Origin of the sequence: Nocardia sp. 348MFTsu5.1, assembly GCF_000383535.1 — a bacterium.
Classification (GTDB): Bacteria; Actinomycetota; Actinomycetes; order Mycobacteriales; family Mycobacteriaceae; genus Williamsia; species Williamsia faeni.
Window position 1 is genome coordinate 1 of record NZ_KB911530.1, and the last position, 57,671, is coordinate 57,671.

At 64.1% G+C, this 57,671-nt stretch carries 49 protein-coding genes, 1 tRNA gene, 1 rRNA gene and 1 pseudogene (1 of these 52 running past the window's edge); 30 read left to right on the plus strand and 22 right to left on the minus strand.

Going from position 1 to position 57,671, the window contains the following annotated elements:
• The first annotated feature begins 29 nt into the window (after positions 1–29).
• Both rrf and H290_RS0126280 read left to right on the plus strand, forming a co-directional pair.
• Positions 30–146: ribosomal RNA gene (gene rrf / locus H290_RS0126275) — 5S ribosomal RNA — on the plus strand.
• 233 nt (positions 147–379) lie between these two features.
• Positions 380–1,075, plus strand: a complete 696-nt coding sequence (locus tag H290_RS0126280) for a S1 family peptidase (protein WP_231373843.1) — start codon at positions 380–382, stop codon at positions 1,073–1,075.
• Positions 1,076–1,077: 2 nt separating this feature from the next.
• Here the strand turns inward: H290_RS0126280 and H290_RS31885 are convergent, their stop codons facing one another.
• Both H290_RS31885 and H290_RS0126290 read right to left on the minus strand, forming a co-directional pair.
• The gene (locus H290_RS31885) at positions 1,078–1,833 is read right to left on the minus strand and encodes a hypothetical protein (protein ID WP_231373844.1); all 756 of its coding nucleotides are present in this window, start codon (positions 1,831–1,833) and stop codon (positions 1,078–1,080) included.
• Between the two features lie 129 nt (positions 1,834–1,962).
• Entirely contained in the window at positions 1,963–4,317 is a 2,355-nt protein-coding gene (locus H290_RS0126290) for a DEAD/DEAH box helicase (RefSeq protein ID WP_020109851.1), read from the minus strand.
• A gap of 303 nt (positions 4,318–4,620) precedes the next feature.
• Between H290_RS0126290 and H290_RS0126300 the strand changes: the two genes are divergently transcribed.
• The 3 genes from H290_RS0126300 to topA all read left to right on the plus strand — a co-directional run bounded on the left by H290_RS0126300 (position 4,621) and on the right by topA (position 8,739).
• Positions 4,621–4,824 (plus strand): cold-shock protein, encoded by a 204-nt coding sequence (locus H290_RS0126300; RefSeq protein ID WP_020109852.1) that lies wholly within the window; start codon positions 4,621–4,623, stop codon positions 4,822–4,824.
• Positions 4,825–5,005: 181 nt separating this feature from the next.
• Entirely contained in the window at positions 5,006–5,584 is a 579-nt protein-coding gene (locus H290_RS0126305; protein WP_020109853.1) for a hypothetical protein, read from the plus strand.
• A gap of 173 nt (positions 5,585–5,757) precedes the next feature.
• Positions 5,758–8,739, plus strand: coding sequence for a type I DNA topoisomerase (topA, locus tag H290_RS0126310; RefSeq protein ID WP_028463728.1), 2,982 nt, complete (start codon positions 5,758–5,760; stop codon positions 8,737–8,739).
• Positions 8,740–8,818: 79 nt separating this feature from the next.
• On the opposite strand, the gene H290_RS0126315 is transcribed toward topA, so the two are convergent.
• Positions 8,819–10,366, minus strand: a complete 1,548-nt coding sequence (locus tag H290_RS0126315; RefSeq protein WP_020109855.1) for an adenylate/guanylate cyclase domain-containing protein — start codon at positions 10,364–10,366, stop codon at positions 8,819–8,821.
• 63 nt (positions 10,367–10,429) lie between these two features.
• Between H290_RS0126315 and H290_RS0126320 the strand changes: the two genes are divergently transcribed.
• Positions 10,430–11,677 carry a DNA polymerase III subunit delta' gene (locus tag H290_RS0126320; protein WP_028463730.1) on the plus strand — a complete coding sequence of 416 codons (1,248 nt, stop codon included), beginning with the start codon at positions 10,430–10,432 and terminating at the stop codon, positions 11,675–11,677.
• A 12-nt stretch (positions 11,678–11,689) separates the two neighbouring features.
• On the opposite strand, the gene H290_RS30490 is transcribed toward H290_RS0126320, so the two are convergent.
• Positions 11,690–12,562 carry a hypothetical protein gene (locus tag H290_RS30490; protein WP_020109857.1) on the minus strand — a complete coding sequence of 291 codons (873 nt, stop codon included), beginning with the start codon at positions 12,560–12,562 and terminating at the stop codon, positions 11,690–11,692.
• Between the two features lie 21 nt (positions 12,563–12,583).
• On the minus strand, positions 12,584–13,024 hold the full coding sequence (locus tag H290_RS29875) for a MarR family winged helix-turn-helix transcriptional regulator (RefSeq protein ID WP_020109858.1): 441 nt from the start codon (positions 13,022–13,024) through the stop codon (positions 12,584–12,586).
• Between the two features lie 61 nt (positions 13,025–13,085).
• Between H290_RS29875 and H290_RS0126335 the strand changes: the two genes are divergently transcribed.
• Together H290_RS0126335 and H290_RS0126340 are read left to right on the plus strand one after the other, a co-directional pair.
• Positions 13,086–14,165, plus strand: coding sequence for a phosphotransferase (locus H290_RS0126335; protein WP_020109859.1), 1,080 nt, complete (start codon positions 13,086–13,088; stop codon positions 14,163–14,165).
• 59 nt (positions 14,166–14,224) lie between these two features.
• Positions 14,225–14,300: transfer RNA gene (locus H290_RS0126340), tRNA-Thr, on the plus strand.
• Positions 14,301–14,413: 113 nt separating this feature from the next.
• Here the strand turns inward: H290_RS0126340 and H290_RS0126345 are convergent.
• Positions 14,414–14,923 (minus strand): helix-turn-helix domain-containing protein, encoded by a 510-nt coding sequence (locus H290_RS0126345; protein WP_020109860.1) that lies wholly within the window; start codon positions 14,921–14,923, stop codon positions 14,414–14,416.
• A gap of 87 nt (positions 14,924–15,010) precedes the next feature.
• Here H290_RS0126345 and H290_RS0126350 point away from each other — a divergent pair, with 87 nt between their 5' ends.
• Positions 15,011–16,435, plus strand: coding sequence for an MFS transporter (locus tag H290_RS0126350; protein ID WP_051122215.1), 1,425 nt, complete (start codon positions 15,011–15,013; stop codon positions 16,433–16,435).
• 460 nt (positions 16,436–16,895) lie between these two features.
• Positions 16,896–18,089 carry an MFS transporter gene (locus tag H290_RS0126360; RefSeq protein WP_028463731.1) on the plus strand — a complete coding sequence of 398 codons (1,194 nt, stop codon included), beginning with the start codon at positions 16,896–16,898 and terminating at the stop codon, positions 18,087–18,089.
• 342 nt (positions 18,090–18,431) lie between these two features.
• Here H290_RS0126360 and H290_RS0126370 read toward each other — a convergent pair whose 3' ends face one another.
• Together H290_RS0126370 and H290_RS29880 are read right to left on the minus strand one after the other, a co-directional pair.
• Positions 18,432–19,670, minus strand: a complete 1,239-nt coding sequence (locus tag H290_RS0126370) for a hypothetical protein (RefSeq protein WP_020109865.1) — start codon at positions 19,668–19,670, stop codon at positions 18,432–18,434.
• A gap of 342 nt (positions 19,671–20,012) precedes the next feature.
• Complete coding sequence (locus tag H290_RS29880) at positions 20,013–20,666, minus strand: TetR/AcrR family transcriptional regulator (RefSeq protein WP_051122213.1); 654 nt, start codon at positions 20,664–20,666, stop codon at positions 20,013–20,015.
• 81 nt (positions 20,667–20,747) lie between these two features.
• Here H290_RS29880 and H290_RS0126380 point away from each other — a divergent pair, with 81 nt between their 5' ends.
• The 4 genes from H290_RS0126380 (at position 20,748) to H290_RS0126395 (ending at position 23,172) form a co-directional block, all read left to right on the plus strand.
• Positions 20,748–21,491: a hypothetical protein gene (locus H290_RS0126380; RefSeq protein WP_020109867.1), complete on the plus strand. Its 744-nt coding sequence runs from the start codon at positions 20,748–20,750 to the stop codon at positions 21,489–21,491.
• Entirely contained in the window at positions 21,488–22,240 is a 753-nt protein-coding gene (locus H290_RS0126385; RefSeq protein WP_020109868.1) for a hypothetical protein, read from the plus strand. The genes H290_RS0126380 and H290_RS0126385 overlap by 4 nt, the downstream gene beginning before the upstream one ends.
• A 91-nt stretch (positions 22,241–22,331) precedes the next feature.
• The gene (locus tag H290_RS0126390) at positions 22,332–22,850 is read left to right on the plus strand and encodes a cytochrome c oxidase subunit 3 (RefSeq protein WP_081631737.1); all 519 of its coding nucleotides are present in this window, start codon (positions 22,332–22,334) and stop codon (positions 22,848–22,850) included.
• Positions 22,851–22,854: 4 nt separating this feature from the next.
• Positions 22,855–23,172 (plus strand): cytochrome C oxidase subunit IV family protein, encoded by a 318-nt coding sequence (locus H290_RS0126395; protein WP_020109870.1) that lies wholly within the window; start codon positions 22,855–22,857, stop codon positions 23,170–23,172.
• A 4-nt stretch (positions 23,173–23,176) separates the two neighbouring features.
• Here H290_RS0126395 and H290_RS0126400 read toward each other — a convergent pair whose 3' ends face one another.
• Positions 23,177–24,409, minus strand: coding sequence for a lipase family protein (locus H290_RS0126400; RefSeq protein ID WP_028463732.1), 1,233 nt, complete (start codon positions 24,407–24,409; stop codon positions 23,177–23,179).
• A 163-nt stretch (positions 24,410–24,572) separates the two neighbouring features.
• Here H290_RS0126400 and H290_RS0126405 point away from each other — a divergent pair, with 163 nt between their 5' ends.
• Positions 24,573–25,346: a PIG-L family deacetylase gene (locus H290_RS0126405; RefSeq protein ID WP_020109872.1), complete on the plus strand. Its 774-nt coding sequence runs from the start codon at positions 24,573–24,575 to the stop codon at positions 25,344–25,346.
• Here H290_RS0126405 and H290_RS0126410 read toward each other — a convergent pair.
• Positions 25,335–25,997, minus strand: coding sequence for a 3-oxoacid CoA-transferase subunit B (locus tag H290_RS0126410; RefSeq protein WP_020109873.1), 663 nt, complete (start codon positions 25,995–25,997; stop codon positions 25,335–25,337). The two genes, H290_RS0126405 and H290_RS0126410, sit on opposite strands and share 12 nt — an antisense overlap.
• Positions 25,997–26,779 carry a 3-oxoacid CoA-transferase subunit A gene (locus H290_RS0126415; RefSeq protein ID WP_020109874.1) on the minus strand — a complete coding sequence of 261 codons (783 nt, stop codon included), beginning with the start codon at positions 26,777–26,779 and terminating at the stop codon, positions 25,997–25,999. Before H290_RS0126415 ends, H290_RS0126410 begins: the two co-directional genes overlap by 1 nt.
• Before the next feature lie 146 nt (positions 26,780–26,925).
• Here H290_RS0126415 and H290_RS0126420 point away from each other — a divergent pair, with 146 nt between their 5' ends.
• The 5 genes from H290_RS0126420 (at position 26,926) to H290_RS0126440 (ending at position 31,992) form a co-directional block, all read left to right on the plus strand.
• Positions 26,926–27,696, plus strand: coding sequence for an IclR family transcriptional regulator (locus tag H290_RS0126420; protein ID WP_020109875.1), 771 nt, complete (start codon positions 26,926–26,928; stop codon positions 27,694–27,696).
• An 82-nt stretch (positions 27,697–27,778) separates the two neighbouring features.
• Complete coding sequence (locus H290_RS0126425; RefSeq protein ID WP_028463733.1) at positions 27,779–28,582, plus strand: Stf0 family sulfotransferase; 804 nt, start codon at positions 27,779–27,781, stop codon at positions 28,580–28,582.
• Positions 28,579–29,505 (plus strand): sulfate adenylyltransferase subunit CysD, encoded by a 927-nt coding sequence (gene cysD, locus H290_RS0126430; protein ID WP_020109877.1) that lies wholly within the window; start codon positions 28,579–28,581, stop codon positions 29,503–29,505. The genes H290_RS0126425 and cysD overlap by 4 nt, the downstream gene beginning before the upstream one ends.
• Positions 29,505–31,364 carry an adenylyl-sulfate kinase gene (gene cysC, locus H290_RS0126435; protein WP_020109878.1) on the plus strand — a complete coding sequence of 620 codons (1,860 nt, stop codon included), beginning with the start codon at positions 29,505–29,507 and terminating at the stop codon, positions 31,362–31,364. The genes cysD and cysC overlap by 1 nt, the downstream gene beginning before the upstream one ends.
• A gap of 37 nt (positions 31,365–31,401) precedes the next feature.
• Entirely contained in the window at positions 31,402–31,992 is a 591-nt protein-coding gene (locus tag H290_RS0126440; protein ID WP_020109879.1) for a dihydrofolate reductase family protein, read from the plus strand.
• 12 nt (positions 31,993–32,004) lie between these two features.
• Here the strand turns inward: H290_RS0126440 and H290_RS0126445 are convergent, their stop codons facing one another.
• Complete coding sequence (locus tag H290_RS0126445; RefSeq protein WP_020109880.1) at positions 32,005–32,547, minus strand: GNAT family N-acetyltransferase; 543 nt, start codon at positions 32,545–32,547, stop codon at positions 32,005–32,007.
• A gap of 85 nt (positions 32,548–32,632) precedes the next feature.
• Here H290_RS0126445 and H290_RS0126450 point away from each other — a divergent pair, with 85 nt between their 5' ends.
• Complete coding sequence (locus tag H290_RS0126450; RefSeq protein WP_020109881.1) at positions 32,633–34,663, plus strand: DUF6541 family protein; 2,031 nt, start codon at positions 32,633–32,635, stop codon at positions 34,661–34,663.
• Positions 34,663–35,598, plus strand: coding sequence for an NAD-dependent epimerase/dehydratase family protein (locus tag H290_RS0126455; RefSeq protein WP_020109882.1), 936 nt, complete (start codon positions 34,663–34,665; stop codon positions 35,596–35,598). Before H290_RS0126450 ends, H290_RS0126455 begins: the two co-directional genes overlap by 1 nt.
• A gap of 3 nt (positions 35,599–35,601) precedes the next feature.
• Here the strand turns inward: H290_RS0126455 and rfbB are convergent, their stop codons facing one another.
• A complete protein-coding gene (rfbB, locus tag H290_RS0126460) occupies positions 35,602–36,606 on the minus strand; it encodes a dTDP-glucose 4,6-dehydratase (protein ID WP_028463736.1) in 1,005 nt (334 codons plus the stop codon).
• Between the two features lie 83 nt (positions 36,607–36,689).
• Between rfbB and rfbA the strand changes: the two genes are divergently transcribed.
• Entirely contained in the window at positions 36,690–37,565 is an 876-nt protein-coding gene (rfbA, locus tag H290_RS0126465) for a glucose-1-phosphate thymidylyltransferase RfbA (protein ID WP_020109884.1), read from the plus strand.
• 2 nt (positions 37,566–37,567) lie between these two features.
• Entirely contained in the window at positions 37,568–38,197 is a 630-nt protein-coding gene (locus H290_RS0126470) for a dTDP-4-dehydrorhamnose 3,5-epimerase family protein (RefSeq protein WP_020109885.1), read from the plus strand.
• A gap of 83 nt (positions 38,198–38,280) precedes the next feature.
• On the opposite strand, the gene H290_RS0126475 is transcribed toward H290_RS0126470, so the two are convergent.
• From H290_RS0126475 to H290_RS0126495, 5 genes are all read right to left on the minus strand, one after another.
• On the minus strand, positions 38,281–39,522 hold the full coding sequence (locus H290_RS0126475; protein ID WP_369758851.1) for an IS256 family transposase: 1,242 nt from the start codon (positions 39,520–39,522) through the stop codon (positions 38,281–38,283).
• 203 nt (positions 39,523–39,725) lie between these two features.
• On the minus strand, positions 39,726–41,012 hold the full coding sequence (locus H290_RS29885; RefSeq protein ID WP_036520424.1) for an HNH endonuclease signature motif containing protein: 1,287 nt from the start codon (positions 41,010–41,012) through the stop codon (positions 39,726–39,728).
• A gap of 149 nt (positions 41,013–41,161) precedes the next feature.
• Complete coding sequence (locus H290_RS0126485) at positions 41,162–41,773, minus strand: ABC transporter ATP-binding protein (protein WP_020109888.1); 612 nt, start codon at positions 41,771–41,773, stop codon at positions 41,162–41,164.
• 4 nt (positions 41,774–41,777) lie between these two features.
• Entirely contained in the window at positions 41,778–42,152 is a 375-nt protein-coding gene (locus H290_RS0126490) for a DUF2304 domain-containing protein (protein ID WP_020109889.1), read from the minus strand.
• Positions 42,153–42,156: 4 nt separating this feature from the next.
• Positions 42,157–42,888, minus strand: a complete 732-nt coding sequence (locus H290_RS0126495) for a glycosyltransferase family 2 protein (RefSeq protein WP_020109890.1) — start codon at positions 42,886–42,888, stop codon at positions 42,157–42,159.
• Positions 42,889–43,012: 124 nt separating this feature from the next.
• On the opposite strand from H290_RS0126495, the gene H290_RS29890 reads away from it, so the two are divergent.
• Entirely contained in the window at positions 43,013–43,873 is an 861-nt protein-coding gene (locus H290_RS29890; RefSeq protein ID WP_020109891.1) for a glycosyltransferase, read from the plus strand.
• Here H290_RS29890 and H290_RS0126505 read toward each other — a convergent pair.
• Together H290_RS0126505 and H290_RS0126510 are read right to left on the minus strand one after the other, a co-directional pair.
• Positions 43,817–45,055, minus strand: a complete 1,239-nt coding sequence (locus tag H290_RS0126505) for a hypothetical protein (protein WP_020109892.1) — start codon at positions 45,053–45,055, stop codon at positions 43,817–43,819. The two genes, H290_RS29890 and H290_RS0126505, sit on opposite strands and share 57 nt — an antisense overlap.
• Entirely contained in the window at positions 45,056–46,417 is a 1,362-nt protein-coding gene (locus H290_RS0126510) for a M1 family metallopeptidase (protein ID WP_028463738.1), read from the minus strand. It lies immediately after the preceding gene.
• A 196-nt stretch (positions 46,418–46,613) separates the two neighbouring features.
• Between H290_RS0126510 and H290_RS0126515 the strand changes: the two genes are divergently transcribed.
• Positions 46,614–47,045 carry a DoxX family protein gene (locus H290_RS0126515; protein WP_020109894.1) on the plus strand — a complete coding sequence of 144 codons (432 nt, stop codon included), beginning with the start codon at positions 46,614–46,616 and terminating at the stop codon, positions 47,043–47,045.
• On the opposite strand, the gene H290_RS0126520 is transcribed toward H290_RS0126515, so the two are convergent.
• Complete coding sequence (locus H290_RS0126520) at positions 47,042–50,980, minus strand: Pls/PosA family non-ribosomal peptide synthetase (protein ID WP_020109895.1); 3,939 nt, start codon at positions 50,978–50,980, stop codon at positions 47,042–47,044. The two genes, H290_RS0126515 and H290_RS0126520, sit on opposite strands and share 4 nt — an antisense overlap.
• Before the next feature lie 127 nt (positions 50,981–51,107).
• Between H290_RS0126520 and H290_RS0126525 the strand changes: the two genes are divergently transcribed.
• From H290_RS0126525 to H290_RS0126540, 4 genes and pseudogenes are all read left to right on the plus strand, one after another.
• The gene (locus H290_RS0126525; RefSeq protein WP_020109896.1) at positions 51,108–52,079 is read left to right on the plus strand and encodes an alpha/beta hydrolase; all 972 of its coding nucleotides are present in this window, start codon (positions 51,108–51,110) and stop codon (positions 52,077–52,079) included.
• 101 nt (positions 52,080–52,180) lie between these two features.
• Positions 52,181–53,112, plus strand: a pseudogene (locus H290_RS29895) (TauD/TfdA dioxygenase family protein).
• 101 nt (positions 53,113–53,213) lie between these two features.
• Positions 53,214–55,547 carry an arylsulfatase gene (locus H290_RS0126535; RefSeq protein ID WP_036520427.1) on the plus strand — a complete coding sequence of 778 codons (2,334 nt, stop codon included), beginning with the start codon at positions 53,214–53,216 and terminating at the stop codon, positions 55,545–55,547.
• 67 nt (positions 55,548–55,614) lie between these two features.
• Positions 55,615–56,517, plus strand: a complete 903-nt coding sequence (locus H290_RS0126540) for an oxygenase MpaB family protein (RefSeq protein ID WP_020109900.1) — start codon at positions 55,615–55,617, stop codon at positions 56,515–56,517.
• Positions 56,518–56,530: 13 nt separating this feature from the next.
• Here H290_RS0126540 and H290_RS0126545 read toward each other — a convergent pair whose 3' ends face one another.
• A protein-coding gene (locus tag H290_RS0126545) for an ABC transporter ATP-binding protein (protein ID WP_036520430.1) crosses the window boundary here: on the minus strand, positions 56,531–57,671 show its 3' portion. 752 nt of this gene lie beyond the right edge of the window; 1,141 of the gene's 1,893 nt are visible here — the last part of the coding sequence; the start codon falls outside the window, past its right edge; the stop codon is at positions 56,531–56,533.

The following is a 57,671-nucleotide window of genomic DNA, read 5'->3' on the forward strand; positions in this document are numbered from 1 at the left end:
TTTGTGACTTACTGGTTGTTTCACATTGTTACGGCGGCTATAGCGGTAGGGAAACGCCCGGTCCCATTCCGAACCCGGAAGCTAAGCCTACCAGCGCCGATGGTACTGCACCCTAATCAGTGTGGGAGAGTAGGACACCGCCGAACACAATTTGCGGATACCCCGTATTCACAGTCCCCGGACTGCGAATACGGGGTATTTTGCTATCCCCAGACACGTTACTTTCGTCCCGTAGGGCATCCGCGAAGGGGAATACGCCCTCGCCGACTCCCTCCGGGGACGATATTTGCCGTCGGATCGTTGGCAGAATAGGGTGCGGGGAGACCAGGATGACTACAAGGGGAAATGGCGGGGCTTAATGCGGCGAATGTTGGCAATCGTGACCGGATTGATCGCGTTGATCGGGGTGTCCGGTATGACCGCCACAACCGCGAACGCAGCTCCGTCGGTAGGTCTCGGCGGAGGCGCCGGGATTGTCATCGCCGATAGCGCCTTGTGCACGCTGACCACAATCGGCTACGACGGTGCCGGCCGCCTGGTGGGTCTCACCGCGGGCCACTGCGGCGGTAGCGGCAGCACGGTCAAGGCCGAAAAGACGATGGGCTCGGGTGTCCTCGGTGTGATCAGGCAGTCCAACCGCACGTGGGACTACGCCGTCATCGAGTTCGACAAGTCCAAGGTGACACCGCAGCGTAGCTACCGTGGCCTGACCATCTCCGGTCCCGGCCCCCGTCCCGAGTTCGGTCAGACGGCATGCAAAGCGGGGCGCACCACCGGGACCACCTGCGGCGTCGTCTGGGGCGACGATCCTCAGGTACCGACGTTCACACTGAGCCAGGTGTGCTCCAACCACGGCGACTCCGGCGCGCCCATCGTGGTCGGGGACAAGGTCGTCGGCCTACTCAACGGTGGCCGCATCATCCAGAACCTCGGCGGGACCGGCCTCGACATCGACGTGCCCTGCACCGATCCGAACATCCCGATCCACAACCCCACCATCAGCACGCCGATGATGTCGATCTTGGCCGACCTGAACGGCCGGAACACAGTGGGCAGCGGTTTCCGGGCGGTCTGACCTCAGGTCCGCTTCACGATGGCGGCGATGCCGGCGATGACCAGTGCGATGCCGCCGACGAGGGTCAGCCACAGACCGATACCGACTTCGAAGCCGAAGCCCCAGGTGTCCTCGGTGTCGTACACATCGAGGATGTCGACGGCCGCGACAGAGGTGATCAATCCCCCGGTCACCAAGCTGATGATCCCGGCGGTGAGGTGTAGGCCGGAGCGCTTGGCGATCAGTGCACTCGCAATGCCGAAAATGGCTGCGACCACTGCAAGGGTGATGGTGATAACGCCATCGGTGGAGCCGGTATCGGAGTCACCGATGCCGTTGATGGAAACGGTGCCGGAGATCCAGGGCAGGAACGCCGCGATGATGGTGAGTACTGCAAAAGCCGCGATCACCCAGCCGATGATTCTGACCGCGGAAGAAACCGGCCCGGCCGGTTGGGCGTGGGGCGCAGAGTACTGCGGTTGCTGGCCGTATTGAGGTTGCTGACCGTACTGGGGTTGTTGTGTGCCATAGGGGTTCTGGCCATAGGGAGACTGAGTCGGTCGTGGCTGCTGGCCGTACTGCTGTCCCGGACCGGGCTGCGGGGGCCCGGATTGCGGGGGTCCACCGTACTGCGGGGGCGGCGTGCCGTAGGACTGCTGCGGGGGCGGGCCGCCGTATTGACCTGGACTCGCGGGCGGTGGGGTTGCCGGTGGCGGCGTCGAGGTGGGGCTGATGCGAGTCTGATCGTAGGGGTCGGGCTGGCCGGGAGCGTGTGTCATTGGCTTTACCTTTTTCGGCTGATCGGATTCCTCACGGTAAACCCGTTCGGGCCTCCAGAACACCATTTACTACGCCGATCGGGTGACATCAGATCTGCATTTCATGCGGCTGACCGACAGCCGGGAACATCAGCCGATCACCGCGTGGGGGGAGTCGGAAGCCTCGCCGCGAGCAGGCAGTTCTCTCAGGATGAGATTCAATACCCGGATCGCGCCGGCCTTGTCGAGGGGATCGTTGCCGTTTCCGCATTTGGGTGACTGCACACACGACGGACACCCGGACTCACAACCACAGTGCGACACCGCATCTCGCGTTGCACGGATCCAGATGTCGAAAGCCTCGTGACCCCGATCGGCAAACCCGGCACCACCGGGATAGCCGTCGTAGACGAACACCGTCGGCAGACCGGTATCGGGGTGGAGGTTGGTCGACAGCCCGCCGATGTCCCAGCGGTCGCAGGTTGCGACGAGCGGAAGCAGGCCGATGGCGGCGTGCTCGGCGGCGTGCAAGGCGCCGGGGAACATGCCGACGGTGACCCCGGCGGCCTCGAGTGCTTCGGGATCGAGCGTGTACATCACAGCCCGGGTCGAGAGTGTCTGCGCCGGCATGTCCAACTCAACCGAATCGAGGATCTCTCCGCTGAGCAGCTTGCGGAGATACCCGACGACTTGGTGGGTCACATCCACCCTGACCAGGGCCACGGTGAGGGGCCCGAAGGTGTTGGTCTCCATCACATCGGTGATCTCGACCAGCGTGGTCTCCCGGGCGCTGGTGGTCCAGTCGGGTTCCTCCGGGTGGACGAGTGCAAGGCCGTCCTCGAGGTCGAGTTCATCGACCACGTAACTCTCGCCTCGATGGATGTGGACTGCCCCGGGATGCACGGTTGACATCGCCCGACCCGTGTCGACGGTCCCGAGCAATTGGGCGGTGGTCTCGTCGACGATCATCACCTGTCCGCCGATACCTCCGCGGATGTCGACGTCGGCATGTGGTTCGACGCCGGGTGCGACGTACCAGCCGGCCTTCCGGTGTCGGATGAGTCCCTGTGCGGCCATGTCTTCGAGCAGTTCACGTGCAGCGAAAGCGTCGACCTCGGATTCCTTGAGCGGCAATTCGGCTGCCGCGCACAGCAATTGCGGTCCGAGGACATACGGGTTCGTCGGGTCGGTGACCGTGGCCTCAACGGGCTTGTCCAATAAGGCTTCCGGGTGATTGACAAGGTAGGTGTCGAGGGGGTCGTCGCGGGCGACGAGTACCACCAGCGAGCCCTCGCCCCGACGACCCGCCCGGCCGGCCTGCTGCCAGAACGAGGCGATAGTGCCGGGAAATCCGGCCACCACAATGGCATCGAGCCCGCTGATGTCCACGCCGAGCTCCAGCGCATTGGTGGTGGCGACACCGAGAAGCTTTCCGTCGGCAAGATCGCGTTCGAGTGCTCGCCGATCATCGGCGAGGTAGCCCGCGCGATAGGCGGCGACGCGTGGCGCCAACTCCGGGTCCACCTGTTCGAGAATGCGTTTGGCTGACAACGCGGTGAGTTCGACGCCGCGCCGGCTGCGAACAAAACAGAGCGTCCGCGCGCCTTCGAGAACGAGATCGGCGAGAATGCGAGCGGCTTCGGCCCCAGCCTGACGGCGGACCGGCGCCCCGTGTTCGCCGGTGATTTCGGGGATGAAGGCGGGCTCCCACAATGCCACCGTGCGGGCGCCGTGCGGTGAACCGTCTTCGGTGATCTCGGCGCACTCGGCCCCGATCATTCGGCTCATCGCTGCGCCCGGACTTCCGGACGTTGCACTCGCCCCGATCACCACCGGGTTCGCACCGGCGGCACGGGCGATTCGCAGGAGGCGGCGGATGACCAGGGCGGTGTGTGAGCCGAATACTCCGCGGTAGTGGTGGCATTCATCGACGACGATGTATGCCAGACCTCTCATGAAATGTCGCCATCGGGCGTGGGAGGAGAGGATGCCGATGTGGAGCATATCCGGATTTGTGAATATCCACCGTGAATGTTCTCGTGCCCATTGACGGATCGCCGGTTCTGTGTCGCCGTCGTATGCGCAGGGTTGTAGGTGCAGGAACTCTTTACGTCCGGCCAGTAACGAACTCACCGAACGCAACTGGTCAGAGCCCAGTGCCTTGGTGGGGGAGAGATAGAGGGCCGTTGCCCGTGGATCGTCCATCAGGCGCGTGAGGATGGGGACCTGGTACGCAAGGGATTTACCGGATGCGGTGCCGGTTGCAAGCACCACATGGCGGCCCGCATGAGCATGTTCGGCGGCAGCCACCTGATGGGACCACGGCTTACTGACGCCGGAATCGGACAATGCCTCGCGTACGGGATTTCCGACCCAATCCGGCCAGTCTGTGAAACTGGCTGTCCGGCTGGGAATTAGGGACTTGTGGGTCAGGGGTGATTCGTCGGGATCGACACCCGCCAGGGTGCGGGCGAGCAGTTCGGAGCCGAAGTCAGAGCTACTCATTGATCCAGTTCATCACGCCGTAATATTACCTACTGTGAAGTGCTGATTGCGTAGTCGGCCATGTTTTGAATCAGTTTGACTTCCTGACTGTTGTGCACGCCGAGAACATGATTCACTTGTTGTGGTCGCAGCTTCTGGGGGCGGTTCAAGTTTTGGCCAGTCTCTTGGGATCGTGTTGCGAGCGTGGTACTGAAGGTCAGTGTGCGGGGGCACCCGCAAACGGCGCCAGAAGGTATGGCGGTCGGAACCGGCCCGGCGTGGGTAACTCTCCGCCGTATCCGGTGAAAGTAAAGGAATACAAGAATGGCACAGGGAACTGTGAAGTGGTTCAACGCGGAAAAGGGCTTCGGCTTCATTGCGCCTGATGACGGACCCGACGATGTGTTTGTCCACTACTCCGAGATCCAGGGATCCGGTTTCCGCACTCTCGAGGAGAACCAGCGGGTCGAGTTCGAGGTCGGTCAGGGAACAAAAGGTCCGCAGGCCACCGGTGTTCGAGGACTGTAGGGACACCTTCCTATAGGAATCGCCCATCGAGGGCACTCCATCGAGGACCTTCGCGCCACGCGAAGTACCTCAAAAGTTCAATCCGGCACCGCAATCTGGTGTTCGGCGTCTCACCCCCGATGTCGTGACCATGGCATCGGGGGTGAGTCGTTTTCGGCAGAAAATACCGTACGGTTCAAAGGTGGGCCAGCTGTCGATGTTCTCTGCGGAGACCGACGAGCCGTCGATTGACGATCTCGCCGGGGTGTTGGCGACCACCGGACAGATTGCAGTGAGCACGCAGGGTGCCCGTGTGTCGGTGGTTGTCGCCGACGACTGGCGCGCCCGCGCTCTCGCCGAGGAGTTCGAGCGGTGTGGTGTTGCCGCGGAGGTCTCGCTCTCGCCCGAAGGTTCACCGCTCGTCGGAACTGCCACCACACCGGAGCTCGACGATCTCTATCGCGCCTGGACCAAGGGTGCGATCAAGACGATGCCCCCGAACTGGGTCCCGGGACCCCGTGCGCTGCGACTGTGGGTCATCGCGGCGGGCCGGCGCGATGCCGAGCGGTACGTACTGGGCCTTGATCCGCACGCTCCCGAATCGCACGGATCTCTCGCGACTGCGGTGATGCGAGCGGGGATCGCGCCGACCCTGGTCGGTACACGCGGTGCCAATCCGGCATTGCGTATCGCCGGGAAACGGCGTCTGTCGCGGTTGATCGAGTCGATCGGCGAACCACCGGACATTTCGGGCGCGGCGGCACACTGGCCATTCATTTGAGCAAATTTCCGGCGATTTGCTCTCTGAACTGCAGGTACGCACCGTTCAAAGGTGTGTTCCCGAACACCTGATCAGGCACTTCTCGGGTGCCAGGCGGCATACTCGGATGCCACTACCGCTATACATAAGGTACAAACGGGCCAGAAGAACCATGAAAGGTGCAGGAAAATACGGTGGCGGATTCAGATACAGCAGCTCGCGGGACAGGTAAGGCAGTGCGCCGTCTCGTGATCGTGGAGTCCCCGACCAAGGCCCGCAAGATCGCGTCCTACCTCGGCTCCAACTACGTGGTGGAGTCCTCGCGCGGTCACATTCGTGACCTGCCGCGTGGCGCGGCCGATGTGCCCGCCAAATACAAGGGACAGCCGTGGGCCAGGCTCGGGGTGAATGTCGATGAGAACTTCGAACCGCTGTACGTGGTCTCGCCGGACAAGAAGTCGACCGTCACCGAGCTGAAGGCCTTGTTGAAGGACGTCGACGAGCTCTACCTCGCGACAGACGGTGACCGCGAGGGTGAGGCCATCGCGTGGCACCTGCTCGAAACGCTGAAGCCAAAGGTTCCGGTCAAGCGGATGGTCTTCCACGAGATCACCGAATCGGCCATCCGGGCTGCCGCCGAAAATCCGCGTGACCTGGACGAAGACCTCGTCGACGCGCAGGAGACCCGTCGTATCCTCGACCGTCTGTACGGCTACGAGGTGTCCCCGGTCCTGTGGAAGAAGGTCATGCCGAAGCTGTCGGCCGGCCGTGTGCAGTCGGTGGCCACCCGTATCATCGTCGAGCGCGAACGCGAACGGATGGCGTTCCGGTCGGCCGAATACTGGGACATCGCCGCCACGCTGGACGCCGGAGAATCGGCGAAGCCGCGCAGTTTCGGGGCCCGGCTGGTCAGTGTCGACGGCGCCCGCGTCGCCAGTGGTCGTGATTTCGATTCGACCGGCGGTCTGAAGAAGGCCGACGTCACGATCCTGGACGAAGCCCGCGCGGTGGCGCTGGCCTCGGGCCTGCAGGGGGCGTCGATGTCGGTCGCCTCGGTGGAGGAGAAGCCCTACACCCGTAAGCCCTATGCACCGTTCATGACCTCGACCCTGCAGCAGGAGGCCGGCCGCAAGCTGCGGTTCACCTCCGATCGCACCATGCGAGTGGCGCAGCGCCTGTACGAAAACGGCTACATCACCTACATGCGTACCGACTCGACCACGCTGTCGGAGTCTGCGATCACTGCGGCGCGCAACCAGGCCCGGGACCTCTACGGTGCCGATTTCGTCCATCCGACGCCGCGGCAGTACACCCGCAAGGTCAAGAACGCGCAGGAGGCGCACGAGGCCATCCGTCCGGCCGGTGAGTCGTTCCGGACGCCCGGCCAGGTCGCCTCGGCATTGCAGTCCGATGAGTTCAAGCTCTACGAACTGATCTGGCAGCGCACGGTCGCTTCGCAGATGGCCGACGCTCGCGGCACCACCATGAGCCTGCGGATCAGTGGCAACGCCAGCACCGGCGAAACCTGCACGTTCGCTGCGTCCGGTCGCACCATCACGTTCCCCGGATTCTTGTCGGCCTATGTCGAGACCGTCGACGAACAGGCCGGTGGCACCGCCGACGACGCCGAGAGCCGTCTGCCGAATCTTGTTCAGGGACAGGCACTCACCGCGACCGAGCTGAACCCCGATGGTCACACCACCAACCCGCCCGCGCGTTACACCGAAGCTTCACTGGTGAAGACGCTGGAGGAGTTGGGAATTGGTCGCCCGTCGACGTACGCATCGATCATCGGCACCATCCAGGACCGTGGATACGTGCACAAGAAGGGGTCGGCCCTGGTGCCGTCCTGGATTGCGTTCGCAGTGGTCGGCCTGCTCGAGGCGTACTTCAAGCGTCTCGTCGACTATGACTTCACGGCCACCCTCGAAGATGATCTGGATCAGATCGCCCAGGGCGCCGAGAATCGCACAGATTGGTTGACCCGCTTCTACTTCGGGCAGGACGGCGCCGAAGGGCAGGCCGGTACCGGCCTGAAGAAGCTCGTCGGTGTGAACCTCGAAGAGATCGACGCGCGCGAGGTCAACTCGATCCGTTTGTTCGATGATGCCGAGGGCCGCCCGGTGTTCGTGCGGGTGGGCCGGTTCGGTCCGTACCTCGAACGCACCGTCACACCCGAGGGCGGTGGCGAGCCGGAGTCGCAGCGCGCCAACCTCCCCGACGACATCACCCCGGACGAGCTGACCCTGGAGCTGGCCGAAAAGCTCTTCAGCACACCGCAAGAGGGCCGGGTGCTCGGTGTCGATCCGCTCTCCGGCAATGAAATCGTCGCCAAGGAAGGGCGTTTCGGGCCGTACGTCACCGAGATTCTGCCGGACCCCGAAGACGACGGTGGCGAGGGCGGCACAGTGCCGGCCCTGACCCCGCCCCCGGTACCCAGTCCGCTCGACGACGGTGTCACACCGCTGGACGCACCCTCGGGCGACACGTTGACCGCCACCACGACCACGAAGGCCACGGCCAAGAAGACCGCCAAGAAGGCGGCCAAGAAAGCCGGACCCAAGCCGCGCACCGGGTCGCTGTTCAAGTCGATGGAGATCGGCACGGTCACCCTCGACGATGCCCTCAAGTTGCTGTCGTTGCCACGGCTCGTCGGCAAAGACGAAGAGGGTCAGGAGATCACTTCGCAGAACGGTAGGTACGGGCCCTATCTCAAGCGCGGCACCGACTCTCGTTCGTTGACGTCGGAAGACCAGATCTTCGACATCACCCTCGAAGAGGCACTCAAGATCTACTCCGAACCCAAACGACGGGGTCGGGCTGCGGCAGCGCCGCCATTGCGTGAGCTCGGTACCGACCCGGTGTCGGAGCAGCCGATGGTGATCAAGGACGGCCGTTTCGGTCCGTACGTCACCGACGGTGAGACCAACGCGAGCCTGCGCAAGGACGACGACGTTGCGTCGATCACCGACGAACGGGCATCGGAGTTGCTGGCGGACCGGCGAGCTCGTGGTCCGGCGAAAAAGGCTGCGAAGAAGGCTCCGGCGAAAAAGGCCGCGGCCAAAAAGGCTCCGGCCAAAAAGGCTGCAGCAAAGAAGACGGCGGCCAAGAAGGCCACGGCCAAAAAGACTGTCAAGAAGGCTCCGGCGAAAAAGGCTGCACCCGAGTCGGAATGACGACACGATCGTCCCGCTGGGGGCCTGCCGAGGGAACATTCCCCTCGGCACCCTCCGGCGGGGACGATCCTGGCGAGATCTAGACGCCGATGGCGTAGTTCGGCCGGGCCAAGCGAGTTTCGATTCCGCGGCCACGCAATTCGATACCTTCGCCGATGTCCCAGTGCGCGGCCTCGGTGGCCGATGCGAGGTACACGGCGCGGGCAGATCCCAGGACGCGACTCGGCTCGTACTTGGCCAGATCGGTCAGGCGGGCCGCCTCGTTCACGGGATCGCCGATCACGGTGTACTCGAAGCGTTGCTGTGATCCGATGTGTCCGGCGATAGCCTTGCCTGCCGACACCCCGATGCCCACGTCGGTGTCACCGAGGGCGGTATCGAGCTCCTGGCGCAGGATGCGGGCGGCGGCAAGAGCCTGGCCGGCGAAGTCCTCCTGATCGAGCGGTGCGCCGAAGATGGCCAGCGCCGCGTCACCCTGGAACTTGTTGACAAAGCCGCCGTGCCGCCCGACCACATCGACGACCACCCGGAAGAACTCGTTGAGCAGGTCGACGACTTCGCGGGGAGGCAGGTTGACGGCCAGCCGGGTCGAGCCGACGATGTCGACGAACAGCACACCGACGTAGCGTTCTTCGCCGCCGAGTTCGGTGCCGCTCTCGATGGCCCGGCGGGCGACGTCTTCGCCCACGTAGCGGCCGAACAGGTTGCGCAGTTCCTGTCGTTCGCGGACATCGGCGACCATCTCGTTGAAGCCGGCCTGCAGCAGGCCCAGATCGCTGCCGTCGTAGATCCGAACGGCTGTGTCGAGGTTGCCTTCACGCACTTCGTGCTGCGCCAGCGTCAGCTGTTTGATCGGATCGGCGATTGCCGAAACGACTCGCACCACACCGATCGATCCGAAGACCAGCGCCGCACCCGCCATCCACAGGATGGGCCGCTGCAGGCCCTCGGCGTCGGTGTCGATGATGCCGGCCTTCTGGCCGACGACCAGCGCGATGATCACGGCCAGCGGTGCGGCCACGCTGACCACCCAGAACAGGATGATGCGCTGGGTGACGCTGGGGGCAGTCGCGGCCTCGGGGTTGTTCGCCATCGCGGCAACGGTGATCGGGCGCAGGACCTTCTCTGACTGCATATAACCCAGCACCGAGGTCACCAAAGCCCCGACAAATGATCCCAGGGCCACCACGATGGCCGTGCGACCCGACTGCGACAGGCTGAGCAACGAGAACACCACACCACCGACAACCCAGAGCCCACCGTGGACGAGCATCAGCAGCAGAGGGAGTCGAAGAGCCCGTCGCCGGGCGGCTTCGTTGTCGGGCCGGGATCGTCGTCGATGCCAGACCAGGACCGGCAGTGACAGCCGAATGGTCGCGTATGCGCTGACGCATCCGGCGAGGACAAGGTAGATGACGAAGATCAGCTGGCCGACGCCGCTGATCTCGGAGAGGCTGACGGAGGTCTGTTCGGGAAGGCCGAAACGAAGGAATGCAAAGGTGAACAGCGCGCCGGCGAGGTTGGCCCGGAGCATGTCGAGTGCCAACACCGGCCAAGGTGTGTGCACCAGCCAGCGCAACGTGTGCCATGCATGTTGCAGGCGTGACTGTCTTTCGACCACGTGCATACGGTAGCTGGCCGCTTGCAAGAGTTAGACATCGCTGTCTGGCCGCCGCGATAGGGTTGACCTGTGACAACAGTGTTCGATCGATTGGTTGGCCAGCAGGCGGTCGTGGCCGAACTCACATCCGCCGCCATCGCCGCAGCCCAACTGGCCGCGGCACGCGAGCGTGAGTCGCACGGTGAGGCCCCGGCCCCCGATGCACCGCGCCACGGTTCGTCCGCGATGACCCACGCCTGGCTCTTCACCGGGCCTCCGGGATCGGGACGATCGGTCGCGGCGCAGTGTTTCGCAGCGGCGTTGCAATGCGAGATGACCGACGATCCCGGGTGCGGGCGGTGTCATGCCTGTGCGACGGTGATGGCCGGTACCCACGCCGATGTCCGGCGGATCGTGCCCGACGGTCTTACGATCCCTGTCAGGAACATGCGGGCCATCGTTCAGACGGCGTCGCGGCGGCCGAGCGTCGGTCGATGGCAGGTCGTTCTCATCGAGGATGCCGATCGACTCACCGAGGCGGCCGGCAATGCTCTGCTCAAGGCGGTGGAAGAGCCGCCACCGCGGACCGTGTTCTTGCTGTGTGCGCCGAGTATCGATCCCGAGGACATCTCGGTGACCCTTCGCTCGCGGAGCCGGCACGTGCCGCTGGTGATGCCCAGCGCGACGGCGATCAGCGAGGTTCTCATCGCGCGGGACTCCATCGAGCCGGGCCTGGCCCAGTGGGCGGCGTCGGTGTGCGGTGGGCACGTGGGCAGGGCCCGTCGGCTGGCAACTGATCAGCAGTCGCGCGACGAGCGCACCCAGGCGTTGGGGCTGGCCCGGGCCGCGACATCGAATGCGCGGGCGTATCAGGCTGCCGAGGAGCTCGTGAAGTCCGCGGAGGCTGCCGCGAAGTCGATCAGCGCCAAGCTCGACGAGGCCGAGACCGAGGAGATGCGGACGGCGCTGGGTGCCGGGGGTACCGGCAAAGGATCAGCGGGCGCGTTGCGCGGTTCGGCGGGCATCCTGAAGGACCTCGAGAAGCGGCAGAGATCGCGGCAGACACGCACGATCCGAGATCTCCTCGACCGGGCCCTGGTCGACCTCGCGGCGCTGTTCCGGGATGCGCTGGCCGTGTCCTACGGCGCCGGAGTGGTTGCGATGCACCCCGATATGGCAGAGCAGACCCAGGGGATGGCCCGGTATGCGTCCCGCGAGGAGTTGCTGACCTGTGTGGAGGCGGTGCTCGAATGCCGAGAGGTGCTCGGGCTCAATGTGAAACCCAAGTTTGCCGTCGACGCCATGGTCGCCAAAATCGGTATGGCGCTACGGCATTGACCGAGGGTGCGCTCAGGCAAATCGGCTGAGCGCATCGCCGAACATCCCCTGGCTCTCGATCACGATCGACTTCTCGACGGGGTCGATGCGCGTGATCTGTTGCACGCGACCGCCGTACCAGAAAAAGGTGTGGGGGCTGATGTTCCCGCCGGGCGCATCGTCGGCCTGCCCCAACGTGTAGCCGACCATGTCGCGGACGGCCACGGTCGACCGGAGGTTGGTCACCGGGTGGAGCATCAGTAGATGTCGGTGCGGGACACTGAACACGACACCGTGCGCCGCGTTACCCAGGACGGTGTCGACCACCCTCTTCATGTTCAGGGCTTTCGATGCGATGAAGAAAGATTCGCCTTCCAGGGCGGTGATCGCGGCGGTGTCGGCCACCGGAATCTCCTCCGTCTCAAAGGGTTCGGCGTCGGTGTTGCGTTGTCCGGCCTGATACAGCAGGTCGAGATCGCGGGATTCGATCGTCTGGTCGGTCAGGGTTTCGACGGTGGTCGGAAGGTCGCGGCACAGGTGGACCACCAGATTGTCGGCGAACGGGCGTGCGTAGGACGTCGTCAGCGCGGGGTCGATGACGGTGTCGGGCTGCAGCCTGGTCCGCACCTGGGTGAGCAACGCAGGTTCTGTCAGTTCAGCGGCTGCGGGTGCGCGCATCCCTTCGAAATGCTGGCGGAAGTGGAATGCGATGTAACCGGCCCATTCGTCGTCCGGCAGGGTCTGGCAGGTCTCGACGAGCGTGTGAAGGAAGTACCGCTCGGAATCGGGGCCGAGAAGATAGACATCGCCGTACTCGGGGTCATCGACGGGACTCACCTCGACACCGAGTTCGGACAATGCCGCAATCGACAGGACTGTCACCCGCCGTGCCGCGCTCTCGGTCATCGAGCCTCCTCCCGGGCAACCCTACTGATCGCGCGCTGACAGTTGATCGAGGCAGCCCACGAAGGCCTCGTACCGGTCTTGGCCGAGGCGTTGTCGCCAGAGATCTTCGACAGCGGCGACGGCGGCCACCGTCCGCTGCTGAACTTCGACGCCACTCGCTGTCGGGGTGATCAGCGAAGCGCGGCGGTCGCTGGGATCACGTGCGGATACGACATAGCCGTGTTGTTCGAGGTGGGCCAGGAGCTGCGAGATGCCCTGCCTGGTGATCTCGGTGCGGTCGGCCAGCGTGCTGGGGCGGGTTCCGTCGACGTCGATGGAGTCGAGAACGCGCAGGTGGGAGACCCGCAACGGGCCGGTGTTACCCATCCGGGCCTGTAGATCCTGGCGGAAACGTCCGAACGCACCCCCCATCTTGTCTGCCAGATGCGTGACGGTGTCGGGCTGTGCATGGTCTTGCGTCATTTGGTCAAGTACCTTTATTATCAAGTGACTTTATCAATTCAGTATATGCCTGGAGCCGGTCATGATCGAGCTGCCCACACCCGACGAATCCACACTCTGTGACGTCGCACAGCGGTTGAAAATCGGGCGCTACGTCGACCATTCATCCGAACCGCTGGATTTTGATGTCGCGGCGCCGGGGACCGCGGGCCTGTGGCGGGTGCGTATTCGTGGTGACCGTGGGCAGGGCACAGCGGTGGTCAAGGTGTTGCGGCATCCGGTCGAGTGGCCGCCACTGGCCGAGTTTCCCCCGGAGGCCCGGGAGTTCTTTCTGCAGACGTTTCCGTGGTCACAGGATCCGGAAGTGCTGGCCGAGGTGGCACCCTGCTGTCCCGAGGGTTTTCGGACGGTCGAACTGCTGGGGGCGCAGTGGCACGGACCGCACCTGCGGTCGATGTGGCTCGAAGATCTCGGTGACGTCCAGATATTCTCCACTGCAGCACAATTCGAGCGGGCAGCGAGGTTGCTGGGTGCGATGGCAGGTATCCGCGCTGCGGCCGGGTCGGCGTTGTCGCAGCAATTCGATGACGGCTTCGCGCTGGCGATGATCGCGCGTGAGCGAGTGGAGGGGATGGACCGGCGGCTGCTCGCCGGGATGATGGACGACCCCGACGACCACGTGGTGCCCCGCGATCTGGTCGAGGACCTGCTGTGGGTCGGCGACCACATCGACCGTCTCCTCCGCGGCCTCGGGGAGCTTCCCCAGACGCCCGTGCACGGCGATGCCGCGCCGGACAACCTCGTCGTCGATCCGGGGGACGACCGGACGATCGTGCTCATCGACCTGGCCCAGATGCCACGCCATGCGGTCGGATTCGATCTCGGTCAATTGGTGTTCGGGCGACACAGTCCGGTGCTGGCGCTGGGCGAGGATGTGGTCGATCGGATCGTCGACGAGTATGCCGCCGGACTGGCCGTCGGCGGAATGCCGGTCGACGCGTCGGTGGTGTGGGCAGGGTTCGTCGGGTCCGCGGTGATCCGAAATGCTTTTGAGGTCGCCGGCGCGACGACCGATGTGCCCGGGCGGATTGCGGCGGCGCGATACCTGGTCAACAAGGCCTTTGACCTGGGGTTGGTGCCTTGCCGCGAGGCAGCGAGGTGAGCCGGTTTGGTCCTCGCGCCACCGCTGGATAGACTGGCTGGCGCTGCCTGGTGCAGCACGCCGCCTTAGCTCAGTCGGTAGAGCGCTTCACTCGTAATGAAAAGGTCGCGAGTTCGATTCTCGCAGGCGGCTCCACGAAGGCCCCCACATTGGGGGCCTTTTTGGTGTGCTGACCACACGCAGCTCGGGTACTCATAGACACACGTTGCATGCATTATGTGCATACGACCGGAGCGTGTGCATCTGTGTCAGAACGGCGTGAGCAACGCCCGCTCGTCGCGCAACGCGATCGAGATCGGATCGGTGCGGGTCGGCGCTCCCAGTCCGGGACCGGGCCGCACGAGGATGTCGGTGGGTCCCGGAACCGATCCACAGGCCGGGCAGCGGCCGAACTCGTCGATGTCGGCACCGCATCCGCTGTGGGAGAAGATCCGGCGGCGACGGACGGGGTCGGAGCGGCCATCGCCCCAGCGGATCAGCGCATGCAGCGACGGCCACAGGGCGAGTCCGGCCTCAGTCAGCACGTAGTCGGTACGTCCCCCGCGCGGTTGCCGTTCCAGGACGCCGGCGTCGACCAGAGTGGAAAGTCGCTGGGTGAGTACAGCTTTGGAGATTTCCAGCCGCTGCTGGAAGTCGGTGAACCGGCGGACGCCGAAGAAGGTCTCGCGCAGGATCAGCATCGTCCAGCGTTCGCCGACGATCTCGAGGGCGCGCGCCAGCGAGCAGTCCTGCGTCTCGTAGTCCGTGCCGAGTGCCATGGTGGGCAACTCTACACCGATGGTCTGTTCAGCAGACCATATGCTAGGTTTCGGGGAATAGTTCGTTGAGCAGACCAAGGGGTGACCATGGCGACGTTTGAAGTGGGCGACACCGCAGTGCAGGACCGCCGGACGCTTACCGTCGCCGCACTGGGAACGATGCTCGTCCTGGTCGCATTCACCGCGCCGCTGTCGACGATCAACGCCACCGCTGCCTCGCTTCACGCGGGGGTCTCGGGCACGACCTGGATCCTCAGTTCGATGAGCATCGGCCTGGCTGCCGCCTTGCTCTCGACGGGAACGATCGCGGACGATTACGGACGGCGCCGGACCCTGGTGATCGGACTCCTCGTCGTGGCGGCCGGATCGATCGTCGGAGTGCTGATCCCCGACGTCGTGGCATTCGTGCTGACGCGCGTCGTCGTGGGTGTGGGCGGTGCCGCGGTGATCGCATCGAGTCTCGGCATCATCGCGCACACGTTCGCACCCGGTCCGGCCCGAGCGGCGGCCAGCGGGGTCTGGGGTGCCAGCGTCGGCGCCGGCATCGCGATCGGACCGTTGTTGTCGGCCCTTCTCGAACGGGTCCACAGCTGGCACGACGCCTACTGGGTCCTGGCGGTCGCCTGCGTGATCCTCGCGGTGGCCGCGGAGCGTCTGGTCCCGGAATCGCGGTCGGAGCACCGGCGGGGACTCGACATCCCGGGAGCCCTGTTGCTCGCCGGCGGCATCAGCGCGCTGCTCGCCGCGTTGGTCGAAGGCAGACAGGGCTGGATCGAACCCACGGTAATCATTCTCTTCGCGGTGGCCGCGGTGGTCCTGGCTCTGTTCATCCTGGTCGAATACCGTAGTCCGACATCGATGTTGGACCTCGCTCTACTGCGATCCCCAGCGTTCGTCGCTGCGACTCTCGCGGCCTTCGTCACCGGTGCCGGTGTCATCGCTCTGATGTCCTACATGTCCGGATTTCTCGGTTCCGCGCTCGGGATCACGGCGATCGGTGCGGCATTGCTGCTTTTCTCGTGGTCGGCGACCAGCGTGGTCACCGCGTTGCTCGCTCGACGCATCTCCCCGCGCGTCCCCGGCCGGGTGCAGTTGGCGGTCGGCCTGATCGGCGTCGCGGCGGGATTGCTGTTGCTGACCGGCATCGGCGAAAGCTCGGGGTGGGCCCGGTTTCTGCCGGGCTTGATCATCGCCGGTATCGCCAGCGGCGTGGTCAACGCCGCACTCGGACGCGAAGCGGTCGCCAGCGTTCCGCCGGGTCGCGGCGGCATGGGCAGCGGTGCCAACAACACCGCCCGGTACGTCGGATCGGCCATCGGCGTGACGGTCGTCGCGGTCATCGCGACCCATCCCCGTAGCGGCGCTGCCACCGCTGGACTGATCGACGGCTGGAACATCGCCGCGGTGGTCACGGCCACCATCTCGCTCATCGGAGGGCTGGCGGTTCTTTTCGCCCATACCCGGGTGCGACCGGCGGTGCCGAACCCGACTGTGGGGCCCGGGCCCGGCTAGATTGTTGCGCTCGCAAGCTGGTCGAAGAACGATGTTGCGGCAGAGGCATTTACGAGTTCGTTAGTTTCCGAACACGAATTCTCGCGCCGCGGTTGCAGCGATTTGGGGCGACAATGTCCGGTTTCAGCTTGATCACTTCGCGAGACACGAATCATCGCCGGGTCGCCATGTGGATGAGCGTTTCGATTGGTGTCGCTGTGCTGGTGATGGCGGCGGTTGTGCCGGTGCCGGCTACGTCGACGCGGTGATGCGCTGACCGGGTTTCCACCATTGTCGGCGGTCCCCGCCCCGGGCAGCGTGGTGGGGTAATTCTCGGGAACCACCGACAGGGACAAGAATCTTTCAGCTGGATGCGCCGACCCGGGGCGTGCGTCCGTTCGGTGGTGCAGGCTCGCCATAACCGAGACCGGTTTACGGTTCTGGTTGTGACAAAGGACTGGCCGCGTTCGGGCGACTCGCGATGACGGAGACCGAAGTTCCAACTCCACGTCGCGGTGCCATGTGGCCGCTGTACGCGGCCGGTTTCACCACCGCGTTCGGCGCGCACGGTATCGCCGCGAACCTCGGGGCGTTCTCCGACGACGCGGTCACCTCTCTGATGGTGCTCGGTGGGCTTCTCGCGCTGTACGACGGCGCCGAGGTGTTGTTGAAGCCCGTGTTCGGGACGCTTGCCGACCGGATCGGAGCCAAACCTGTTCTGCTGGGCGGGCTGATCGCGTTTGCCGTCGCGTCCGCGCTGTTTGCGTTCGCCGGGAGCCCCGGCTGGCTGTGGGCGGCCCGACTGGGACAGGGCGCCGCGGCCTCGGCATTCTCTCCAGCGGCGTCCGCGATGGTCGCCCGGCTGAATCCGACCGGCGCACAAGGCCGGGCGTTCGGTAGCTATGGGTTCTTCAAGTCGATCGGCTACACGCTCGGTCCCTTGCTGGGCGGTGTCATCGTGTGGGTGGGAGGCCTGCAGTGGTTGTTCCTGGTGATGGCGGCATGCGGTGCGATGGTGGCGATCTGGGCAGCGATCACAGTTCCCGTAGTGCCGCCGTTGCCACGCGCCCGGCAGACCGTGGTCGATCTGGCCCGCAGGCTGGCCGACCGCACATTCCTCGCCCCGACCGCGGCACTTGCCGGCGCGACTGCCGCGCTGTCCGTCGGGGTCGGATTCCTGCCGGTGTCGGGCGCGGCAGCCGGGCTCGGGACGATCGCGACCGGCGCCGCGGTGTCCGTGCTGGCCGCCACCGCTGCGTTCGTGCAGCCGCAGGTGGGACGCGCTCGCGATGCCGGACGCCTGAGTACGCGTACGGGACTGCTTGTCGGGCTGGCACTTTCCGCCGCGGGACTCGGAGCGGCCATGCTTCCCGGCCTCGTCGGTGTCCTCCTGGCGGCCGCCCTTATTGGCGTCGGCACCGGGATGATCACTCCACTCGGGTTTGCCGCGCTGGCCGCATCGACACCGAAAGAGCGGATGGGCCAGACCATGGGCTCGGCCGAATTGGGACGCGAACTCGGGGATGCGGGCGGACCGTTGCTCGTCGCCGGCGTTGCCACCGTCACGACTCTCGCGTTCGGCTACGTGGCTCTGGCCGTGCTCCTCGCCGTTGCCCCGATGCTGGTGCTGCTGACCCGGTTTGGCGCGAGGCGCGCGCCGGATGATGTCCGGTGATGGGGGCGCAGATCGAAGCGGTAGGCAAATCGCCGGTCAGCGGTGGGGATGTGTCATCACGAGCTTGTGAGTGACCTTCTCATGATCGTTGGCGGGTCCGTCGCTTCGTCACAGCGCGACCGATGACCGAGAGCATCAGCCATGTGGCGGGAATCCAGATATAGCAAGAGACTCCGTACCAGATACTGAAAACGTATATGCCGTCAGATACGTCGAAAAAGGTGCGGTCGACCACTGTGAGCATAACAATCAGAATGCCTACGAAGAGCACGTAACTCACTGGGATTGCCAGAAAGAAGAGTCCCACAGAATAGGGGCGGAGGAATCGTCTCATTGGGTCCTTCAAGGTACCTTGTGGTGTCCCGGCAGGTGGCGTGCGGGCCCCCATGGGTCAGAGGCGTCCGGCATGTACTGGTACATGGGGGTAGTCGTGCCAGAGTTGCTGTCGTCGTAGACTTCCCATGCGGGATAGTTCGTGAGCTGCCCTTCCACTTCTGGGGCGCCGTCCAACGGCGATGTGATGAGTGTTCCTCGGACTGTGGCGCCGACAGTGCTCGCGCCCCACTCGCCGACCTTCTGGTCATCGAACGGGGCATAAGGGTCGGTGGCTTCGAAGGTAACCTGAACGCGTTCTCCGTCTTGTGCCACACCGAACGTAGGCTCATCGACCTTGACTGCACCAGAGGGGATTTCCACAGATGGGTTCTGCCGCATGACGATTACGCCGTTATCGTAGTCGACGTATATCGAAACTCGACTGTCTTCGGGTCCTGCTTTGGGATCGAAACCGCGATTGTCGCCGCGGTTCTGGTGGGGGATGTTGTTAACGCTGTCACGCGGGATGAATGCATTTATCCGTTGAAGCCCCCCGCCTGGAACTTTATCGATCTTCTTCACGACTACTTCTGAGTTCACTCCTCGATAAACTGGGTCGTACGTGTTTGTATCGAGCATCTCGGCCATGCTCCAATCGTTGGGGGACTTGGGTTCTCGATCGAACTGGTCTTGAAATGCCTTTACTTGATTCGCTCGCCGCGTGATGCTACTGGTTCCGTAAAGAGGGTCTACATCGGTAACTGGAAGGTCGCCGTCGGCTCCATCAATCGCGGCAGCCAAATCCTCATCGATGTGTTCGGCATCTGTCAGGAGATTGTCCAGTCTTTCTTGTAGGGCAATCTTGGCGGAGCGGTACTCCGACCTTTCAGATTCGTCCCAATTGTCCCAGTCGGCAGGGAGTGGTCCATCAACTCGACCCTCGGGTGAAATTGTTGATGACAAACGTTCCGCGTCAGCGCGTATTGAGGCGAGCGAGGCTTTTGCTTTGTCGATGTCGTCCGCGGCCAACTGGGCGGCGTTACCTATCGATGCTGCTTCTTCCATGTGCTTTGCGAAATCCTGGATCGTTCCACTGATGGATTCCTTTGCAGCAGTGGCTGTGTCGCCTGACCAGGTCTCAAAGACCGACAGGTTGGTAAACTCGGTGACCATCGTGTCACACGCAAGTATCTGTTCTCTGGTTCGGTGGAAGACTTCTCGTACCTGCTCGGAATTCCATCGATCGATGCCTGCGACGGTAACCATGGGTTGCCCTCAGAGGTTCAACTAGATGATCTGTTCGAATCCTTTGCTATTTCCCGCCCGCTGGCTTCGTCGGTGGTGCGATACTCACACGCGGCAGCAGAGAATCCGCGAGCATGGTGAAGTACTTGGTCCAGCAAGACCTGGTGTCGTCGTTGCCAACGAGTCGATAGCGCTGTCATCGATTCTTTAGAGCTTGCGGCCCAGCCTTCTTCGACCGACCCGTCGATCGCCCGAAGCGAGTCTGCGAACGTGGTTGCGCAATCCTCATGCCATGCGTTGAGCTGCTCCGCTGTGAAGCGCAAATCTGACAGCCTCGCGTTCAATTCCCCCATTTCACGGATGCTACCTGGACTCGTCTGAGTTTGGATCCCGACCTTCGTTGATCCCGACCGCAGTACTGGTCATACCCTGCAAGGCGATTGCCACGTACTTCTCGACTATCGGCCTCCGGATCTCGGGCGCCTCGGGTGTGGTCACCAGCAGCGCGAACAGGCCGAGCAAGAAGAAGACACCGTGGTGAAATGCGTCGGTCTGTGGGGGTAGTTCGCCGCGGTCGCGCGCTCGTTCGAGTTCGGAAATCACCGCGATGATCGCCGGGTGATGATCGCGCTCTTCCTGGGGTGGACGAGTTGTCGAGAAGTGCAGCGCCAGGAAGTCTTTGAACAGTTTGTTGCCGAGCCGCTGTTCCAGGTCCTCGAGTTCGCGCACCATTTGGGTCAGGGTGTCCTCAACGGTGTGCGGTGTGTCGAAGAAGTCTGCCAGGCTCGCTGCGATCCGAAGCTCCTCGCGACGTTCGAGCTCGAGCAGGACGTGCTCTTTGGTGGCGAAGTGGAAGAAGAAGGTCCCGTGGGCGACGCCTGCCGACGAGACGATGGCGCCGATGTCGGCCGCAGCCATCCCGTCGCGTTTGAACTCGGCAACCGCCGCGTCGAGTAGCCGCTCCCGGGTCTGGAGGCGCTTGGCCTCACGTGTCGAAACCTTGCCCTCGACCGAAATGATCCACCTCCTGCTAACCCCCGATTACGGTATTCTATCGATTTGACTGACTTCAGTCAGTCAAAGTGCTTACCTGGATACATGCAGATCCTCGTCGAGGCCGAAGACCTACCGAAGACCACGAACATCCGGACACAATTGGTCGCACTGTGGACGGGTCTGGTATTTGCGGTCGTGATGCTGATCGCTTTCGTCGCGTTCCCGGGGTTCTGGCCGCCGATGTCGCCGATGATGCCGGCCGAAGAGGTCGCCGCGTTCTACAGCGACAACACCGCCTGGATCCGGTTCAGCATGGTCACTTACAACCTCTGTGGCGTCATGCTGCTGCCGTTCTACATCGTCATCGTGGTCCAGATGAAACGGATGGCCACCCAGAGCCACGTTTTTGCCTACTGCTACCTCACCGCGGCGGTCAGTGGCGCCACCATCTTCGCCCTCTCGAACATCTTTTTCCTGGTCGCGGCGTTCCGGCCCGATCGCAACCCGGAGCTGGTCCTGCTGCTCAACGACCTCGCCTGGATCACGTTCGTCGCCCCGATCGGCATGATCTTCGCCCAGTTCTTGCTCCTCGCGGTCGCCGTCTACTTCGACAACGGACCGAACCCGGTCTTCCCGCGCTGGGTGGGCCACTATTCGCTCGTGTCCGCGATCGCGATGCTCCCCGCGGCCGGGGCGGCGGTGTTCAAATCCGGCCCGATGGCCTGGGACGGACTGCTCGCGTTCTGGGTGCGCAACGGAGTCGTCGCAGCCTTTGTGGTGGTGATGTTCGTTGTGCTCCGGGCGGCGATCCATCGCCAGGCAGTCGAGGAAGGCGTGGCGCAGTGAGCATCCTGGCGTCCAACCGTGGATCACTTGACGCCGACCGACCGGCGCCGGTGGGCAAGCCGGACGTCTGGATCATCTACTGGATCTTTCCGGCGTTCTACGCGATTTTCAGTGTGGTTTTCGTGGTTTTCGCCCGGGTCACACCGCCGCCTCGCCCCGACGTCAGCGACGCTCAGGCGGTGGAGTTCTTCGAGGCCCACGGCACCACCATCCAGATCGGATTCACGCTGCTACTGGTGATTCTCGGCGGTGCGGCCCTGACGAACGGCCTGATTTTCTACCACATGAAGCGGATGTCGAGCGGGCCGGTTTTTGCCTACGGCTACATGGCGGGTATGGCTGTCGGGGCAGTGCCGGGATTCCTGCTGGTCGCGGTGATCTTCCTGACCGCAACGTTCCGTGCCGATCGGGATCCGCAGCAACTCGGCATGCTGTACGACCTCGGTCTGCTGTCGTACAACGGGTCGCTGGGCTGTTTCACGGCCGCCTACTTCGCGATGGCCGTGGCCATTCTCTACGACAAGAACGAGATCTTCCCCAAATGGTTTGCCTACGTGACAATTTGGCAGATCGTCACCGAGGTCATCGCAACGCAGATGTTCGTATTCGATTCGGGACCCTTCGCCTGGAACGGCTCGATCTCGTTCTGGTGGGCGGTGGTGGTGTTCAGCGTGTGGCTGTGCGCACTGATCGTGCTGCTCAAGATCGCCACCGCGCGTGAACCCGTCGACTCCCCGCCGCTGGACTGAACACCTAAGGATCTGATCAGTGACAAAACCCTTGCCTTCCACCGATACCGCGCTCGCGGACCGGGAGGACCATCTGCCCGGCGATGGCCACATGTGGGTCATGGTGCTCGGCGACATGGTCATATTCGGTGGCTACTTCATCATCTTCATGGTGCACCGATCGATGTCACCGGAGGCATATCTGGCCTCGCAGCAGCACCTCGACATCAACCTCGGCGTGGTCAATACGATTGTGCTGCTCACGAGTTCGTGGTGTGTCGCACGCAGTGTCCAGGCCACCCGATCCGGTGATCCGGAACGGGCGATACGCCTGATCTATGCCTGCGGAGCGCTCGGCGTCGTGTTCGTTGCCATCAAGGCGTACGAGTGGTGGTCGCATATCTCCGACGGGTACACCAATTCGAATGAGTTCTTCTCGTTCTACTACGTGCTCACCGGCGTGCATCTGTTGCATGTCGTCATCGGGTTGGTGGTGTTGGGAGTTGTTGTGCGCGAACTCCGTAACCCTCGGCGTCGTCGGGTGTCGACGGTCGAATCCGGGGCCACCTACTGGCATATGGTCGACCTGCTGTGGGTGGTCATCTTCGCGCTGCTCTATGTGATGAGGTGACCCGATGACCGCAGACCCGATGACCACAGCACCCGATCCGACCGAGAGCGGCGACCGCTCCGCGCGCGCCATGAACTACGCGTGGATCGTGTTGTGCGCCATCACCATCGGATCATGGTGGCTGGCACCCGGACACTCCGGTGGTGCGGCGGATGCCAACATCGCGATCACGGTCACCGTGATCCTGCTGGGGTTCATCAAGGGCAGGTTGATCATCCGCTACTTCATGGAGGTGCGGTCGGCGCCGCAGTGGCTCAAGTTCGCCACCGACGCCTGGCTGTTCGTTCTCTGGACCGCGATCCTGGTGATCTACCTGTTCTGATGGATCAGCAGGTACTCGGTGCCGGGATCCCGCGGAAGCGTTCATCGAGATAGTTCAGAGCCACGGGTGCACCCAAGACGGCGGTGGTCAGGTGATCGGGGCTGGGGATCTGGGCGGAGTCGACTTTTGTGCCGGCGGCACAGTATCGGCGAATTGTGTTCTCGATCGCCGCAACGGGGATCAGGGCGTCGTTCGGCGCATGCCATTCGAAGATGGGCATTGTCGGGACACCACTGAACAATTCGAGGCTGTTTTCGTTGAGTACGCCGCGGGCACGCGGGTCCGAGGCGAGTGACTCTGACGATGCGACCTGTCGGACGCCCAGGCCGGCTCCACCCGCGAGGATGTCGTTGGTGCACCCGTTGGCGATCTGGTTACGCAGTGCCAGCCCCTTGGCGTTGAGTTGTTCACTGATGGGCAGCCGGTCCGGATATTCGCGCTCGAGTCCGATGGCCGCGGCGAAAGCCAGTCCGAACGCCGGATGTGGTTGATACCCGAGGCCTTCCGCCATCTGGGTGAGGTTCATCGGTACGCCACCCTCCGCGGCACCGACGATGTTGAGTTCGGGCGCGTAGGAAGGATGCAGAGCCGCCGCCCATCCGGTGGCCATCCCGCCACCGGAATACCCGACCATGGCCACCCGGCTCTCGGCCGTATTCGACTGGGGTAGGCGCTGGACGGCCCGGATGCTGTCGAGGGTGATCTGGCCTCCGAGCTTGGCGGCACCGTAGGCGCTTGTCGGACCGAGGTGGTCGGGGAGGACCACGCTCCAGCCGCGGGCGAGGGCGACGTTCAGCCCGGGCGCCTCCCGGATCACGAGATTCGGGTCGGAGGTGTAAAGCTCCTGGGACACAGCGCACTGGGTGCCCAGGCCGTTGATGATGTGCTGATAGGACAGCAGCGGCCCGTTGCTCTGATGGCTACTCGGGGTGAGCAGCGTGGTGGTCGCCGCGATGGGCTTGCCCTCGGAGTTCGTGGACCGGAATTTGATCAATGTGACTGTGACGTCAGGAAAAGCGGGCAAAGCGGGCATCGGCCGGACGGCGAGAACGTCGCCGGGTGACTTGTCCGCGATGTCCGCGGGCTGTCGGTAGAACGCATCCGGTAGTGGTGTCGGATACTGGGGTGCTGCTCCTGCTGGTGCCGGCGACAAGATTGCACCGGTCAGGGCAGCTACCCATAGGACCAAAGCCGCTGTCGACAGGCGTTTTCGATAGCTGATACGTGAATGCGACATGAGCTGATTCCCCCAGGCGTGATCTCATGGTGACGATGTCGCGCACGGGCTGGACGACTTGGCGCACAGGCTAACAGATCTATGTTTCGTCGTCGGTTCGAGTGAGTTTGCCGAGTCGCTAGACTGCAGTGTTCGCGCTGCATGCTGAGATCAGGGGTAGTCCATGAGTGTTCTTGTGTGTTTCCACGCGCATCCCGACGATGAGGTGTTCGGGACCGGTGGCACCATGCGCCAAGCGTCTGACGCCGGACATCGGGTTGTTCTTGTCACAGCCACAGACGGGGCCGCCGGAGAGTTTCCCGAGGGCATCCTCGCCGACGGCGAAACGCTGACCGCGAGGCGGCGAGATGAGCTGGCGAAGTCGGCGGAAGCGCTTGGAGTGCATCGTGTTGTGATGCTGGGGTTCTCGGATTCCGGTATGGCCGGAACGCCCGAGAACGACAATCCGGAAGCGTTCGCGAATCTTTCCGTCGAATCTGCCGCCCAGGCGTTGGCCGACATCCTCGTCGAAGAGCAGGCCGACGTCGTGACGATCTACGACAGCTACGGCGGCTACGGTCACCCCGATCACATCCAGGTTCACCACGTGGGGAAGCGGGCCACGGAGATCGCCGGCACCACCCACGTGTACGAGAGCGTGATGAACCGCGACCACTTCCGTGAGCTGGTCAAGGCCAACGCGCAGTGGGATGAAGAGGACGCCCCCAATATCGAAAAGATCGGCGTCCCGGCCGATCAGATCACCACCGAACTCCAGGTGGGGGAGTTCATCGAGGCCAAGCGGGCGGCGATGGTTGCGCATGCCACCCAGGTCGGCGACTTCGGGCCGTTCCTGGACATGCCCATCGACATGTTGCGGGTGGCCTTCGGCCTGGAGTGGTACCGCCGTGTCGACGGCACCAACTCCGGGCCGATGGAGACCGCCTTACCCCTCTAGCTGCACAGTGAGGGTTGCGCCGGTGGCGGCGATGACGTCGTCTGCGGTGACGCCGGGTGCGAGTTCTTTCAGCACCAGGGTGCCGTCGCCGACGATGTCGATGATGCCGAGGTTGGTGATGATCTGATTGACCACACGCTGGCCGGTCAGCGGCAGCGTGCAGGTCTCGAGGATCTTCGGGTTGCCGGCGCGGTCGGTGTGCTCCATCAGCACGATGACGCGGGCGGCACCGTGGACGAGGTCCATCGCCCCGCCCATGCCCTTGACCATCTTGCCGGGAACCATCCAGTTGGCGAGGTCGCCGGTCTTCGACACCTGCATACCGCCGAGGACCGCGGTGTCGATGTGGCCGCCGCGGATCATTCCGAATGACAGTGCCGAATCAAAGAACGCCGCACCGGGATTGACGGTGACCGTTTCCTTTCCGGCGTTGATGAGGTCCGGGTCGACGGCGTCTTCGGTGGGGTAGCCGCCGGTGCCGAGGATGCCGTTTTCCGAATGCAGGGTGACCCGGACATCGGTGCCGAGATACGTCGGGATCAGGGTGGGCAGACCGATGCCGAGGTTGACGTACTCACCGTCGATCATCTCTGCTGCCGCGCGGGCGGCCATCTGATCGCGGGTCCATCCGGTGACCGTGGGGGCAGACATCACTTGGCTCCTTCGGTTGCGACGGTGCGCTTTTCGATCTTTTTGTTCTGGGGGCCGGTATGCACGATGCGCTTGACGAACACGCCCGGCAGGTGCACGGCACCCGGGTCGATCTCGCCCGGTTCGACAAGGCGTTCGACCTGAACGATCGTGATCTTGCCGGCCATCGCGGCCAGGGGATTGAAGTTCATGGCTGTCTTGTTGAAGACGAGGTTGCCGTCGGTATCACCGAGATCGGCGTGCACCAGCGCGAAGTCGGCGGTGATGCCTTCTTCGAGGACGTACCGTTTGTCGCCGAAGACCCGGGTCTCCTTCGGTGGAGATTCGATCGCGACCGAACCGTCGGGGGCGTAACGCCAGGGCATTCCACCGTCTGAGATGGGGCTGCCGACGCCGGCCGGTGTGTAGAAGCCGGGGATGCCTGCGCCGCCGGCGCGCAGGCGCTCGGCCAAAGTGCCCTGCGGGGTCAGCTCGACCTCGAGCTCGCCGGCCAGATACTGCCGGGCGAACTCTTTGTTCTCGCCGACGTACGACGCGGTCACGCGCCGGATCCGACCCTGGCCCAGCAAGATGCCGAGGCCCTGGTTGTCGACGCCGCAATTGTTGGAAAACACCTCGAGGTCGGTCGCCGTCGTGTCGGCCAGTGCCTCGATCAGCGCATCGGGGATTCCGCACAGACCGAACCCGCCGACGGCGAGCGATGCGCCGTCCTTGATGTCGGCGACTGCGCTCGCGGCCGACTCGTACACCTTTGAACTCACTGCTTCTCCCATTCCGTCCATTCACGCAAACGGTCATCGTCCATAGAACAAACGCCTGCGATGTCGGTTCCCAGTCAACAATGTCGCAGCTCGGGGGATCAAGTAAACCGAAAGAACGTCGCGAAACTGTTCGCGGAACGAAAATCGGGCTGAGGTACGTTCATCAGATGAACGCGCAGTCTCCGACCCGCTCACATGTGGTCGCCCGCGTCGGCGCGCTCCTACGCGCGGTGGGCGCGGCGGAGCCGAGCGGGGCATCGACCACCGATCTGGGACGGGCCACCGAACTGGCCCGGCCCACCGCGCACCGGCTGCTGAGCTCGCTCGCCGACGAAGGGCTGATCGATCGGGACGCGCAGACCGGGCGGTGGCGGCTCGGCCCCGAGTTGTACCTACTCGGTGTGGGCGCCGCCAATCGGTACGACATCAGCGATCAGGCCCGCGACGTCCTGAGCAGGCTCGCCCGCGAGACCGGTGAGAGCGCCTTCCTGTCGGCGCGGCGCGGTGATGAGACCGTCTGTCTTCTCTGGGAGGAGGGCAGTTTTCCGCTTCGATCCCATGTCCTGCACGAAGGGATCCGATTCCCGCTGGGTGTGGCCTCGGCCGGCCTGTCGATTCTCAGTCATCTCCCGGACCGCGATGTCGACGACTACTTCTCTCGCATGAAACCCGAAAAAGATTGGGGTCCAGTGCATTCAGAGGAGAAAATTCGGGAACGCATCAGATTGACCAAGCGCACCGGCTACGCGGTCAACCCAGCCCTGATCGTGGACGGGAGTTGGGGCATCGGCGCTGCGGTGTTCGACCGGACCGGACGGCCCGCCTGGGCGTTGAGCCTGACCGGCGTGCAAACCCGCTTTCGTGATGAGCGAATCCACGAGATGGGTGTCCTGCTCCTGGAGCAGGCACACCTGCTGTCCGTAAGGCTCAAATCCTGAAAAAGTCAACAATTGAAATCATCCTGATTGACTGCCGCTCCCGAAGCGGGCCGCAGCATTTGTCGTCTCTATATTCATAGCCATGGCACCCGGCCCACGGTCTTATCTTGTGTGCGCATCTCAGCGCAGTGGCAGCACCTTGCTTGTCGAATCCCTGCGGTATACCGGCGTCGCCGGTGAGCCGGAGGAATACTTCCAGTACCTGCCCAGCACATCGCGTGCACCGCAGCCGAGGCAGTGGTTCGCCGGGGTCGAGGACCCCCAGATCCTGAAACTGCTGGCGCCGTTCGATCCTGGTACCCCGACGACAGAGACCAGCGACGAGTGGCGAACCCGGATCTGGAGCCACGGCCGCACGGGCAACGGAGTGTGGGGTGGCAAGTTGATGTGGAACCAGACCCCGCTGGTCATCGAGCATGCCGCCGGTCTGACGGGTCGCAGTGGCACGGACCTGCGCTCGGCGCTGATCGACGTGCTCGGTGAAGAACCACTGTTCATCAAGGTGAACCGCGAAGACGTGGTGCCGCAGGCGGTGTCGTTCTGGCGTGCGGTGCAGACGCAGGTCTGGCGGGGTAAGGCGCCGCAGGCGCTCGATGACGCCGCGGAGTACCACGCGGACGGCATCGCGCATCTCGTGACCATCCTGCGAAACCAGGAAAAGGGCTGGCGGCAGTGGTTCGCGCAGGAGTCGATCACTCCGATCGAGGTGAGCTACAACGAGCTGGCCCGTAATACCACCAAGGTTGTCGCCGGAATCCTGATCGAACTAGGGCTCGATCCGGCCTCGGCACCACCGCCGGTTCTGGAGCGGCAGGCCAACAGCCGTTCGAACGAGTGGGTAGAGCGCTATCGCGAAGACGCAGAGCAAAGGGGACTGCCCGTATGACCACCGAGATCACCGACGACGTCACGCACGTCGACGAACTACGGATCCTCGAAGCCGAGGCTGTGCACATCATCCGGGAGGTGGTGGCCGAACTCGAACGACCGGTCCTGCTGTTCTCTGCGGGTAAGGATTCGATTGTCCTGTTGCGGTTGGCGGAGAAGGCGTTTCGGCCGTCGCCACTGCCGTTTCCGGTCCTGCACATCGACACCGGCCACAACTTCCCCGAGGTCATCGACTTCCGCGACCGCCGGCTCGCCGAAGGTGGCCATCGACTGATCGTGGGGTCGGTGCAGGAATCCATCGATTCCGGCCGGGTCCAGGAGGTCGGGGGTCCGGCCGGATCGCGCAACCGGCTACAGACCAGAACCCTCCTCGATGCTCTCGAGGCCGGTAAGTTCGACGCCGCGTTCGGTGGCGCCCGGCGCGATGAGGAACGTGCCCGGGCCAAGGAGCGCGTGCTGAGCTTCCGCGACGAGTTCGGTCAGTGGGATCCCCGGTCGCAGCGACCCGAGCCGTGGTCGTTGTACAACGGCCGGATCCGGAAAGGCGAGCAGGTGCGGGTGTTCCCGCTGAGCAACTGGACCGAGCTCGACATCTGGCGGTACATCGACCTCGAAGGCCTGGAACTGCCACCGATCTACTTCGCCCATGAACGTGAAGTGTTCGAGCGTGACGGAATTCTCCTGGCGACCTCGGAGTACACCAGCCCTGCCGACGAGGAGACCGCAAGCGTCGAGTGGGTGCGGTACCGGACAGTCGGCGACCTGACCATCACCGGCGCGGTCCGGTCCCGGGCGGTCACCATCGCCGACGTCGTCACCGAGATCTCTGCGTCGACGGTGTCCGAGCGCGGAGAGACCCGCGCCGACGACCGCACCTCCGCCGCAGCCATGGAAGACCGCAAACGAGAAGGGTACTTCTGATGACTCGCCAACTGTTGCGGCTCGCCACCGCCGGATCGGTCGACGACGGTAAGAGCACCCTGATCGGGCGCCTGCTGCACGACACCGACAGCCTGCCGATCGACCACCTCGAATCCGTGACCGACACCGAGGGTGTGGCCGACCTCGCAGCGCTCTCCGACGGCCTGCGAGCCGAACGTGAGCAGGGCATCACCATCGATGTCGCCTACCGCTTCTTCTCCACGGCCACACGCAATTTCATCCTGGCCGACACCCCGGGGCACGAGCGCTACACGCGCAACATGTTCACCGGTGCGTCGAACGCCCATGTCGCGGTGCTGCTCGTTGATGCCCGCGCCGGTGTGGTGCGGCAGACCCGGCGTCATGCCCGGATCGCGACGCTGCTCGGGGTCCCGCATCTTGTCGCGGCCGTGAACAAGATCGACCTCGTCGACTACAGCGAAGAGCGATTCGCGGAGGTCGAGGCCGAGTTGCACACGCTTGCAGCACGACTCGGAGTCAAAGACCTTGCCGTGGTGCCCTTGGCAGCCAAGATCGGCGACAACGTCGTCACCCGTTCCGACAACACTCCCTGGTACACCGGGCCGACCTTGCTGGAGTACCTCGAAGGTGTCGAACTGACCGCGCCGGCACCATTGCCGACCGAGGTTCGCCTTGCGGTGCAATGGGTTTCGCGCCCTGACGACAAGGAGCGGCGCCGGTACACCGGACGTTTGGCCGCGGGCACCCTGCAGGTGGGTGATCCGATCCTGGTGCTCCCGTCGGGGTCCCGAAGCACGGTCACCGCACTCGACACCCTCGACGACAACCGCAGCATTGCCGTTGCACCGCTGTCGGTTTCGGTCGAACTCGCCGACAACATCGACGTCGGCCGTGGCGACATGATCGTCAGCGGCGCCGACGACGCGCACCTTCCGGTGTCCGCGCGGGAACTCGATGTCACCGTCTGCTGGTTCTCCAAGACGCCGTTGCGGGCCGGCGACCGGATCGGGCTGAAGCAGGCCACCCGCACAGTGCGGGCCACGGTGCAGGAGATCAGCAGCCGACTCGATCCGGAAACCCTTGGCGAAGACCAGAATCCGGTGGAGCTGGTGCTCAACGATGTCGGAACCGTGACACTGCGCACCAGTTCGATCGTGATCGCCGATCCGTATTCGTCGAACAAAGACGTCGGCGCGTTCATCCTGATCGACGAGAACTCCAACGACACCGTCGGCGCCGGCACCATCACCGAGGCCCGGGTCGTCAAACCCGGTGAACGTAAACGCAACGACATCAAGTGGCATCCGTCGGCGCTGGAACGTAGCCATCGGTGGGGTGCTGTCGGCCAACGGGGCGCGGTCATCTGGCTGACCGGGCTACCGGCCTCCGGCAAATCGACTGTGGCCGTTGCCCTGGAGCGGGAACTGGTCGAATCCGGGCGGGTGGCGTACCTGCTGGACGGCGACAACGTCCGCCACGGACTCTCCGATGACCTCGGGTTCTCGGCGGGAGACCGCGCGGAGAACATTCGCCGGGTCGGTCACCTGACCCGGTTGTTCGCCGATGCCGGAGTCGTTGCCATCGCGTCGCTCGTCTCACCGTTGCGCTCGGACCGCGAGATCCCGCGTGCGCTCAGTTCGGCCGCGGACCTCCCCTTCATCGAGGTCCATGTGGCGACCCCGCTGGCGGAGTGCGAGCGCCGCGACCCGAAGGGGTTGTACGCGCGGGCCCGCGCCGGAGAACTCAAGGGCCTGACGGGTATCGATACGCCCTACGAGGCGCCGGAGAATCCCGATCTGGTGATCGATACCACCGATACGGATTCGGAGACCCTCGTCAGTCAGATCCTCGACATCTTGGCTGCTCGCGAGGCCTGAGCGATGAGTTCGGGCGCCGAATCCGGTCTGTTCCGGTATGACTCGCATCATCGCTGACATCTCGGTTTCCGTTGACGGCTATGTCACCGGACCCGGTGCCGGCCCGGACAACGGTCTCGGTGACGGCGGCGAAGCCCTGCACACGTGGGCGTTTTCCGACGATCCCGATGATCGACTGGTCCTGAGCGAGGGGACCGCTCGCTCCGGTGCAGTCATTCTGGGCCGCCGGCTCTTTGACATCGTCGACGGGCCGGGCGGCTGGGACAACGAGGTCGGTTATGGCGCCGGTGAGGTCGGCAGACCGCCGTTTGTGGTGGTGACGAGCTCACCGCCGGAGTCGATGCGGCTCACCGAGCTCGACTGGACGTTTGTCACCACCGGTCTGTCCGACGCCGTCGCCGCTGCGCGTGAGCGCGCCGGGGATCTCGATGTGGTGCTCATGGGCGGCGGTGCCACCATCGGTTCAGCGATCGCCGCCGGACTGGTCGACGTGCTGAGCCTGCACGTCGCGCCTGTTGTGCTCGGCGCGGGGACGCCGCTGTTCACCGGCGGCCCGACACGCACACTCGTTCAGCGAAGCGTGACCGCGACATCGACGGCAACGCACGTGATCTACGACGTCGTCTGAGCGCGGCTGTCGCTACGCCCCGGGGTCGGTCCGGAGCAGGCCGTGCATGACCAGATCGTGACGACGCCCGTTCTTGCCCTGGGCCGCCGACCGCAGGATGCCCTCTTCGATGAAACCGCATTTGCGGGCGACCGCGCGTGATGCGGCGTTCTCCGCGTAGGCGTCCAGACCCACCCGCACCGCTCCGATCTGCCAGGAGTATTCGATGAGAAGCCGGGTCGTCCGGGTGGCGATGCCCCGGCCCCGGGCCCAAGGTGCCACCGCGTACCCGATCGCGGTGATCGCGTCGTCGTCTTCGGCGCGCAGCCCGCACAGACCGAGGAAGCTGTTGGCGTCGTCGACGATGGCGAGGTCGAAGCCGGGCCACACGCGCACCGAGCGGCTGTCCACGAAGTCGCGGGCATCGGCGGCGGTGTACGGGCTCGGCACCACGGTGAACTCCGCGGTCAGCGGATCCTGGCTCGCGGCCTGCACTGATGGCGCATCGCCGCTGGTCAGGGGGCGTAGCGTGATCACCCGATCCGTCAATGTCGGGATATGACGTGGCCAGTCCATATGCTCCAACTTAGTGCGCAAAGCTCTCGATTAAGGTTCTAACCGAACCCGAGAACGACACTTCAACCGAACGAATGGGATCTGCATGCTGCTGGCCGCTTGGGTCACGGTGGTCACCGCGGTGATCATGATTGTGCCCGGCGCACTTGTCGGCCGACGGATGTCGTTGCCCTGGCCGGTGGCCGTCGCGGCGGGAGCGCCTCTCACTTTTGGCATGATCGGTCTCTTCACCGTGCTGTACGGCGCCGTCTCCATTCCCTGGAATCTGTTCACCGCACTGCTCATGGTGGTCGTGTGCTGGCTGATCGCCTGGGGCTGGGATCGATGCGCGCGCCGCCTGGGCTGGCTGGCTCCGACACCGATTGCCGCCGACACCGCGGGCCCGGGCCGGCGGTCGCTGCTCCTGATGTCCGGTGGGGTGCTGCTGGGCGCGGTGGTCATCATGATGTCGTCGATCCGGCGGCTGATGGGTACCACGTTCCTCGGCCTCAACAACATCTCCCAGGTGTGGGATGCGCTCTGGCATGCCGACGCGCTGCTCTGGATTCACCAGACCGGGGACGCCTCGGCGCTGCACATGGGCGAGTTGATGAACACCGACACCGGTGGCTTCAACTACTACCCGGACACCTGGCATGCCCTGGGTTCGCTGCTGTACCCGCTGACCGGCGCCAACACCGTCGAGATCTACAACATCTACTCGCCGGCGGTGCTGGCGTTCACGCTGCCGATCAGCATCGGGGCACTCGCGTACTGGCTGGGCCGCAGCCGGCTTGATCCCGACCGCGCTGCGGTGTTCGGTGCGTTGGCCGCCGCGATCACGGCGGTGTTCCCGTCGCTTCCGTACGTCGAGCTGGCTTTCACCGCCGTGCCGAACGCGGTGGGCGTGTCGCTCGCGCCGGTCACCGCGGTCCTGGTCTGTTCGGCGCTGACCGACCGGCGGCGCATCCTGGCCGCGGCTCTGGCCATCGCCGGAACGGCGGCAACACATCCATCCGGACTGGTGGTCGTCGCCGTCATCGTCGGTCTCTGGTGGCTCCTGCAACGCTTGTGGGCGCCGGTTCGTGGTCGGCTCGGCGACTTCACCGGCCTGGCCGCAATCGGAGCGCTGGCGCTGGTGCTGATCAGTCCGGTGATCGTCGGGACGCTCAAGATGTCGGACAACAACGAGTTGTCCGGTTTTGACTCCCGCGACGAAGGAGCGACAGCCGCACAAGCGATGACCCGCGCTGCTTTCGGCGGCACCGAGATCCTGAGCCGCGATTATCCGCTGATCTACCTCCTGATCCCGGCGTTCATCGGGTTGGGCTGGCTGGTGTGGTCGCGTAGCTGGGGGATGGTCGCGGCCTGGATCGCGTTTGTGATCACCACAGCCAATGCCGTCACCGAGCTCCCGGTGATCCCGACATCGCTCTCCGGTGTCCTCGGTGGGTACTTCTACAACTCGCAGCATCGGCTCACGTTCGTGGTGTCGATCTTCACCGCGACAGCCGCCGGTATCGGCGTGGGTGTGGTGGTGTTGTGGGTGGCAGGTCTGTTCGCCACCCGAGACAGGTTCCGCGGCAACACGTTCCTGCTTCCCGCTGTGGCGGGGATGGGTCTGCTGCTCGTGCTGGCCGGCGGGGTCTGGCGCTACGCCGACAACGGAACGATCGCCACGCGGTACCGGAGCGAGGTGCGGATCGGGGTCGAAGACGTCGCCGCCTACAAGTGGCTGGCGCAGCAACCGGATGCCCGGGGCACAGTGATCCTCAACAACCTCGATCAGGGCACCGGCTGGATGTATCCGGTCGCAGATCTCAAACCAATGTTCCCGTTCTACCGGGCCAACGATTTCAGTCAGCGGCAGACCGACCTGCACTGGAATGTCGCCGAGATCGGCAGCGACCCGGCGATCGATCAGATCGTGCGCGACATGGGGATCCGCTACGTGATCGACGCCCCACCCAGCTACTGGACGTTCCAGGAAGGGCCACCGAGACCCGAAGAGGGCTACTTCGGCGATCCCTACCTGGAACTACGTGAGTCCGGGGCGCCGGGATTGCGGGAGATCTATCGCCAAGGAAACGTGACCATCTACGAGGTCGCCGAAGAAGTCCGGAACGGGACGGGATAATGCGCACATTGGTCACCGGCGGAGCCGGATTCATCGGATCCACCCTCGTCGATCGGCTCCTCGACCAAGGCCACGAGGTGGTCGTCCTCGACGATTTCTCGCGGGGTCGCCGAGGGAATCTTGCCGCCGCGATCGATCGTGGTGCCTCGGTCATCGAAGGCGATATCACCAGTATCGACCTCAACGATGTTGTGGGACAGGCAAAGCCGGAGGTGATCTTCCACCTCGCGGCGCAGATCGATGTCCGGGCATCGGTGACCGATCCGCTGTTCGATGCGCAGGTGAACGTACTGGGAACGATCAGGCTCGCCGAAGCGGCGCGACTTGCCGGTGCCCGCAAGATCGTCTTCACGTCGTCCGGTGGCTCGATCTACGGCTCACCCGAGCACCTTCCGGTCGCCGAGACCGCCCCGCTGGCACCGATGAGTCCTTACGCCGCAGCCAAGGTCAGCGGCGAGGTCTACCTCAACATGTATCGATCGCTCTACGGACTCGACTGCACTCATATCGCTCCGGCGAATGTGTATGGGCCACGCCAAGATCCACACGGTGAGGCGGGTGTTGTCGCGATCTTCGCCAAACACCTGCTCGCCGGAGCGCCGACCAAGCTGTTCGGCGACGGCGGCAACACCCGCGACTATGTATTCGTCGACGATGTGGTCGCCGCGTTTGTCCTGGCGTCGGCCGAAGACGGTGGGGGCCGGCGTTTCAACGTCGGCACCGGAGTGCAAACATCCGATCGGGAGCTGCACACGATGGTCGCCGAGGCAGCCGGCGCCGCCGACACCCCGACCTTTGAATCGGCCCGCCTCGGCGATGTTCGCGATTCGTCGATCGACGGTTCCCACGCCGGTGTGGTGCTCGGCTGGAAGCCGGCGGTATCGCTGACCGAAGGCATCGCGCGGACGGTGGACTACTTCCGCAGCAACAGCTGAGACCTACTCGACCACTTTTTCGGTGGTTGCGTATTTGTTTTCGGTGGCGGCTTTGAGTGGTTGCCACCAGTTTTGGTTGTTGCGGTACCAGTCGATGGTGTCGGCGAGGCCGGTGCGGAAGTCGAGGAATTGTGGTTGCCAGCCGAGTTCGGTGCGTAGTCGGGTGGAGTCGATTGCGTAGCGCAGGTCGTGGCCGGGGCGGTCGGTGACGAAGTCGAAGGCGTCGGTGGGCTGTCCGGTGAGTTCGAGGATGGTTTCGATGACGGTGCGGTTGTCGGCTTCGCCGTCGGCGCCGATCAGGTAGGTTTCGCCGATTTGGCCTTTGTCGATGATGGTCCAGACGGCGTCGTTGTGGTCGTGGACGTGGATCCAGTCGCGGACGTTTTTTCCGTGGCCGTAGAGCTTGGGGCGGATGCCGGAGAGCACGTTGGTGATCTGGCGGGGGATGAATTTTTCGATGTGTTGGTAGGGGCCGTAGTTGTTGGAGCAGTTGGAGATGGTGGCCTGGACGCCGAAGGAGCGGACCCAGGCGCGGACGAGGAGGTCGCTGCCGGCTTTGGTGGCCGAGTAGGGGCTCGAGGGGTTGTAGGCGGTGGTTTCGGTGAAGCGGTCGGGGTCGTCGAGTTCGAGGTCGCCGTAGACTTCGTCGGTGCTGATGTGGTGGTAGCGGACACCGTGTGTGCGGACTGCTTCCAGGAGTGAGAAGGTGCCGACGAGGTTGGTGTGGACGAAGCTGGTGGGGTCGGCCAGGGAGTTGTCGTTGTGGGATTCGGCCGCGAAATGCACCACCAGGTCCGTGTTGGCGGCCAGAGAATCGACGAGCGCAGTATCGGCAATGTCACCCTCGACGAGTTCGATGCGGTCGGCGACGGGCGCCAAGGATTGCGCGTTGGCGGCGTAGGTCATCTTGTCCAGGACCACGATGTGCACATCTGGCCTGGTCGCCAGGGTGCGATGCACAAAATTGGCGCCGATGAATCCGGCACCTCCAGTGACCATTACCCGCATTTGTTGCCTCCATTCGCTGCTGCAACCCTACCGACCTGACCAGGCGTGGGCAGCCGCAGGACCTGCGCCCTAAGGTGTGAACCATGCGCGGAATCATTCTGGCCGGGGGAACCGGGTCGCGGTTGCATCCGATCACTCAGGGTGTCAGCAAACAGCTCGTGCCGGTGTACGACAAACCGATGATCTATTACCCGTTGAGCACCCTGATGCTCGCCGGGATCCGGGACATCCTGATCATCACCACGCCCCATGATGAGGCTGCGTTCCAATCGTTGCTCGGTGACGGTTCTCAATTCGGGCTGTCGTTGACCTACCAGGTTCAGGCCAGCCCTGACGGTCTCGCGCAAGCCTTCGTGTTGGGTGCCGATCACATCGGCAACGACTCGGTGGCGCTGGTCCTGGGCGACAACATCTTCTACGGTCCGGGCCTGGGTGAACAACTCAACCGCTTCCAGAACATCGACGGCGGCGCGGTCTTCGCCTATTGGGTTCGCAACCCCGAGGCCTACGGTGTGGTCGATTTCGACTCCACCGGCAAAGCCGTTGACCTGCAAGAAAAACCAGAACACCCGTCCTCGAATTATGCGGTCCCGGGTCTGTACTTCTACGACAACGACGTCGTCGACATCGCCGCCGGCCTGCAACCCAGCGCCCGTGGTGAATACGAGATCACCGACGTCAACCGCACCTACCTCGACCAAGGACGCCTGCAGGTCGAGGTGCTGCCCCGCGGGACCGCCTGGCTCGACACCGGCACCTTCGACTCACTATTGGACGCCGGCAACTTCGTGCGTACCGTCGAACAACGCCAAGGCCTGAAAATCGCTGTCCCGGAAGAAGTTGCCTGGCGCCGCGGATTCATCGACGACAACCAACTCCAAGCCGCCGCCACCAAACTCCTCAAGTCCGGGTACGGCAGCTACCTTCTCGACCTCCTCGACCGCGGCAAGGACTTCTAGACATGCAGATCGAACCGCTGCCCATCGACGGCGCCTTCGTCATCACCCCCAAGATGTTCGGCGACCCGCGCGGGCTGTTCATGGAATCGTTCCGCGCCGACCTGCTCTCCGAAGCCATCGGCCACCCGTTCGACCTCCAGCAAGCCAACCTGTCGGTGTCTGCGGCCGGAGTCCTGCGTGGTGTGCACTTCGCCGATGTCCCACCCGGACAAGCCAAATACGTCAGCTGCCCCAAAGGCGCCATCTACGACATCGTCGTCGACATCCGCGTCGGCTCACCCACTTTCGGCACCTCGCATGGTGTTCTGCTCGACGACGCCAACCGCAAAGCCCTCTACGTCGGTGAAGGCCTTGGCCACGCCTTCCTCTGCCTCCAAGACGATTCGGTGGTCACCTACCTGTGTTCGGCCGGCTACAACCCCACCGGCGAACACGGCATCTCACCCCTGGACCCGGCCCTGGGCCTCGACCTGCCCACCACCGCCCGCGACGGCAGCGCCCTGACCTACACACTGTCCGACAAAGACACCGCTGCACCAACATTGGCACAAGCCCAAGAATCGGGGCTGCTCCCGGACTTCGACGACGTCACCGCCTTCCTGCAAGCACTGGCAGATCCGACTGTCGGCTGAGCTAGTCGAGATCGCCTGACACCCGGCACCGAGCTCCACTATGGGGACTGTCAGATTAACGGCGGATCCGACCATGGCATCTGTTAGTTGCCGGTCGGGGTAATCCGGCCTTCGAAGGTGATCGCGAACGCGTTGAGCGCTGGCTTCCACCTCATTGCCCATCGTGCCTTACCGCGGCCGGTGGGGTCTAGCGATCTGGTGACCAAGTACAGGCATTTGAGTGCGGCCTGCTCCGTCGGGAAATGCCCTCGAGCCCGGATCGCCCGCCGGTAGCGGGCATTGATCGACTCAATAGCATTGGTAGAACATATGATTCGGCGTATCTCCACGTCATAGTCCAGGAACGGGATGAACTCGGTCCAGGCGTTGTCCCACAACCGGATGATCGCCGGATACTGCCCGCCCCACTTCGCCGTGAACTCGACGAAACGTTCCTTGGCCGCAGCCTCGGAAGGCGCGGTGTACACGGGCTTGATGTCCCTGGCCATCTGGTCCCAGTACTTACGGTAAGCGTAGCGAAAGGTGTTGCGCAACAAGTGAATGATGCACGTTTGTACGATCGCCTGCTGCCATACCGCGGTGACCGCATCAGGAAGACCGGTAAGGCCATCACAGACGACGATGCAGACGTCGGCGGTGCCGCGGTTCTTGATTTCGGTGAGCACCGAGAGCCAAAACTTGGCGCCCTCGCCGCCGTCGCCGGCCCACAACCCCAAAATGTCGCGTTCGCCGTTGGCGGTGACGCCGATGGCCACGTAGATCGGCCTGTTCGTCACCTGCCCGTCCCGGATTTTGACGTGGATGGCATCGATGAACATCACCGGATAGATCCGATCCAGGGGCCGGTTGACCCACTCGGTCATCTCGGCAACGACCTTGTCGGTGATCTTGGAAATCGTGTCCTTCGACACCGACGCACCATAGATATCCTGAAAGTGCGCTGCGACTTCTCCGGTCGTCAAACCCTTTGCCGTTAACGATAATACGATCTCATCGATCCCAGTCAGACGGCGTTGGCGCTTCTTGACGATCTGCGGATCGAACGAGGAGTTCGTATCCCGTGGCACCTCGATGTCGACCGGGCCGATCTCAGTCAACACCGTTTTCGATCGCATCCCGTTTCTGGAGTTGCCGCTGCCGCGACCGACCGGGTCGTGCTTGTCATAGCCGAGGTGCTCGGTCATCTCCGCATCCAACGCGGTTTCGAGCACGTTCTTCGTCAACTGGTTGAGCAGCCCGTTCGGGCCGATCAAATCCACGCCCTGCTCCTTGGCCTGCGCCAGGAGCTGCTCAGCCAACTGTTTTTGATCCACCTCGTTTGTCATGGATTCGAGTGTTTCGGACATCTCTGATCCTTCCCGCCAAGCAATGCTCGGCGTGTCAAACCAAGATCAGATCCACCGTTGTTCTGACAGTCCCCCACTATGAAGTTCTCAAAGATCTTGCTGCGCAGATGGTTCTACGCTGCTCGGGGTTCTCGGAATATGTCGTCGTAGGGTTCTGGTCTTGCGGTTCCGGCCTCGCCTGGTTATGCGGCGGCGAGGTCGGACGTCATGGTCCTGCGGGCGTGGGATCGCAGAGGCGTTTTGGTGGCGTCGTCCGGGTTGATGAACCAGGGGTGCCCGTCGGTACCGATGAAGACTTCCCAGCGAATGTGATGGATGTACCGGTGGTGGCGCCGGCACAGGAGAACGGTGTTGGTCAGGCTGGTGACCCCGCCTTGACTCCACTGCACGATGTGGTGGGCGTCCGTCCGCCCGGGCGGGCAACCGCACCCTGGGTACGCACATCCCCGGTCCCGGGCGATCAAGGCCTTCCGGATCGCGGGTGTGACGGTCCGATGGTCACGACCGACGTCGAGCGGAACCATGTTGTTGTCGACCAAGATTTTCGTGATGACCGAATCGCAGGCCACCATCTGCGCGGTCGATGCGGAGGCCGGGCCGGTCCATTCAAACGACGCCGCCAACTCGGGCGGCTTCACACCACCCAATCCACGCAGTTGTACTGCCTGTAGATGTTCGGGTGACACCGTCAGGTTGACGTGGGGTTTCGCGCCGCCGCGCGTCGGTCGGTCTTCTTGTTCGAGGTAGGAATCGAGCAGTTGCTCCAGCGCGTCCGCGCGCACTTGAGCAGTCGTGCGACTGTCGGGAGATCCATCTGGTTCGGGTACTGGCTTGGACAACGGATCGAGCGCCACCCGCAGTTTCTCGCCCAGCAGGTTGTCCAGGTCCAATGTGCCGTGACTGCGCCCGTCGTCACCGGTCCCGAACGAGAACTCATTGAGCTCGTGATTCTCGGCATCGGGTATCGGCTTATCCGGTGGCGACAACACCAGCGCCATATGCCGTGCCCGAACCGCTACCGCCGACGGACTGGTGGTCAATGCTTCGGCCAGCAGGCCACGCACACAATCAGTCCGATCTGAATCGGGCAGCTCTGGGTTGCGTCGCTCAATATGGCTGAGGCCCTTTACAATCGAGTCAATGTGTTCACCCGAGAGTGTTCCGTCCACCCCGTACGATGCGACCGATGGAATGTCCTTCAGTGCTTTGCCCACCCGCACGTAGCGGTGGGCCACCACTGGCGCCATCCCGGCTTCCTGTAGCAGCTTCGCCGTAGATCCCTTTCCGGATTTCTGCGCGATCCCACGAGTGTCAATTTCACCCACCAGTCGGAAAAGTAGTTGTTCCACTACATGATTGAGTCGAATAACCGCCACCGTACGCGACGACACCTGAGCATCATCCCCGGCGACCAGAGTCGCATCCCCTGCCAGATCAGAAAGTCTGGCGAACATTCCCCCGAAGTCCATGACTCCAATGTACAGACCAAATACTATTCGCGCAAGTGTTCGAATTTCCTTCTTCGGTTGTGCTGCAACATCTTTCGATGTCGCTTGTAGCGAATCGCTCAGTGTATCGTGAGGGTACGACATTCACCCTGTCGAGCAGGCAGATGACTTCACAACTGCACGGTCGAGGATGTGCACACCCGATCGATCAGTGCCTGGTCGTGGCTGGCGACAGCAATTGCCGTTCCCTGGTCGGACAGTTCTCGCAGTAGGGTGACGACGGCGTTGGTGGCGACCGGGTCGAGCAGGGCGGTGGGTTCGTCACAGAGAAGAAATGCTGGTTCGCTGACGAGTATGCGTGCGAGACAAGCACGTTGGAGTTGTCCGCCGCTGACCTGGGTGGGAAACCGGGTGAGTAGTTCGGGGTCGAATCCCACGCGTTCGATGACGGCGTCGAGATCGGCTGTGCGCCCGGCGATATCGGCGGGCTCGGTGATGATCTGAGCCAGCGTCCAATCGGAGTTGCAGGCCAGTCTCGGGTGTTGGTCGAGCATGGCAAGTGAGCCCGGTGTGGCCTTGTCAGCCCCGTCGTAGGTGACGGTGCCCGCATCCGGGGCGAGTAGACCCGCCACGACCCGGAGCAGGGTGGTCTTCCCGCTGCCCGATGGTCCGGCCACGCCGGTGATGTCGCCCGACCTCACCTCGAGGTCGACATCGTCCAGAACGGTCTGATCGCCGAATCGAACCGAAATCGACTTTGCTTGCAGGATATGGTTGTTCACACGATCACTGAGCTGGATTGGCCGGTGGGTCCTGTGGTCGGTGGTTGTTCTCCAGGGCCGCGTTCTGCAACGCCACCGACCGGGCGAGGCGGGCGTACTTGATCTCGATATCGCGGAATCGAAGGTAGGTGCTGATCGTGGTGAAGGCGAAGGCCACCACCAGTCCGTAGAGCACCAGGTCGGTTCCGCGTCCGACGCCCACCCATCCCGCGATGACCGTCAGATCGTCCGGCCGCAGCAGCGCGTACACCCCAAAGGCCAGGAATGCCAGGAAGATCAGCTTCACCCACGCCGAGGCCCGGGCATTGCCACGGCGGGTGAGGAAGTAGCCGACGAGCAGGAGGACGGCGAGGATCAGGAGGATCTGGATGGCCAGCATGGTGTTATCGCCTCATCCGGCCATGGAGCAGGCCGTCGCTCAAGATGTTGACACCGTTCAGCAGCGACTGGCCCTTGGCCATCGAATACTCGGTGTAGAGGATGGTCACCGGCTGCTCGGACACCCGCCACTTGTTCTGATCGATCAGCGCGACGAACTCCGATGCATGGCTCATCCCGTTCATGATCAGGTCGAGTTGATCGGCCACGGTGGAGTTGAACACCCGCAGACCGTTGTGGGCATCGGTCAGGCCCATCCGTCGAGTCCGTGGACTCAGGAAGACGATGGTGCGCAACGCCATTCGCTTGATCAACGGGACGCTTTTGCTGCGGTCGTCGGCGAAGCGGGTGCCGATCACGATGTCGAGCGGTTCGGTCCGGAGTCGTGCCAGCATGGCGACAACGTCATCGACCTGGTGCTGGCCGTCGGCGTCGAACGTGACGAAGTATCGGGCTCCCGGCTTCGCCCGTGCGTATTCGACACCGGTCTGGATCGCTGCGCCCTGGCCCAGGTTCACCGGATGGCGGACGATATCGGCGCCCGCGGCCCGGATCTCCGCGACGGAATTGTCCCTGCTGCCGTCGTCGACGCAGACGATGTTGGGGAACGTGCGTTTGGCGGCGGTGATCACCGAGCGGATCACCGGTGCCTCGTTGAATACCGGAACGATCAGCCAGACGTCGGAATTGGCGGTGGCTGCGGATGAGGGGGCAGGCGGTGAGTCAGTGATGATCACACCTCCACGCGCACATCGGCCGGGTACCGAACGCGGTCCGCGGCAACCCAACCGTCTGCCAGGCCGATAGGCAGTCTATCGGTACCGCGGCTGTACGCTGCGGAGCGTGCGAGCTGTCGACGTCATGTTGCCGTTCTACGGCGACGTGGATCTGCTGAAAGCCGCGGTCCGCAGCGTCCTGGATCAGACCTTCACCGATTTCCGCCTGGTGGTGGTCGACGACCAGTACCCCGATCCCGAACCGGCGCGCTGGCTGCGATCGCTGGGCGATGCGCGCGTGCACTACATCCGCAACGACGTGAACCTCGGGGTCAACGGCAACTTCCGGCGCTGTGTGGACCTCGTCGAGGCTCCCGCGTTCACCCTCATGGGCTGCGACGACCTGATGGCGCCGGAGCATCTGGCGACCGCGATCGCGACACTCGACGCACATCCCGACGCGGCTGTGGTCCAGTCGGGCGTGCAGGTCATCGACGCCGACGACGCCGTGGTCCGGCCTCTGGGCGATCGGGTCAAGGCCCGCATGACACCGGCGGCGCCGACCGTCCTGCGTGGCGAAGCGCTGGTGGCGAGCCTGTTTCGCGGCAATTGGACGTATTTCCCAGCCCTGGTCTGGCGCACCGCGGTGGTGAAACCGATCGGCTTCCGCAGTGGTCTCGAGATCGTCCTCGACCTCGCCTTGCTGATCGACATCGCGCAGGCAGGCGGTGCGCTGGTCCTGACCGAGGACGTCACCTTCTCCTACCGCCGCCATACCGAATCGGTGAGTTCGGTCCAGGCGATCGATGGCAGGCGGTTCGATGAGGAGCGCGCCTTCTTCCTGGGCGAGGCGCAGCGCTGTCTGGAGATCGGCTGGCCGGATGCGGCCAAAGCAGCTCGCCGGCATCCGACGTCCCGGCTGAATGCAGCCACGCTGCTGCCTCGAGCGTTACTCGGCAGGCAGTGGCCGATTGTCTCCTCGCTCACCAGGCACGTGCTCCGCTGACCGCGGTCTCGCCGCCCACAGATGGACGGCCATCCCGATCATCGGTCCGGCGATGAGGGCGATCGACACCCGCACCTCGAGGTCGGCGGGTATGAACAACAACGCGATGCTCGCGGTGGTCGCCACCCACCATCCGGCGGCGTAGAGGCGGTGCGCTCCGATGGCCAGAGCCATCGCGCCGGTGAGCGTGAGGACCGCCATCGCCACCGCGCCGACGGTCAGCAGTGCGATGGTGGAACCGGAGAGTCGGTAGTCGGCGCCGAAGATCGTTTCGAGCAGCCACGGACCGATCAGCCAGGCCGCGAGCGCGCCGACCACACCCACCCCGGCCACGATCAGCAACGGCGCCGTCAGCGACTGCAGCACCCGATCCCGATTCTCGACGAACCGGCTGATCAGGACGCCCTGGAAGCTGTTCAGCGGCACCAGTAGTGGAGCCCGCGTCAGCGTCACCGCCAAGATCACGGCTCCGGCCACCGAATCGAGATCGCCGGATGTGGACAGTTTGATCAGAACCGGGAAACCCATCACCAGAATTGCGCTGGCCAGTGCGGCGGCCATCGCGGTGAAGGTGTTGCGGGCCAAGTCCGAGGCCGCGACATCCCCGTTCGCGCCCAGCGCGGTGCGGGCCGGCCGCAGACAGAGGACAACAACGGCCGAGGAGACCGTGCCCGCGATGGTCATCACCAGAAACGCGAACAGTCCCCAGCCGGCGATGACGGCGATGACGGTGAGTACCAGGCGGATTACGGCATCGACGATGAGCAGGGTGGCGAACGGACCCCACCGGCCCAGTCCGGACAACACACCGCCGAGTCCGGCGTAAATGCCGAACGCCGCGACACCGGCGGCGAGCAACAGCACCGATTCGATTCTGTACCACTCGAATACGGCACCGGCCCAGCCGATCGACGTCACCGCAACCAGCAGCGCCAGGCCCACACCTACGACGGCGTTGAGCGGCATCGGCCGGGTGCCGACCGCATCGCGGATCATCGCACCCCGGACCGCCCGGGTGGTCTCCTGGAGCTGCCCGTTCTGAGTACCGGTGACCAGTCCGTATGCCGCCCAGAACACGGCGAACGCGGCGTAGCCGTCAGCACCGAGGGCGCGGGCCGCGAGCAGGAGGACCAGGTAGCCGGACACCGCGGCGATCACAGTCGCCAGGGCCACCCGTCTCATCTAGAAGACCGGATACGGCGGCAGCGGCTTCTCGTCAAGCCAGCGATGCCACAGGTCGTTCAGGGGCTGCGGACTGTATTTGCCGGCGAGGCCGGTGAAGTCGGCAGACGTGACCGAGCTGTAGCGGTACTCCCTGGTCCACTCGCGGAGCAGGTCGAAGAAGTCATTGTCACCCAAACGCTTCCGCAAGGCGTGCAAGGTGAGGGCGCCCCGTTTGTAGACCCGGTCGTCGAACATGTACTTCGGACCTGGATCGCCGATCACCAGATCCATGGGGGACGCCGCCAGTCGGCCGTAGTATTTGCGAGCCTGGGATTCAGCGGTCGGGCCGCCAGAACGCTCCGACCACAGCCACTCGCTGTAGCAGGCAAAACCCTCATGCAGCCAGATGTCTTTCCATCGGCTCAGCGTGAGGGAGTTGCCGAACCACTGATGGGCCAGTTCGTGGGCGATCAGTCGCTCGGACCAACCCGTCCCGTCGCAGTGGTTGGCCCCGAAGATCGACATGGCCTGGGCCTCGATGGGGATCTCGAGGTCGTCGTCCGTGATCACCACCGAGTATTCCGGGAACGGGTACGGCCCGAACATCTCTACGAAGACTTCCATCATCTGCCGCTGCTTGGCGAAGTCGAGGTCGAGGTTTCTGCGCAGGCGCGGTGGGACCACCGCATGGATGGGAACCGGTTTGGTGCCAAGGGTCTTTCGTGTGTAGGAGCCGATCTGGATGGTCGCCAGATAGGACGCCATCGGCTCGATCTGTTCGTACACCCAGGTCGTCTGGGCGGCCTTGGTGCGTTTGCTCTTGAGGACACCGTTCGCGACCGCCATGAACGGACTGTCGGTGGTGATCGAGATGCCGTACGCGGCTTTGGAACCAGGGTGGTCGTCACAGGGGAACCAGGAGGCCGCGCCGTTTGGTTGGCTGGCGACGAGCGCCCCTTCGGTGAGTTCTTCCCAACCGACGTCGCCCCATTGACCGCGGATCGGCTTGGGATTGCCGGCGTACTTGATCACCACCGTCATCCCACCACCGGCGGGCAGATCGGTGGCGAGCGTGATGTTCAGCTTGTGATTGCGATGGGTGTAGCGGGCCGGACGCTTGCCGTTGACCGTGATGCGTTCAACCTTCAGCGAGGACGACAGGTCGATGCTGAACCGGCCCAGAGTTCTGACGGTGGCCGCGGTGAGAGCAGCGACACCGGCGAGCCGATTGGTCGAGACCTTGTATTCCAGGGTGAGGTCATAGCGCGATACCCGGTATCCGAGATTGCCGTTGGCGGGAAGGTACGGGTCGATTCCGTCCGACGGGTCACCCAGCAGCGCCTGACCGATTCGGGAGGATCGCACGAGTTTACCTGGCATGAATCCTCCTGTTCGGTTCCGAAGTGCAACTTTGAAAGCGTTGAATAGCTTGTGAGTGGACATGTATGACGTCGCACCCCCGATTCATGATCGCTCGTGACGTTACATGGCCGCTCAGGCGATGGCGCTTCAAGACCCATAAGGCACATGGCCACCGAAGTAGTGGTACTTCTCCGCGAGAACAAGGACCGTAGTCATGGGTACATCGAGAAATTTCGCATCCCTGGTCGCACGTGTGATCCTGGGCATAATTTTCATCTTTCACGGATGGCAGAAGTTGAGCACCAACGGAATCGACAAAACCGAGCTCTACTTCAAGTCGCTGGACATCCCGTGGCCACGCGCCGCGGCCTGGTATTCGGCGCTGGTCGAATTCGGTGGTGGCATCCTGCTCATCCTGGGTGTGCTGATGCCGCTGGTGTCGCTGTTGCTGATCGCGGACATGATCGGGGCGATCTTCTACGCCCACATCGACAACGGGTTCTGGTCGACCGACTTCGGATACGAGTTGCCGCTCGCCCTGATCGCCGGCCTGGTCGCCGTCGGGCTTTCCGACACCGGACGCACGGGCGCCGACGGCTACCTCATGCACCGACGGCGCCGAACGACGGTCGAGCGCGTGCCCTAGTTCCACGGCGCGATCGGATTCCCTTGCCAGCGGGTGGAATCGGGAACCACATCGCCCCGCATGACCAGTGATGCAGGTCCGACGGTGGCGCCCGCACCCAGTCCGGAGGCCGGCAGCGCCACACAATGCGGTCCCAGTGTGGCGCCGGGCCCCAGGACGACCTCGTCCATCGCCATCACCCGATCGTGGAAGAGGTGGGTCTGGACAACACAGCCGCGTTGCACGGTGGCGCCATCGCCGAGTGTCACCAGGTCGGCTTCCGGCAGCCAGTACGTTTCGCACCAGACGCCCTTGCCGATGTGGGCGCCGAGCATCCGCAGCCAGACGTTGAGGATGGGCGTGCCGGTGGCGGCATTCGCGAACCAGGGGGCAGCCACGGTTTCCACGAACGCATCGGAGAGTTCGTTGCGCCAGACGAACGAACTCCACAACGGGTATTCGGTGGCCCGGATACGGCCGACGACGGTCCACTTGGCGGCTGCCGCGATGCAGCAGGCGGCGGCACCGGCGATCAGCAGCACGAGCCCACTGACAAGGGCTGCCACGTAATAGTTGGTCTCGATGGCGACGTACTGCAGGGCGATGAGCACCAGCAGGCCCAGTCCGAAGCTGACCATCACCGGGATCAAGCGCATCGTCTCGACGATCGAGCGCGCGATCTTCAGTTTCATGGGTGGGTCGAATGTCCGGGACGTATCGGTTTGCGCGGCGGACCGGCGCAGCCGAACCGGCGGACTGCCGAGCCAGCTCGATCCCGATTTCGCCTTGCTCGGCGTTGCCGACAGAACGGCGACGAGCGAGTTCTTCGGGACCTTGCGTCCGGGTCCGGTCATCCCGGAGTTGCCGAGGAAGGCACGCTTGCCGATCTTGGCCTCGTCGATGTGCATCCAGCCGCCACCGAGTTCGTACGACGCGACCATGGTGTCGTCGGCCAGGAATGCACCGTCGCCGACGGTGGTGAACTTCGGGATGACCAGTGCGGTGGAGATCTCGGTGCCCTTGCCGATGTCGGCGCCGAGCAACCGGAACCACCAGGGGGTCAGCAGCGACGCGTAGAGCGGGAACAGGAAGGTACGGGCCGAGTCCATCAACCGCTCGGTGGCCCAGACCTGCCAGCCGACGCGGGAACGTACCGGGTGATAACCCTTCTGCATTCCGATGGCCAGCAATCGCACCAGGACCACGGTGAGCAGCGCGAACACGAACAGGCTCACCAGGGTGGCGACGGGGAGCAGTGCCATCGCGCGCAGTGTGACCGACTCGAGGTCGTCGGCACGGCCCGCCCAGCTGCCGATGATCGTGAGCCCGGCAGCGAGGGACACCAGCGGAACACCGGCCAGCAAGATCGAGGACACCCCGAAGATGGGAACCCAGTAGCTTCGTCTGGCGGGGCGTTCCTCCGGCCAGGGCCGCTGGGCCTTGCCGGACTTGACCGCGGGTGACCCGGCCCAGAGCTGACCGCCCTTGACCCGGCCCATCACCGCTGAACCCGGAGCGATCTCGGCGCGCGCACCGATGCGGGCTCCCGGCATCAGGGTTGATCGCGATCCGACATTGGCGCCCGCGCCGATCTCGATCTCGCCGATATGGACGACATCGCCGTCGATCCACCACCCCGACAGATCGACCTCGGGCTCCACAGAGCAACCTTCGCCCAGGGTGATCAGGCCCGTCACCGGCGGCAACGTGTGCATGTCGACGCCCCGGCCGATCTGCGCGCCGAGGGACCGGGCGAAGTAGATCATCCAGGGCGCGCCCGACAGATTCGCGGCCCCACTGGCCTCGGTCAGACGTTCGGAGACCCACAGTCGCAGATGCACCGACCCGCCACGGGGATAGTCACCCGGGCGCAAGCCGGCCAGCAGAAGCCGGATTCCGGCCGCGGCGGTGAGCATCCGGCCGAGCGGGGTGATGAAGATGATGAAGGCGGCCAGGACGACCCACCAGCTGATCGGCTGGATCCAGGCGGCGTCGAAAGCCGCCGACAAGACGTTGTTCGCGATGGCCAGCCAGGTCGCCCACTGCAGACCGGTCAATGTGGTCAGTGGCACGGACAACGCGATCTGGGCCAGTCCGGCGCGTCGTGGGGTCGGTTCGACGATGCGTGGCTCGACCACCGCGCCCGGGTTGAGGTCGTCGAGCATCTGCGCCAGCGACCCGAGCCGGGGATGGTCGTAGAGGTCGGCGACGGTGACGGTGGGGAAGCGCTGACGCAGGACGGTCACCAGCTGCGCGGCGGCGAGTGAGCCGCCGCCTTCGTTGAAGAAGTCGGCTTTCGCGTCGGTGATGCTGACGCCGAGGACCGTCGTCCAGTGCCCGGCGAGCCAGGCCTCGGTCGCGCCGAGGTCGCCGAGATCGGCGTCACCGTCGCCCGAGGGCAGCGGCCACGGAAGTGCGTTGCGGTCGACCTTGCCCGATGTCCGGGTCGGCAGTTCGTCGACGAGGACGAGTCGGGGGATCAGCGCGGCCGGGAGCCGGTCGGTGAGCAGATCCCGGGCCTTGTTCACGTCGAACTCGGGGTCCGTCGAAACGAGGTAGCCGACGAGCAATGAATTGCCGGCCGCCGATTTACGGACGGCGGCTGCGGCCCCGCCGACACCGGGGAGGTGCTGCAGCGCGTTGTCGACCTCGCCGAGTTCGATGCGACGTCCACCGACCTTGACCTGATCGTCGGCGCGGCCCATGAACACCAGGCCCTCGGGCTCGAACCGCACCAGGTCACCACTGCGGTAGGCGCGTTCCCAGCCCAGTGTCTCCATCGGCGAGTACTTCTCGGCGTCCTTGACGGGGTCCAGATAGCGGGCCAGCCCGACGCCGCCGATCACCAGCTCGCCGACTTCTCCGGACTCGACGGGCCGCTGGTCGGCATCGACGACGGCCAGATCCCAGCCGGCCAGGGGGAGTCCGATGCGAACGGGCCCGTTGCCGTCGAGCAGGGCGGCGCAGGCCACGACAGTTGCTTCGGTCGGGCCGTACGTGTTCCAGACCTCGCGGCCGTCGACGGCCAGCCGTTCACCGAGTTCTGGAGGGCAGGCTTCACCGCCGAAAATCAGCAGACGCACCGCTTCGAGTGCTTCCGGTGGCCAGAGGGAGGCCAGGGTCGGGACCGTGGACACCACGGTGATGTCGCGCTGGACCAGCCACGGACCGAGGTCCATGCCGGAGCGCACCAGTGATCGCGGGGCGGGGACGAGGCAGGCTCCGTAGCGCCAGGCCAGCCACATCTCTTCGCAGGAGGCGTCGAATGCCACCGACAGTCCGGCCAGCACGCGGTCACCCGGACCGAGGGGTTCGGCCTGCAGGAACATCAGGGCTTCGGCATCGACAAAAGCCGCCGCGTTGCGGTGGGTGACAGCGACACCCTTGGGTGTGCCGGTGGATCCGGAGGTGAAGATGATCCAGGCATCGTCCTCCATGGTCGGCGGGTTGGAGGTCCCGGTACTTTCGCCGCGGGACAGCCCCAGATCCTTGGGCCAGCTCAGCCCCTCGGCACCGAGGACCGCGGCCACACCCGCTTCACCGAATACCAGCGTTGCGCGCTCGGGTGGATCGTCTGCGTCGACCGGCACGTAGGCCGCGCCGGCCGCGAGGGTCGACAGGATGGCCAGGTACAGCTCGCGAGAGCCCGACGGCATGCGAATGCCGACCCGATCGCCGCGTCCGATTCCGCGGGTGCCGAGCCAGGCCGCAGCCTCGTCGACGAGGTCGATCAGCTCGGAGTAGGTCAGGATCGTGTCGCCATCGTCGATGGCGGGTGCATCCGGATGTGCTGACGCGGTCTCGGTCAGAATGTCGATGAGGGTCCGTGCGGTCGGCGCCTGCGCAGATCGGCTGAACTGTGCGAGGGTCGGAGCTGTCACCAAGGGCCCTTTCTCTCCACGTCTGTGGATCAAGTGTTGCAGTCCGGTGGTGGACTTGCGATGCAACGAGACCATATCGGCAGGTGCCGTGTCGTACTCAGGTGGACGCATTGCGGCATGGGAGCTGCAGTTTTCGCCTAGAGTTTTTCTAGAATTTGCCAACTGCAACATTTACCCTGGTTCCGGCGAAGGGAACTCGACGATGTCGGTGACGAGACATGGCAGGCCGAGCCTGCGGTCATACCCGATCTGGCTGGGTTCGCGACTGCTCTTGAAGCCAACTCTTGCGCTCTGGCCGATCGGTGCCCTCGGGCTGCGGCCGCTGTATCTCATCGATGAGATCTTCGCGCTCGGGCCGAAGGCAAAAACCGTCGCGCGGGAGCAGATCACCTTGGCCGGACGGCCGGTGGAACTGTCGGTGCCGGCTCGTCCGAGCGGTCGTGACGAGGCGGCCGCGGTGCTCTACCTGCATGGCGGTGCGCTGGTCGTTTGTGGCCTGGCCACACATCGGGCAGTCGCGAGCCGTCTGTGTCAGGACATCGATCTCGCCGTGTATTCGGTTGCGTACCGGCAACTTCCGGAAGCCGGTGTGGGAACATCCGTCACCGACGCCTATCAGGCCTATCGGGAGCTCCTGATCGAGCGAGGGTTCAAACACGTTGTGGTGGCCGGTGATTCGGCAGGTGGATTCCTTGCCGGCAAGATCGTCGAGCTGGCGCACCGGGACGGCTTGACCCCGCCCGCGGCGTACATCGGATATTCACCGCTGCTCGACCTCGACCTCGGCACCAATCCCGACCGGTCGAGCCGTCGCGACGCCTACCTCCCGATCCGCAAACTTGCTTCGTTGCGAAAACAGTTCGACAAGGGTCCGATCGAACTCGATGGCGTGCGTCGGATCGCGGAGGTGCCACCCGAGGCTTTTCCTCCGACCATCGTCATCACCGCCGAAGACGAGATGCTCGAACCGGATGTGCTGGAACTGGTGGAGTCCCTGAACACCGCCGGTGTGCCGGCGCAGATGCACAGCTATGCCTGGCAGGTGCATGCATTTCCGATGCTGGCGGGTCGCCATCCGGAAGCGCGGCAATCCATCGTGCTGACGGCGCAGTTTGCCAAGGACGCAGTCGCGGCGGCCCGGGTGGGTCGGAGAGGCATTCAACGAGTGGGTTGAGGCGGCTTCGACTCACCGTGAGTCATACGGTTTTCGTCTGGCTGTGCGCGACGTAATTTCGCGGAGAACACATCCACAGCCCGAATTCCGGAAGGCAATCCATGTCTGAACAGATCAGTGTCGTCAAAGTCGGCGGGAACATCGGGGCCAGGATCGACGGTGTCACGCTGTCCGGTGACCTCGACAGCGCCACGATCATGCGATCAATGACGCCCTGCTGGCCCACAAGGTGATCTTCTTCCGCGGGCAGGACCATCTCGACGACGAAGGTCAACTCGCCTTCGCACGTTCACTCGGCGTCCCCACCATCGCTCACCCGACGGTCACGTCGCGCGGCGACACCATCCTGCCGATCGATTCCGATTACGGCCGCGCCAACAGCTGGCACACCGATGTCACCTTCGTCGACCGGGTGCCGAAGGCGTCCATCCTGCGCGCGGTGGCATTGCCCGAGTACGGCGGTTCCACCATCTGGGCGAATACGGTGACCGCGTACGAGCAACTACCCGAACCGCTGAAGGTCCTGGTGGACAAGCTCTGGGCGGTCCACACGAACGTCTACGACTATTCGACGAAGACGGTCGAGGCGGGCGAGCTGAACAAGAACACCGAAGAGTACCGGGCCGAGTTCCAATCGACGTACTACGAGACCGAACACCCGGTGGTGCGCGTTCATCCCGAGACCGGTGAGAAGGCGCTGCTGCTCGGTCATTTCGTGAAGCGTTTCGTCGGCTTCGATTCTTCGGAGTCGACGGCGCTCTTCGACCTTCTGCAGAAGCGAATCACCAAGCTGGAGAACACGGTTCGCTGGAACTGGCAGGCCGGTGACCTGGCCATCTGGGACAACCGCGCCACCGAGCACTACGCGGTCGCCGACTACGACGACAACTACCGTCGCCTGAACCGGATCACGCTGGCCGGGGACATCCCCCGCAGTGTCACCGGCGAGCAGAGCCGGGTTGTCGCCGGGGACGCGGCGCACTTCTCGGATGTCGTGGATCCGCGCGAGTCGCAGCGCGCGATCTCGGTCTGAGGCGCACACAACCAGAGACCTTCCACGGCGCCTCGCCGTCGCACTCACGCGATGGCGCGGCGTTGCTTGTCGGAGGTCAACTTCGTGGATGGAGACAGGTTTTGACGGATTTTGCAGTGCCCGACGGCGCGCGTGGGTACGAGGGATTCACCGGGAAGATCGGCCGGACCGGCGCGCAGTCGGAGCCGGCGTGGGCCGGTGAACCGAAGGCGCCGCAGCGGGCGCCCAACATCATCGTCGTGCTGGTCGACGACATGGGGTATGCCGACATCGAACCCTTCGGTGCCGAGATACCGACTCCCAACCTGAACAGGTTGTCGGCCAGTGGATTTCGTCTGTCGAACTATCACACCACCTCCGTGTGCTCACCGGCCCGCGCGGCGTTGCTGACCGGGCTGAACCCCCACCGGGCCGGTTATGGAACGGTCGCCAACTTCGATCCCGGCTACCCCGGTTTCCGGCTGGAACTTGCCGACGACGTCCTCACACTTCCGGAGATATTGCGGGAGAACGGCTATGCGAACTTCGCCGTCGGGAAGTGGCATCTGGTGCGGGATGTCAATCAAGGGCCCGGCAGGTCGCGTGAATCCTGGCCGATTCAACGGGGATTCGACAGTTACTACGGATCCCTGGAGGGAATGAACTCCTTCTACTATCCGAACCAGCTGGTGGCTGACAACTCGGTGGTCGACATCGAGGAGTATCCCGACGACTACTACGTCACCGACGACATCACCGACCGGGCCATCGGCCAGATCAAGGGGTTGCGGGCGCACAATCCGGACAAACCCTTTTTTCTGTACTTCGCGCACATCGCGATGCACGGTCCGCATCAGGCCAAGCCGCAGGACCTGGACCGGTTCCGCGGAAAGTACGCCGAAGGATGGGATTCTGTGCGACAGAATCGATTCGACGCGCAGAAGCGTGCCGGATTCTTCCCGCCCGAGACCGAGATGGCAGCCCGGAACACAGAACCCGGATACGACGCGCCGGAATGGGCGGCGCTTTCGGCGGATGAGCAGCGTCGCTACCAGCGGTATCAGGAGGTCTACGCAGCGATGGTGCACAGCGTGGACGAATCGGTGGGGCGCATCCTCGACACCGTCGAGGCGCTCGGCGAACTCGACAACACTATTGTGGTCTTCACCTCCGACAACGGCGGCACCGCCGAAGGTGGCGCCGAAGGCACCCGTTCGTATCTCAGCCAGTTCGTCCATTCGCCGGTGCCTGCCGATTGGCCGCGAGACGTGCCGCATTCCGAGGACCTGATCGGGTCGCCGGAGATCGGTACCCACTACCCCCGGGGTTGGGGTCAGGCGTCCAACACCCCGTTCCGGTTCTACAAGGGTCAGACCTTCGCCGGTGGGGTCCGGGTTCCGTTTCTCATCTCGTGGCCGGCCGGACTACCGCGTGTGGACGGCGATCCTGGTTTGCGCAAACACTATTCGTACGTCACGGACATCGCACCGACGATCCTGGACCTCATCGGCGCCCACATTCCCGACGAACGCCGCGGCAAGCCCGCCAAGGAGCGCGACGGTGTCAGCATCGCGAACGTGTTGCGGGACGATTCGGTGCCCACTCCACATCAGGAGCAGTACGCCGAGTTCGGCGGGCACCGGGGCTTCTACCGCGATGGCTGGAAACTGGTGTCGCTGCACGATGATCCGGCACTGCTGGACGACCCGCAGTGGCAATTGTTCGACGTGGTGCTCGATCCCGCGGAGACCCGCGATGTCGCCGGCATATACCCGGAGAAGGTCGCCGAACTGGCCGCCGCCTGGGATCAGGCCGCCTGGCACAACACAGTCTTCCCGCTGCTGTCGGGTCCGGACCTGGCCCGCCGACGGCCCGAGGAGGTGAAACTCGGTGAGCCGGTGCGGATTCTGGCCGGCACGCCGACTCTCGAAGGCTATCGGTCGAGCCGGCTGATCGCCTACCGCGACTTTGTTGTCGACGTCGACCTCGGTGCCTATGCTGTCGGCGACGAAGGCGTCCTGGTGGCGCACGGTGACCCGCTCGGTGGCTATGCCCTGTACGTCGAAGATGGTTTCGTCGTCTTCGACTTCAACTCCTATGGGGTGGTGTCGTCGGTCCGTACACCGATCGCGGCCGGCGCCCGTGGCGTTCGGCTGTCGGCAACTGCGGACGCGTCGGTCCGGTGGGATTTCTCGCTGTCGGTGATCGGGACCGACACGGAATCGGAACCGGTCCGGCTGCCCCGGCAGCTGCAACTCGTCGGGATGGCTCCGTGGACCGGGATCTCGGTGGGGCGCGATGCGCGGGGCCCGGCGTCGCCCCCGTTGCGCACCCGTCGCGGATTGTTCCGGTACGGCGGGCAGCTGAGATCGGTCACCTATACGCCGGGCGAGGTACGGGTTCCGGCTCCGGTCATCGCCCAGATCGAGGCCGCGGCCGAGGCTTCCGCGGACTGAGAAACGACGACGGTGGCAGCAATGGAACAGTATGGAGAAAGTGTTCCATTGCTGCTACGGTCGCGGTATGACAGAAGCAGTCGACACCTCGTCCGCCGGTGATGCCTTCGACCGCCCAGATGCATTCGACCGTCCCGAGATCGTCGGTGCCCCGCTCGGTCCCGGGTCTTTGACCTGGAAATACTTTGGTGACAGCCGGGTGACGCTACTGGGTCCGCGACCGGGTGTGCTCGAGAACATGCTGCCCGAGCTCGGGCAGGCCGTCCTGGAGCACTCGGTGTTCTTCGATGACCCGTTTGCCCGCGTCAAGCGCTCGCTGCCGGGGATCTACGGCACGGTCTACGCGCCGGAGGGCTCGAGCGCCGGCCCCACGGTCCGTGATTTCCACATCAACATCAAAGGCGAGATGCCGGGCGGGGAGCGGTACCACGCGCTCAATCCCGAGACCTACTACTGGGCGCACGCGACGTTTGTCGACATCGTCCTGACCGCGACGGATCGCTTCATCAAGAAGCTCACCGACGCCGAAAAAGAGCAGATCTACGCGGAGTCGGTCACCTGGTACCGCCGCTACGGTGTCAGCGATCGCCCGATGCCGGCCACCTATGCCGACTTTGTGACCTACTGGGACCGCATGGTCGACGAGGTCCTGATCCCGCACAAGACCGCCCGCTACGGCGTCGGATTCGTGACCAAGGGCTATCCGCTGCCACCGGGTATGAATCCGCTTGTCTGGAAGGCGATCTCGCCGATCGTCAATCCGTTCGCGGCCTTCATCACCACCGGCGGTCTGCCGGAACGTTCACGTCGGCAGCTGGATCTGCCGTGGAGCGACCGCAAAGAACGCAATTACCGCCGATTCTGTGCGGCCGTCCGGGCGATCGATCCGATCTACCGGAAGCTGCCCGCCAAAGTTCGCTACAACAAGTTTGCGCTGAAGGGTTTCGCGCAGGCAGGTGTCCGGCCCTGAGGGGTGGTCGTGCTCACTTGATCTGCGCGGAGTTGTTGTCCGAGAACTGGGTTCGATACAACTCGGAGTAACGACCGCCGCGCGCAAGCAGTTCGAGGTGTGTGCCCCGTTCGACCACGCGGCCGTCCTCCATGACGAGAATCTCGTCGGCCGCCCGGATGGTCGACAGTCGATGAGCGATCACGACTGATGTCCGGTCGGCGAGTGCTTCGGCCAGGGCTTCCTGCACCGCGGCCTCCGATGTGGAGTCGAGGTGAGCGGTGGCCTCGTCGAGGATCACCACAGATGGTTGCGCGAGAAGCAGTCGTGCGATGGTCAGGCGCTGACGTTCACCGCCGGACAGGCGGTATCCACGTTCGCCGACCACTGTTTCGAGGCCGTCGGCCAGACTCGCCACCAGACCGTCCAGTCGGGCGCGCCGCAACGCGTCCCAGATGTCCTGCTCGGAGGCGTCGGGGCTGGCAAACAACAGGTTTTCACGGACCGTGTCGTGGAACAGATGTCCGTCCTGGGTCACCAGTCCGATGGAGCGGTGCAGAGATCCGCTCTCGATGTCCCGAATGTCCTTGTCGCCCAGCAGTACCGCCCCGCTGTCGACGTCGTACAGGCGTGTTGCGAGTTGGGCAACAGTCGATTTCCCGGCCCCGGAACTGCCGACGAGCGCGACCATCTTGCCCGGTGGCACCGTGAACGAGACGCCGTGGATCACCTCTTCACCGCCCCGGGTATCGAGGATCGCGACCTCTTCGAGAGATGCCAGCGACACCTTGTCGGCCGACGGGTACGCAAACCGAACGTCCTTGAAGGTCAACGACTGTGGGCCCTTGGGGGCGGCCACCGCGTCCTCCTTGTCGGCGATCAGCGGCGGCAGGTCGAGAACCTCGAAGACGCGCTCGAAACTGACCACGGCGCTCATGATCTCGACACGCGCATTGGCGAGTGCGGTCAGCGGTGCGTACATCCGGGTCAACAGCAGGGCCAGCGAGACCACGGCACCGGCGTCGAGATGGCCGTTCACGGCGAGGTAGCCACCCAGTCCGTAGACCATCGCCAGGGCCAGCGCCGAGACCAATGTCAGTGAGGTGACGAAGATGCTCTGGGCCAGTGAGCGACGGACTCCGATGGCCCGGACCTTGTCGGCGCGGATCGAGAAC

Bases quoted from the DNA above. Each gene is read 5' to 3' on its own strand.
- H290_RS31885 (WP_231373844.1), bottom strand. From the start codon at position 1,833: ATGACACACGCTCCCGGCCAGCCCGACCCCTACGATCAGACTCGCATC.
- H290_RS0126290 (WP_020109851.1), bottom strand. From the start codon at position 4,317: ATGAGTAGCTCTGACTTCGGCTCCGAACTGCTCGCCCGCACCCTGGCG.
- H290_RS0126300 (WP_020109852.1), top strand. From the start codon at position 4,621: ATGGCACAGGGAACTGTGAAGTGGTTCAACGCGGAAAAGGGCTTCGGC.
- H290_RS0126315 (WP_020109855.1), bottom strand. From the start codon at position 10,366: ATGCACGTGGTCGAAAGACAGTCACGCCTGCAACATGCATGGCACACG.
- H290_RS30490 (WP_020109857.1), bottom strand. From the start codon at position 12,562: ATGACCGAGAGCGCGGCACGGCGGGTGACAGTCCTGTCGATTGCGGCA.
- H290_RS29875 (WP_020109858.1), bottom strand. From the start codon at position 13,024: ATGACGCAAGACCATGCACAGCCCGACACCGTCACGCATCTGGCAGAC.
- H290_RS0126335 (WP_020109859.1), top strand. From the start codon at position 13,086: ATGATCGAGCTGCCCACACCCGACGAATCCACACTCTGTGACGTCGCA.
- H290_RS0126345 (WP_020109860.1), bottom strand. From the start codon at position 14,923: ATGGCACTCGGCACGGACTACGAGACGCAGGACTGCTCGCTGGCGCGC.
- H290_RS0126350 (WP_051122215.1), top strand. From the start codon at position 15,011: ATGGCGACGTTTGAAGTGGGCGACACCGCAGTGCAGGACCGCCGGACG.
- H290_RS0126360 (WP_028463731.1), top strand. From the start codon at position 16,896: ATGACGGAGACCGAAGTTCCAACTCCACGTCGCGGTGCCATGTGGCCG.
- H290_RS0126370 (WP_020109865.1), bottom strand. From the start codon at position 19,670: ATGGTTACCGTCGCAGGCATCGATCGATGGAATTCCGAGCAGGTACGA.
- H290_RS0126380 (WP_020109867.1), top strand. From the start codon at position 20,748: ATGCAGATCCTCGTCGAGGCCGAAGACCTACCGAAGACCACGAACATC.
- H290_RS0126390 (WP_081631737.1), top strand. From the start codon at position 22,332: ATGTGGGTCATGGTGCTCGGCGACATGGTCATATTCGGTGGCTACTTC.
- H290_RS0126395 (WP_020109870.1), top strand. From the start codon at position 22,855: ATGACCGCAGACCCGATGACCACAGCACCCGATCCGACCGAGAGCGGC.
- H290_RS0126400 (WP_028463732.1), bottom strand. From the start codon at position 24,409: ATGTCGCATTCACGTATCAGCTATCGAAAACGCCTGTCGACAGCGGCT.
- H290_RS0126405 (WP_020109872.1), top strand. From the start codon at position 24,573: ATGAGTGTTCTTGTGTGTTTCCACGCGCATCCCGACGATGAGGTGTTC.
- H290_RS0126410 (WP_020109873.1), bottom strand. From the start codon at position 25,997: ATGTCTGCCCCCACGGTCACCGGATGGACCCGCGATCAGATGGCCGCC.
- H290_RS0126415 (WP_020109874.1), bottom strand. From the start codon at position 26,779: ATGGACGGAATGGGAGAAGCAGTGAGTTCAAAGGTGTACGAGTCGGCC.
- H290_RS0126420 (WP_020109875.1), top strand. From the start codon at position 26,926: ATGAACGCGCAGTCTCCGACCCGCTCACATGTGGTCGCCCGCGTCGGC.
- H290_RS0126425 (WP_028463733.1), top strand. From the start codon at position 27,779: ATGGCACCCGGCCCACGGTCTTATCTTGTGTGCGCATCTCAGCGCAGT.
- cysD (WP_020109877.1), top strand. From the start codon at position 28,579: ATGACCACCGAGATCACCGACGACGTCACGCACGTCGACGAACTACGG.
- cysC (WP_020109878.1), top strand. From the start codon at position 29,505: ATGACTCGCCAACTGTTGCGGCTCGCCACCGCCGGATCGGTCGACGAC.
- H290_RS0126440 (WP_020109879.1), top strand. From the start codon at position 31,402: ATGACTCGCATCATCGCTGACATCTCGGTTTCCGTTGACGGCTATGTC.
- H290_RS0126445 (WP_020109880.1), bottom strand. From the start codon at position 32,547: ATGGACTGGCCACGTCATATCCCGACATTGACGGATCGGGTGATCACG.
- H290_RS0126450 (WP_020109881.1), top strand. From the start codon at position 32,633: ATGCTGCTGGCCGCTTGGGTCACGGTGGTCACCGCGGTGATCATGATT.
- H290_RS0126455 (WP_020109882.1), top strand. From the start codon at position 34,663: ATGCGCACATTGGTCACCGGCGGAGCCGGATTCATCGGATCCACCCTC.
- rfbB (WP_028463736.1), bottom strand. From the start codon at position 36,606: ATGCGGGTAATGGTCACTGGAGGTGCCGGATTCATCGGCGCCAATTTT.
- rfbA (WP_020109884.1), top strand. From the start codon at position 36,690: ATGCGCGGAATCATTCTGGCCGGGGGAACCGGGTCGCGGTTGCATCCG.
- H290_RS0126470 (WP_020109885.1), top strand. From the start codon at position 37,568: ATGCAGATCGAACCGCTGCCCATCGACGGCGCCTTCGTCATCACCCCC.
- H290_RS0126475 (WP_369758851.1), bottom strand. From the start codon at position 39,522: ATGACAAACGAGGTGGATCAAAAACAGTTGGCTGAGCAGCTCCTGGCG.
- H290_RS29885 (WP_036520424.1), bottom strand. From the start codon at position 41,012: ATGGACTTCGGGGGAATGTTCGCCAGACTTTCTGATCTGGCAGGGGAT.
- H290_RS0126490 (WP_020109889.1), bottom strand. From the start codon at position 42,152: ATGCTGGCCATCCAGATCCTCCTGATCCTCGCCGTCCTCCTGCTCGTC.
- H290_RS29890 (WP_020109891.1), top strand. From the start codon at position 43,013: ATGTTGCCGTTCTACGGCGACGTGGATCTGCTGAAAGCCGCGGTCCGC.
- H290_RS0126505 (WP_020109892.1), bottom strand. From the start codon at position 45,055: ATGAGACGGGTGGCCCTGGCGACTGTGATCGCCGCGGTGTCCGGCTAC.
- H290_RS0126510 (WP_028463738.1), bottom strand. From the start codon at position 46,417: ATGCCAGGTAAACTCGTGCGATCCTCCCGAATCGGTCAGGCGCTGCTG.
- H290_RS0126515 (WP_020109894.1), top strand. From the start codon at position 46,614: ATGGGTACATCGAGAAATTTCGCATCCCTGGTCGCACGTGTGATCCTG.
- H290_RS0126520 (WP_020109895.1), bottom strand. From the start codon at position 50,980: ATGGTCTCGTTGCATCGCAAGTCCACCACCGGACTGCAACACTTGATC.
- H290_RS0126525 (WP_020109896.1), top strand. From the start codon at position 51,108: ATGTCGGTGACGAGACATGGCAGGCCGAGCCTGCGGTCATACCCGATC.
- H290_RS0126540 (WP_020109900.1), top strand. From the start codon at position 55,615: ATGACAGAAGCAGTCGACACCTCGTCCGCCGGTGATGCCTTCGACCGC.